Origin of the sequence: Tatumella sp. JGM130, from assembly GCF_018257525.1 — a bacterium.
Lineage (GTDB): Bacteria > Pseudomonadota > Gammaproteobacteria > Enterobacterales > Enterobacteriaceae > Tatumella > Tatumella punctata.
The window spans coordinates 1-57,671 of sequence record NZ_JAERJS010000015.1 but is presented as its reverse complement, the minus strand read 5'-3'; the positions used below and the strand labels follow the sequence as shown (position 1 = coordinate 57,671).

Genomic DNA, 57,671 nt, shown 5'->3' with positions numbered 1-57,671 from the left:
TGAGCAATCTGCTGTGCCCGTTCAGACTGCGGATACCATAGCATCGCGGCAAACAGGAACGCCGGGTTGACCCGCATATCATTATGGATCCGCCGGTCAGTATTTTTCAGCACCTGAATAATCATGCGTTCCATCGGGCTGTCACCCTGTGCCGTAAGATACTGGGTGATGGTCGGGAATAATGGCTGGAATAACTGATATTGCATCAGCAAACCGTAAGTCTGTTCGCCGTAGCCTGTCTGTAGTAATTTTAATGATTCTTCGAACAGGCGCGCTGAAGGGATATCCGTTAGCAGGCTGGATAACCGGGTCACAGGCTCTGCCGTTTCTGCAGCGATGGTCATATTCAGTTTTGCGGCAAAACGAACAACCCGCAGCATCCGCACCGGGTCTTCACGGTAACGGGTTTCAGGATCACCAATCAGGCGGATAACACCTTGCTGAAGATCCTGTAAACCGCCGACGTAATCACGGACGGTAAAATCGGCCACACTGTAATAGAGGCTGTTAATGGTCAGGTCACGGCGCTGGGCATCATCCTCGATAGAACCGAAAATATTATCCCGCAGTAACATACCGTTCTGGCCACGTTGTGACTGGTTACGGTCATGTTCGTTATCTGCAGCGGCTTCGCTGGCATGATGGCCACGGAAGGTCGCGACTTCGATTACCTCAGGCCCGAACATCACGTGGGCCAGACGGAAACGCCGGCCAACCAGGCGACAGTTACGGAACAGCTTACGCATTTGTTCCGGCGTGGCATTGGTCGTAATATCAAAATCTTTTGGTTTTTTACCCAGCAGAAGATCACGGACACCGCCGCCAACCAGATAAGCTTCAAAGCCTGCTTTATTCAGCCGATACAACACCTTTAATGCATTTTCGCTAATGTCTTTTCGGGAAATATTATGCTTATCACGGGGAATGATAGTCATCAGATTTTGGTCTTTTGTCTCAGCGGGCACGTCCTCTTCACGAAGAAGAACTTTCCGACAAAAATTTGCTACTCGGGTAAAAATAGTACACCTCGACAGTGACATAAATTAAGTGATGCTCAAATCAGCGGCTAATCATAGCCTGTTGTGAGCAATTTGAGAATGCTGTAAGTGGCTGCTCCGGGATTAAAGCGTCATTTATTGGGATATTATCTGTTGTCCAGTGGCATATTGCCTGACTCAGCAACTGATCACGCGACAGATCCTGCCAGCGGGGACTGACCGTCTGGCCGAGGAAACGCAGTGCCTGTACCAGCACCGGCCGCGGGTCCCCCTCCGGCAGGGGCGGCGCATGATTTTGTTTGGACAGTTTGTGGCCATCTCTGTTTAAGGCTAAAGGCAAATGCAGATAGTCGGGAACTGGCCAGCCTAATTGCTGATACAGCGATATTTGCCGGACTGTCGGAACAATTAAATCAGCCCCGCGGACAATTTCGCTGACGCCCTGAGAGTGATCATCCACCACAACGGCCAGGTTATAGGCAAATAAGCCATCACGGCGGTGAATAATAAAGTCTTCGGCAGCGAGGGCCGGATCCGCAACAATCTCACCGCGTAACCGGTCATGGAAAGAAAACACCGGTTGCAGCTGGCGAATTCTGAGTGCTGCGTCGCCGGCGGGCAGTGAGCGCTGGCGGCAGTGACCATCATAATAGCCACCACATTCACGGATGCGGCTGCGTGTGCAATCGCAAAAATAGCTCTGATGCTGGGAGATCAATTGCTGAATAATATCCCGGTAGGCATGGCTGCGCTGCGATTGCCAGAGCACATCACCGTCCCAGTGCAGGCCGTAGTGTTCAAGCTGATGGAGAATAGTACTGGCGGCGCCGGGAATTTCTCTTGGGGGATCGATGTCTTCAATACGCACCCACCAGCGACCTTGCCGGGCGCGGGCATTAAGGTAGCTCCCCAGTGCGGCGATAAGTGAGCCGAAATGCAGTGCTCCGGAGGGGGACGGCGCAAAACGGCCGGTACAGCAATGTTCTGACGTCATAGGCAGCAGTGAGACGTACAACAGAGTCTGAAGGACTCTGCTGTACGGTAGCCTTGCGGCTGGCTGATATCAGCCAGCCATTTGCTTTTCACGGATCTCAGCCAGCGTCTTACAGTCGATACATAAATCAGCTGTCGGACGCGCTTCCAGACGGCGAATACCAATCTCGACACCGCAGGATTCGCAGTAGCCGAAGTCATCATCTTCGACTTTTTTCAGCGTCTTCTCGATTTTCTTGATCAGCTTACGTTCGCGGTCACGGTTACGCAGTTCCAGACTGAACTCTTCTTCCTGAGCAGCACGGTCAACCGGATCCGGGAAGTTTGCCGCTTCGTCCTGCATATGTGAGACAGTACGGTCGACTTCATCCCTGAGTTGATTACGCCAGGCTTCAAGTATCTTCCTGAAGTGTGTCAGCTGGGCTTCGTTCATATACTCTTCGCCCGGTTTCCCTTGATATGGCTCCACCCCAGCGATGGCGAGGATACTCAGGGACGATGTTTTACGGTTTTGCCCTTCTTGCATGCTGTTTCTCCTGGATAACACGCACTATCGATTCCCGGTGAGGGAAAAAAACAGGCCGCTATAAATAGCAGAAGCTATCTCTGTTGGCAATTACTGATATCATCTGTTGTTGACCACTTGTCAATAAATTTGACGGTAAAAAGCCGGATTATCTTTTTAATACACGCCGTTGCAGCTTTTTATTGGATGAAATCAATAGAAAATTCTATCTTAGCATCGGCAGGAGTCAGGGAAGCTTTATAGACCAGAATTTCCACCCCGGCGAGTATTGCCTGGTCGAGAAGTGCGGCATAGCGTGGGTCCAGGTGCCGTGCGACGCTGATACGCTCTATTCCGCTGTGTAATACGGCAAAAAATAATACCGCCCGCTGTCCGGCAGCAGCGATTGCCATCAGTTCCCGCAGGTGTTTTTGCCCGCGCAGTGTTACCGTATCAGGAAAATATCCCTGACCGTTCTCCAGTAACGTGACGGATTTTACTTCCACATAGCAGTCGGCTAGCTGCGGCTGTTGTAATAAAAAGTCTATTCTGCTGCCCTCTGAACCGTATTTCACTTCACTTTGCCAGTGGCTGTAGTCAGAAAGCTCAGTGATCACCCGGGCCCTGAGAGCTTCGCGGAATAACTGATTTGCCCGCTGGGTATTTACGCAAATTAAATCACCGTCTGCCGTGCCGGTCAGTTCCCAGCTATGGGGATATTTACGCTGTTTATTGTCAGACTCGGAATACCACACGGTATCCCCGGGAGTGGCACAACCGGTCATCGCGCCGGTATTGGCACAATGAAGGGTAAAGACTTCGCCCTGTGGGGTAACAACATCGGCAAGGAAACGTTTATAGCGTTTAAGTAAAGTGGCAGATTTGAGCGGCGGAGTAAACTGCATAGGGGGTCTCGTTAAAGGGGTGAGGACGGTTGCAGCGGGAACGTTGCCAGGCAACGGTTTTTTGCTCTCCCGCGTCCCGGAGCGCAGGCCATTAAGGAAAACCCGGTCACAGGAAACTGCCAGTGAAATCCGGTCGGCGGAAGGCTGACCGGCGAAAAAACATGGTGCAATAAACGGACATGGGGGCGGAAAGGCTGTGATGGCTGAGGACAACCCTGACGAGCCGCCTGTGAACGTAACAGCGCCCCCAGAGCTAATAAGCCGGCAGGCGCTGGCCGGCAGCCCAGCCAGACCAGTCCGGAACCGGGCCAGTATCCGGCATCGTTCAGGGTCAGCATAAATCCGCGTTGCTGAATACGGGCTGCCTGTTGTTGTAATCGCTGAAGGGTGATTTCCCTGAGAGGGCCCAGCCAGGCCAGTGTCATCAGCATGTCTGCGGCAGGCAGCGGGCGGCCATTATCTGCGGGGAAATGATCAGCCCGCCAGCGGACCAGTGACTTTTGCAGCGGCGAGGGGAGCTGAATCGCAAAAAAATATTGCTGCCCTGTCGTCATTAATATCTCCGGGTGACGGCTACAGTGCCTGACCTGCCTGATAGCTTTGCTCAGACGGGGGCAGGCGTGAGGATTGATCGGTTGGGTGTTATTATGGCGGATATATTAACACAGCTTGCGCGGAGTTTTATTTGCCACCGTTACCTGTCAGTGAAGTACTGGATAAATTATTGACTGCGCTGGAGACCCGCAGCGGAGCGTTGCTGGTCGCACCGCCCGGGGCAGGAAAATCCACCTGGTTACCCTTACAGTTGTTATCCCGCGTGCCGGATAACGGCAAGATCCTGCTGCTGGAGCCACGACGGCTGGCTGCCAGAAATGTTGCCAGGCGACTGGCAGAAAATCTCGGTGAATCTACCGGACAGACCATCGGTTACCGGATGCGCGGTGAGAGTAGTTGCGGGCCCGACACCCGGCTGGAAGTGGTGACTGAGGGGATTCTGACCCGCATGTTACAGCAGGATCCGGAACTGAACGGTGTTTCGCTGGTTATTCTTGATGAATTTCACGAACGCAGTCTGCAGGCGGATACGGCGCTGGCTCTGTTGCTTGATGTACAGCAGGGGCTGCGTGACGACCTGAAGCTTTTGTTAATGTCAGCAACCCCGGACTATCAGCGCCTGTCAGTATTGCTCCCGGAAGTCCCGGTGATTATTTCACAGGGACGCAGTTTTCCGGTCGAACGGCATTTTATTCCCCTGAGCACCCGACTGCCCTTTGCAGCCGCAGTAGCACGTGAAGCCACCTGTCTGCTGAATGAACACCAGGGGTCGATGCTGATTTTTTTACCCGGGGAACGGGAAATTATGGCCGTGAAACAGGAATTACTCAGCCGGCTGCATGACGCGACAGATATCTTCCCGCTATACGGAGCGATGAGTCTGACCGCTCAGCAACAGGCGATTGCCCCCTCGCCTGAGGGCAGACGGAAAGTGGTACTGGCAACCAATATTGCAGAAACCAGCCTGACGATAGATGGGATACGGCTGGTGGTCGACAGCGGGCTGGAGCGTGCGGTGCGCTATGATACAAAAAGCGGTGTCAGTGTATTACAGACGCAGCGGATTAGTCAGGCATCGATGGTACAGCGCGCCGGGCGTGCCGGACGCCTGACGGCGGGGTTTTGCTGGCATTTACTGAGTCAGGAACAGGCAGAGAGAGCGGCTGCGGTAAGTGAACCGGAAATTATTAACAGTGAGTTAAGTGCAGTGATGCTGGATATCCTTGCCTGGGGCTGCCGGGAGATGAGTCAGCTGCAATGGCTGGATCTCCCGCCACAAAAGCGCCAGCAAGCGGCACTGCAACTATTGCAGCAACTTGGCGCCACTGACGCGGGTCATCAGCTGACCGCGACCGGACGCAAAATGGCGGCGCTGGGGACTGAACCCCGGCTGGCGGCGATACTCTGTGCTGCCGGAGAAAATCCGGCGGCGATGGCAACGGCGAGTTTACTGGTTGCTATTCTGGAAGATCCACCGCGTAATGGCACTAATGATTTACTGTCTCTGTTTTTACACCCCCAGCCGGGATGGCTGAAACGAGCCAAAGCCTTACAGCAACGCACTGGCGTTCGTGGTAGTCAGGCCGATGACCGATTGTTAGCCGTGTTGTTAATGGCGGGGTTCAGTGACCAGCTGGCCCGCCAGCGTGGCGGAGGCGGGCGTTACCTGCTGGCAAAAGGCGTCGGCGCCGGAACAGCCGCTGATGATCCTCTGAGCCGTTATGAATGGTTACTGGTCCTCCGGCTGTCATTCAGTTCTCAGCAGCCAGAGGCCCGGATCCGTCTGGCCCTGCCGGTCGATATTGCTGAACTTGCCCGGCAGTGTCCGGATAAAGTTGAAGAACGGGATGATGTTGAGTGGGATGAAGAAAAAGGCATCCTGCGGGTACGCCGTCAGCAGGTGATTGGTTCGCTGATATTAACTTCACGTCCCGGCGAACGGCCGGCAGCGGCGCAGTTGCACCAGGCGATGTTGCGCTGGGTCAGGGCCAAAGGGTTGTCGGTGTTGCCCTGGACCCCGGCAGCTGAACAAATCCGTGCCAGGCTGGCTTGTGCCGGAGAATGGCTGAATGATGCGGACTGGCCGCCGGTGACGGACGACGCATTGCTGGACAGCCTGGAGCAGTGGCTGCTGCCGGAAATGGCGACGGTGACCGATGCCCGGTCGTTTAATACTATTAATATTTCGACAGCTTTATTACATTTGATCACATGGTCACAACGCCAGCGACTGGATAGTGCGCTGCCAACTCATTACACTGTGCCGACGGGCAGTCGTGTGCTGATCCGTTATAACACCGAACAGCCACCGGTGCTTGCTGTTCGTATGCAGGAGATGTTCGGTGAAGCTGATACGCCAGTGATTGCGGGGGGAAGAATCCCGCTGGTGCTGGAATTATTGTCGCCGGCTATGCGTCCGTTACAGATAACCCGTGATTTAGCGGGATTCTGGCAGGGGGCTTATCGTGAAGTGCAGAAAGAAATGAAAGGTCGTTATCCTAAGCACCCGTGGCCGGACTCACCTGCGACTGCGATGCCTACTCGCCGGAGTAAAAAATTTTCCCCCGGGCATTTGTGAACCGTCCGCTCTTTCAGAGGGTTCCGGCATGTAATTCTGCCGGAAGGAGACTAAAGTAACGCGCATGCTGAGGCTATGCCTGGAGAATAAAATTCATGTCTGGGAATGATCGCGAACCGATCGGGCGGAAAGGGAAGTCACCCCGTCAACCGGAAAAAGTTCGCCCCCGTGCGAAGAATAAAAAAAGTAACCGCTATGATGACCAGGACATCAATGCGAATGAGGAGGGGCAGTCATTGCCACGTAAAGGAAAAAAGAAACCCCCGGCAATGAAACGTCGCTGGCTGGGTATATTTATCAAACTCTTCCTGGTCGCTGCTGTTGTGATTGCGGCATGGGGCGTCTATCTTGACTCTGAAATCCGGCAACGTGTTGACGGCAGGGTCTGGCAACTGCCGGCGGCGGTCTATGGCCGGGTCGTCAGTCTTGAACCGGGTATGGCCTTTGATCGTAAGGGGATGGTCGATTTACTGGAAGGTACTCAGTATCGGCTGGTAACCAAAATCACCCGTCCGGGTGAATTTACGGTAAAAGGAAATACCATTGATCTGCTGCGCAGACCTTTTGATTTTCCGGACGGTAAAGAAGGGCAGATTCATGCGCAGATGACCTTCAGCAACGGTGAACTTACGGAAATCAAGAACCTGGACACGGGCCGTGATTTTGGTTACTTCCGTCTGGATCCGCGTCTTATCACTATGCTGCAGTCGCCTAATGGTGAACAGCGCTTATTTGTGCCGCGTTCCGGTTTTCCGAATACGCTGGTAGATACCCTGGTTGCAACCGAAGACCGTCATTTTTATGAGCATGACGGCATCAGTTTATATTCGATTGGTCGTGCATTTATTGCCAATGTGACGGCTGGCCGCGCAGTGCAGGGGGGCAGTACCCTGACTCAGCAGTTGGTGAAAAACCTGTTTCTGACCAACAAACGTACCCTGTGGCGTAAAATCCGTGAAGCCTACATGGCCATCATTATGGATTCCCGTTATAGCAAAGATCGTATTCTGGAACTGTACCTGAATGAAGTGTATCTGGGGCAGGCCGGTAATGACCAGATCCGGGGTTTCCCGCTGGCCAGCTTATATTACTTTGGCCGGCCGGTGGATGAACTGAGTGTTGATCAGCAAGCCTTACTGGTCGGGATGGTGAAAGGTGCCTCGTTATATAATCCATGGCGTAATCCGAAGTTAGCTCTGGAACGTCGTAATGTGGTACTGCGTCTGCTGCAACAACAAAAGTATATCGACGAAGACTTGTACAATATGTTGTCTGCACGGCCTCTGGGTGTTCAGCCAAGAGGAGGGGTTATTACTCCGCAGCCAGCCTTTATGCAGATGGTACGCAATGAGTTGCAGGATAAACTGGGCGATAAAGTGAAGGATCTCTCCGGAGTAAAAATCTTCACTACTCTTGATCCTCTCTCCCAGGATGCGGCAGAAAAAGCGGTAACCGAAGGTATTCCGCAGCTGAAGAAGCAACACGGATTAAAAGATCTTGAAACCGCGATGGTGGTGGTGGATCGCTTTAGCGGTGAAGTCAGAGCAATGGTCGGTGGTTCTGATCCGCAATTTGCCGGGTACAACCGGGCGATGCAGGCCCGCCGTTCGATTGGTTCCCTGGCAAAACCTGCGACCTATCTGACGGCGCTGGCACAGCCGCAAACCTACCGTCTGAATAGCTGGATTGCGGATCAACCGCTGGCACTGAAACAACCGAATGGCCAGGTCTGGAGTCCGGAAAATGATGACCATAAATTCAGCGGAAAAGTGTTGTTAGTTGATGCACTGACACATTCGATGAACGTGCCTACCGTCAATCTGGGCATGTCCCTGGGGCTGCAAAGTGTGGTGGATACCTGGACCAGATTAGGCGTTGGTAAGGATCAGCTGACGGCAGTACCGGCGATGTTACTCGGGGCGCTGAACCTGACACCATTGCAGGTGGCTCAGGCTTTCCAGACCATCGCCAGTGGCGGTAACCGTGCTACCTTATCGGCGGTACGCTCAGTGATTTCTGAAGACGGCAAGGTGCTGTACCAGAGTTACCCTCAGGCACAACAGGCTGAACCTCCGGAAGCCGCCTACCTGACGTTATATGCCATGCAACAGGTAGTTAACCGCGGTACAGGCCATGCGCTGGGCGCTCAGTATCCGACCATGCATCTGGCCGGTAAAACCGGGACCACCAATAATCTGGTGGATAGCTGGTTTACGGGGATTGATGGGAAAGAAGTTACAGTCACCTGGGTTGGACGGGATAATAACCAGACCACCAAATTGTGGGGGTCCAGCGGTGCGCTGCAACTGTATCGCCGGTATCTGGCCTCTCAGCCCCCCACGCCGTTAGACCTGACACCGCCAGAAGATGTATCGATGATGAACATTGATGCGCAGGGTAATTTTATCTGTGGTCCCGGAGACAGTACCTGGCGATCGTTGCCGGTATGGACAACAGACCCTGCGACTCTCTGCCAGCAGCAACAGCAACAGGTGCAGGTGCAGCAGCAACAACAGCAACAGCAGCAGCAGGTAGATCAGGATAGCAGCAGTAAAGGTGTGGCTGGCTGGATTAAAGATATGTTCGGCCAGTGATCCTGTGGGAAGATAACGAATAAAAAAGGCGCGGAGGCGCCTTTTTTTTTACAACAAAACCAGGATGTTACAGACGGGCGAAACAGCGGCGGGCTGCATCTATAGTATGCTGGATATCGTCGGGACTGTGGGCCAGTGACATGAAGCCAGCTTCAAAAGCTGACGGTGCAAAATAGATCCCTTCCTCCAGCATCAGATGGAAGAAAGTTTTAAACCGCGCCACATCACATTTGCTGACATCCTGATAGCAGGTCACTGAAGGCGCATCAGTAAAGAAAAGACCAAACATACCACCGACATGGTTAATGACCAGCGGGATATTTTCCTGCTGTGCGGCGTGTAATAATCCTTCGGCCAGCCGTGTGGTGAGGTCAGTCAGGGTGGTATGGGTGCCGGGCCGGGCAACCTGTGTCAGACAGGCGAAACCTGCTGCCATCGCCAGCGGGTTTCCGGACAGTGTTCCGGCCTGATACACCGGGCCGGTCGGGGCCAGAACTTCCATAATGTCACGACGTCCGCCAAAAGCACCTACCGGCATACCGCCACCGATAATTTTCCCCAGACAGGTCAGGTCCGGTACTACGTTGTAATACTCCTGAGCACCGCCCAGTGCAACACGGAAGCCGGTCATTACTTCATCAATGATCAGCAGTGCACCATTTTCATCACAGATTTCACGTAAGCCTTGCAGGAAACCCTCTGAAGGAGGAATACAGTTCATATTCCCGGCGACAGGTTCCACGATAATACAGGCGACCTGTTGCGGATGCTGACGGAAGGCTTCGCGGACGGATGATAAATCGTTATAGGTACAAGTCAGCGTATGACGGGCAAAGTCAGCCGGCACTCCCGGTGAGTTTGGCTGGCCCAGGGTCAGAGCACCGGATCCGGCTTTTACCAGCAGGCAGTCGGCATGTCCGTGATAGCAACCCTCAAACTTAATAATTTTATCACGGCCGGTATAGCCTCTGGCCAGCCGGATAGCGCTCATGGTCGCTTCCGTTCCCGAGTTGACCATCCGCACCATCTCCATGGAAGGCACCAGTTCACAGACCAGCTCTGCCATTTTGACTTCCATTTCGGTAGGTGCACCGAAACTCAGCCCGCGCATTGCTGCTTCTGTCACTGCATTACGGATAGCCGGGTTGTTATGTCCGAGGACCATAGGCCCCCATGAACCGACGTAATCGATATAGGCTTTTCCGTCAGCATCGTATAAATAAGCACCTTCAGCGCGCTCAATAAAAAGCGGGACACCGCCAACACCGGTAAAAGCCCTGACCGGAGAGTTTACCCCTCCCGGGATCAGACGCTGCGCTTCATTGTAGAGATTTTCAGACTTACTCATCGCATCGGTTCCTGTTGATGACTTAATATAAACACTAGTGTACGAGAACTTAGTTACAGGGTGAAAGACCCGGTTATTGGTTTGCTACATTTAAGCGACAAAAATAGCGGATTCATGCGTATACTGATGTTATGGCCCTTTTTTCTGTCCCCGATATGCATAATACACCCGTTAGTGATGAGTCTTTACCGGCAGAGCCGCGCCGCAGGTATGATTATTTGCAGCAGATATTACGCAAAGATAAAACGCCGCTGGCGATTTTATTGCTGGCCGGTCTGGTGGGGGTGCTGGCGGGATTAGCCGGCGTGGCGTTTGATAAAGCCGTCAGTCTGGTACAGCACTATCGTCTGCACTATTCCGGTGGTTTACTGACTGCGTCCGGACTGCTGTCTGCGGTGATCATTTCAGCGCTACTGGCAGTTTGCGGATTCTGGCTGGTGCGGCGTTTTGCGCCGGAAGCCGGCGGCTCGGGAATTCCGGAAATCGAGGGGGCATTAGATGAACTGCGACCTGTCCGCTGGTGGCGGGTTATTCCGGTTAAGTTTTTTGGCGGGGTCGGTACCCTTGGTGCAGGGATGGTGTTAGGCCGCGAAGGTCCCACTGTCCAGATGGGCGGTAACCTGGGACGTATGGTGGTCGATATGTTCCGGATAAAAAACAGTGAAGACCGGCATACGTTACTGGCGACTGGTGCGGGGGCTGGCCTGGCGGCTGCGTTTAACGCTCCGCTGGCAGGGATCCTGTTTATCATTGAAGAAATGAGACAGCAGTTCCATTACAACCTGATTTCTGTCAAGGCTGTGTTTATTGGCGTGATTATGTCCTGCATCGTTTATCGTCTGTTCGATGGTAACAGTGCCATGCTGAATATTGGTCAGTTGATTGATGCCCCGCTGAATACTCTCTGGTTATATCTGATTGCGGGTATGGTATTCGGGATTGTCGGGGTGGTGTTTAACCGACTGGTGTTTCGGGTACAGGATGCATTTCAGCGACTGCATGGCGGAAAAATGGGAATTATTCTGCTGATTGCGGCGGTTATTGGCGGCAGCTTCGGGGCGCTGAGCCTGATTTTTCCTGAAATCACCGGCGGCGGGTCTTCCTTAATCCCGCAATCTGTTGCCGGACAATTCAGTTGCGGGATGCTATTGAGCCTGTTCATTTTACGTATGGTTATGACGCTGATCTGTTTTTGTTCCGGGGCCCCTGGCGGCATTTTCGCGCCAATGCTTTCGCTGGGGACTTTGCTGGGTACAGCCCTCGGGGTGACTGCTGCGGCAGTCTTTCCGGAATATCACCTGCAGGCCGGGACTTTTGCCGTGGCGGGGATGGGGGCATTATTTGCCGCTTCCGTCAGAGCCCCTCTGACCGGCATTATTCTGGTCCTCGAAATGACTGAAAATTATCAGTTGATCCTGCCGATGATCATTACCTGTCTCGGTGCGACCCTGCTGGCTCAATTTCTCGGAGGTACGCCGCTTTATTCAACCTTACTGGCGCGCACCCTGGCCCGGCAAACGCCGGCCGCAGAGCGTGCTGCGGCACAGAGTGTACAGCGCGGTGCTTGATCGCAGCCCGTGGCTGACAGATAATGCCATCATTGAGGCCGTTAACGGCCCTGGAGTTTACCGGAGTAATTTATGAGCGATGATATTGCAGCACTGCCGTTACAGTTTACCGAAGCTGCGGCCAACAAAGTAAAATTCCTGATCGCTGACGAAGATAACCCTGAACTGAAACTGCGTGTTTATATCACCGGCGGTGGGTGCAGCGGATTCCAGTATGGTTTTACCTTTGATGATAAAGTTAATGATGGCGATATGACTATCGAAAAGCAGGGTGTGTCTCTGGTGGTAGATCCTATGAGTCTGCAGTACCTGGTCGGCGGTTCTGTCGACTACACCGAAGGGCTTGAAGGTTCACGGTTTATTGTGACTAATCCGAATGCTAAAACCACCTGTGGTTGTGGTTCTTCTTTCAGTATCTGATTACCCTGTCAGCACCTTTCTGAAGGGAGGGTGCTCTCCTGCTGTAACCTCTGTAATATTCCCTGTCTGCTGTTGACCTGTGTCACTGCTCCTGCCGGCGTACGCCGATACTCTGAAAATATTCACAAGCTGTTGTCAGGCTGATTAAGTCGTGCGTTTATTTTTGTAAAGTTACAAAAAATACCGGGCTGCCGGCCGGTGATAAGAGGGATTTTTGTTACATATACCGCCACAGGATGAGTTTTCCTGCGTCTGACAGCGGCAGCATCTTAGGCCGCCGCCGGGCAAGGCAGTGGCTTGTCAGACGTCTGCTGACAAGCGGCTCAGCAGGTCTTCCACCATCAGTGATGACTGCTTTGCGGCAACACCGAGGAATTCGTCGAAACTGAGGTGTGATTCCTGATCCGCAACGTCAGAAATAGCACGAACCACCACAAAAGGAACCTTAAAGCTATGGCAGACATGGCCAATGGCGGTGGCTTCCATTTCTACCGCAACAGCCTTCGGAAAGGTATCACGGATACGGGCCAGAGGCTCAGCACCATTGATAAATGCATCACCGCTGACAATTAATCCGCGTACAGCATGCAGATTTAATGCTCTGATACTTTGTTCTGCGGCACCGATCAGTTTTTCATCAGCCACAAAACTTTCCGGGCATCCGGCCATCTGGCCTGGCGCATAACCGAAAGCGGTAACGTCTGCATCATGATAGCGGACTTCGTCAGAAACAACGATATCGCCGACCTTCAGTGACGGTGCCAGTCCGCCGGCAGAACCGGTGTTAATGACCACATCTGGCTGACATAGTTGCAGTAACAGCGTGGTACCCAGCGCGGCGGAGGTTTTGCCGATGCCGGATTTCAGTAAGGCGACTTCAGTGCCATTCAGAGTACCGGTATAAATTTCACAGCCAGCGATGTTCAGAGTTTTCCGGTCTTTAATTTTGTCACGCAACAGGGTTACTTCCTGCTCCATTGCGCCAATAATTCCTGCTTTCATAGCGTATCTCACCAATGTTATAGAATTAATCTTCAGGCGTGGAATAGTCTATCATGGCAGGGCAGGGTTTTATTATTGAATCGTACCGGAGTGGAAATGGAGATTAACTTTAAGCACAGAATCAGTGTCAGCCGGCCTTATGCATCAGGCCGGCCGCCGCAGGGAGAAGAACAGATTTCCCGTTATTTTGAAAGTGATCGCGGCAGGATCATCCATTCGGCGGCTATCCGGCGTTTGCAGCAAAAGACACAGGTATTCCCGCTGGAAAGAAATTCAGCAGTACGCTCACGGTTAACCCACTCCCTGGAAGTACAGCAAACCGGGCGCTATATTGCGCGGGAAGTACTGCAACGACTGAAAAAACAGCCCGGTGGTCTGGCTGCTTACGGGCTGGAAGACTTTGAACGCGGGTTTGAAAGTCTGGCCGAAATGGCCTGCCTGTTACATGATGTCGGGAATCCGCCATTTGGTCATTTTGGCGAAGCAGCAATCAATGACTGGTTCAGGGAGCATCTGGCTGACATTCTGCCACTTACCCCCCCTGATGCGGCGCAGCTCCCTGAAGAAGTGATTCAGTTACAACAATGTATTTATCAGGATCTTTCGCATTTTGAAGGCAATGCCCAGGCTATCCGGCTGGTACATACTATTCTGCAACTGAATCTGAGTTATTCTCAGGTGGCCTGCATCCTTAAGTACCCTGCACCTGCCTGGTGGCAGGGCGATAAGCCTGCAAATTTCTCGGTGCTGATGAAAAAGCCGGGGTTTTATTTATCAGAAAAAGAATACGTTGCAGACTTGCGGGCAGCAACCGGTATGCAGGAGTTTCATCGTTTCCCTCTGACTTATATTATGGAAGCGGCTGATGATATTTCCTACTGTATTGCCGATTTAGATGATGCTGTCGAAAAAGCTATCTTTGATGTCGACAGCCTGTATCGTTATTTATGTGATGCCTGGGGGGAGGCTCAGCCGGATGATCTTTTCCAGCGTACGGTAACTCATGCCTGGCAGGAAGCGGGCTCAGGAAAACGGCGCAGTCAGAGTGACCAGTTTTTTATGTCGTTACGGGTCAATGTACAGCGGGCGCTGGTCGCGTTTGCTGTACGGCGCTTTCTGGATAATTTGCCGGCGATTTTTACGGGGAATTTTAACCATGCGCTGCTGGAAAACGGTGGGGATGAAGAGCGGCTACTGGCAACCTTTAAGCAGGTGGCCCGAAAACATGTTTTTAACCACTCTGAGGTGGAACAACTCGAATTACAGGGATACCGCGTGATCCGAGGTCTGCTTGATACCTATAAACCCATGATGCAACTGAGCGCCGATGATTTTACCTGCCTGATGGAGACCGATGAGTTAGCAGGCCATCCTATTGAAACCCGGTTGTTTCATCGTCTGTCGGATAAACACCGTAAAGCTTATCAGAATCACCTTCGCCAGTTACCAGCGACCCGTGATCAGAGATGGCAATTATGGGAAAGTTATTACCGTTTACGTCTGGTGCAGGACTATATCAGCGGAATGACCGATGTATATGCATGGGAAGAGTATCGTCGTTTAATGGCGGTTGAGTTCGTGTGAGTTTTGTAAAGATCAGGAATATTTTTTTACCTTTCACAAAAGTTTTGCGGTGAACTAACAGGTAAATAATAACTCTCATCAACTGACCACAGCACACAGCAACCGGTCCAAATAGAAAATATTACAGAGAGCCAGCACATGAAAAAAACCACTTTAGCATTGAGTGCACTCGCATTAAGCCTGGGAATGGCATTTGCGCCTTTGACTGCTTCTGCGGCGGAATCTGCATCTTCATCAAGTCAGCAATTACCGAGTCTGGCTCCTATGTTACAAAAAGTGATGCCCTCAGTCGTCAGTATCAGTGTGGAAGGAACGGCACCGGTAAAAACAGCCGGGGGTAATCAGCAGTTCCAGCAATTTTTTGGTGATATGTCGCCTTTCTGTCAGGACGGTTCTCCGTTCCAGTCTTCACCTCTTTGCCAGGCCCCTGGTGGTGGCGGTAATAGCGGAACCCAGCAGGAGAAGTTCCGTGCTTTAGGTTCCGGGGTAGTGATTAATGCCGAAAAAGGTTATGTGGTAACCAATAACCATGTGGTTGAAAATGCCTCAACCATTCAGGTCCAGCTCAGTGATGGCCGTCGTTTCGATGCCAGAGTGATAGGTAAAGATCCCCGTTCTGATATTGCGCTGATTCAGCTGAAAGATGCGAAGAATCTGACGGCAATAAAAATTGCAGATTCTGACAACCTGCAGGTGGGGGACTATACGGTAGCGATCGGTAACCCTTATGGATTAGGGGAAACGGTAACTTCCGGTATTGTTTCGGCACTGGGCCGCAGCGGGCTGAATGTTGAAAACTATGAAAACTTTATTCAGACGGATGCCGCAATTAACCGTGGTAACTCCGGTGGTGCACTGGTGAATCTGAATGGTGAACTGATTGGTATTAATACGGCGATTCTGGCGCCGGATGGCGGCAATATCGGTATTGGTTTTGCTATCCCGAGTAATATGGTGAAAAATCTGACCGCACAGATGATTGAATATGGTCAGGTTAAACGCGGTGAACTGGGGATCATGGGTACTGAGCTGAACTCAGAGCTCGCCCAGGCGATGAAAGTGAATGCCCAGCGTGGTGCTTTTGTCAGTCAGGTTCTGCCAAAAAGTTCGGCCGAGAAAGCAGGTATTAAAGCCGGTGATGTGATTGTCTCTCTGAATAACAAGCAGCTGAGCAGCTTTGCCGCATTACGTGCTGATGTCGGTTCATTGCCGGTGGGCACAAAACTGGAACTTGGCTTATTACGTGACGGTAAACCACTGACAGTGACCGTGGAACTGCAACAAAGTACTCAGGCGAAAGTGCAGTCAGCGACTATTTATACCGGTATCGAAGGGGCTGAGCTGAGTAATTATGATGTCAAAGGTGACAAAGGTGTTAAAGTTGACAGCATTAAGCCCGGCAGCCGTGCCGATGCCATTGGTCTGAAAAAAGGGGATGTTATTCTCGGGGTGAACCAGCAGAATGTAGCGAATCTGGGTGAGTTACGTAAAGTGCTCGACAGCAAACCTTCAGTACTGGCCCTGAACATTAAACGTGGTGACAGTAACCTGTACCTGCTGGCACAGTAACCGTCGTCAGTAAAAAAGCCGGTCAGTATCATGCACTGACCGGCTTTTTGTCTGTAAAAACGTCGCTTATTTGCGGGTGAGTTTTTCCAGATCTGCCTCAATTTCCGAAATCTTATTCGAAACGACCAGTTCAAGGTGACGAAGGTCATCAAGGATCTTAACTTTCAGGTCAACTTCAGCTTGTTCCTGCTGACACAGCTGATCCAGTTCATCGATCAGGTATCTGAGGTTGGGGCTTATTTCCTGAATCTCTTTAAAACCCTGCCCGGATTGATCAGAAACCACGGTCTTACGCTGGCGAGGGTATTTAAACTTCACGCTTTTCGCGAAAAACTCCCCTTTATCCTTACGGAAATAGATCTTCAGAATATCGTTATTGGCTTCCTGACGCAGGCTGTAACGGTCAACTTCTTCAGGGTGGGTAATACCTAAACTTTTTAAGTTATCGTACATGAACAATCACCTTTTCAGAGAACAACATTCAGAATGAGTGATGCAATCAGTGCTCACCGGTTGATACACCAGAGCCGTAAAGTCATCACCGCAGGTTGCGGGGTGGCCGGAGCCAGAGCCAGAGCAGAATAAATCCGCCTGCTACCCTGTATATGTCAGGCAGTTACCCGGACAGGGAACGCAGGCGGTTAACCGCGGATCAGTTAGTCGATTGAACGCAGCAGTTCATTGATACCGACTTTACCCAGGGTTTTCGCATCCACTTTTTTAACGATAACGGCGCAGTACAGGCTGTAGCTGCCGTCTTTAGATGGCAGATTCCCGGAAACCACGACTGAACCCGCCGGGACACGGCCGTAATGGACTTCACCCGTTTCACGATCATAAATCTTAGTGCTCTGGCCGATATAGACACCCATCGAAATAACAGAACCTTCTTCAACAATAACACCTTCTACGATTTCAGAACGTGCACCGATAAAACAGTTGTCTTCAATGATGGTCGGGTTGGCCTGTAGTGGCTCAAGTACACCACCGATACCTACGCCGCCTGACAGGTGTACATTCTTACCAATCTGTGCACAGGAACCTACAGTAGCCCAGGTATCGACCATGGTCCCTTCATCGACATAAGCACCAATGTTGACATAGGAAGGCATCAGAACGGTATTACGGGCAATAAAAGCCCCCTGGCGTACTGCTGCCGGAGGAACCACGCGGAAGCCTTCTTTTTTAAAGCGGGCTTCATCATAGTCAGCAAACTTCATCGGTACTTTGTCGTAGAAACGGGTTTCAGAGCCTTCTATCACCTGGTTGTCATGAATACGGAAAGATAATAATACTGCTTTCTTCAGCCATTGATGGGTGATCCATTCACCGTTAATTTTTTCCGCAACACGCAGTTCACCACGGTCAATTAACAGGACGACTTTAGTAATTGCCTCGCGGGTTTCAGTATCAACATTGTCTGGTGTAATGTCGGCACGGCGTTCGAATGCGGCTTCGATGATGTTTTGTAACTGTTGCATTGTTTATTTCCTGCATCAATGGTTTGGTAAAAAACTGACAACCGGGGAGCTGAGACTCAGCCCCCCAAAGTAAGTTTGCAGTCCCGGAAACTTGTTTTGATTTCCAGCCGGATTACACTTTATCGTTTGGATTCAGTGCCTCTGTCAACCGTTGTTGTAAACTATCACGTTTTTTATCGCTCAGGGCTCGGCGGTCACTGTCCGCCAGAATAAACAAGTCTTCGACCCTTTCGCCGATGGTACTGATCCTTGCGCCATGCAGTGATATTCCTGATTCAGCAAAAACGGTACCGATACGTGCTAATAATCCCGGCTGATCAAGGGCGACCATTTCCAGATAGGTACGCTGATTGGTGTGGGCAGGCAGAAAACGTATTTCCGTATCAACGTTAAAATGGCGCAGCCGTGGTGACTGTCGGCGGGGCCGTGGCGGAACCCACTCCGGTTGTGATAAGGCTTGTGTCAGCCCGTGGATAATCGCCTCGTGCCGGTCAGGGGCTAACGGGCTGCCGTCCGGTTCAAGCACAATGAAGGTATCCATTGCCATACCATCACGGTTAGTGAATATCTGTGCATCGTGAACACTGAGGTTGCGGCGGTCCAGTTCGCCTGCAACCGTGGCAAACAGGTATGGGCGGTCAGGGCTCCAGATAAAAATCTCGGTACCGCCGCGCGACGCCTGCGGGCTGATTAATACCAGCGGCTTACTGAGCGGATGCTGCAACAGATGGCGGGCATGCCATGCCAACTGGCTGGCTGTATGACGCAGGAAATAATCTGCCCGACAGCGGTTCCAGATTTTATGTAGCTTTGTCTCATCAATATTATCCATTCGCAGCAACGCCAGTGCCTGAAGCCGGTTGTGGCGCACTCTTTCCCGCAGATCGGGGCTGCTGTCCATACCGCGTCGCAGCTGTTTTTCGGTGGCGAAGTAAAGTTCGCGCAATAAGCTTTGCTTCCAGCTATTCCACAAACTTTCGTTGGTAGCACTGATATCAGCGACAGTCAGACAAATCAGCAGCCGCAACTGCCGTTCATTTTGCATAATTTCGGCGAATTGCTGGATAACATTTGGATCCTGAATATCGCGGCGTTGTGCGGTGACCGACATCAGCAGATGGTGTCTTACCAGCCAGGCGATCAGTTGTGCATCGCGGGAGGAGAGTGCATGTAACCGGGCGAATTCAATAACGTCTTCAGCCCCCAGTATTGAGTGATCGCCGCCGCGGCCTTTGGCGATATCGTGGAACAGTGCGGCAATCAGCAATATTTCCGGCTGAATCAGGCGTTGCCAGATATCCACACACAGCGGATGCTGTGCCCGCGAGTCTTCACTGCCGAAACTCTCCAGTTTTTGCAGGACACGAATGGTGTGTTCATCAACCGTGTAGGCGTGGAACAGGTCGAACTGCATCTGGCCGACAATTTTGTTCCACTGGGGCAGGTAGGCCGCCAGTACACTGTGGTGGTGCATCGGGACCAGAGCACGGCTGACAGCCCCCGGGTGACGCAGAATATCCATAAATAATACCCGCGCGCGGGGAATTTCGCACAGGGAGTAATCGAGAGTACGTATCGCGTAGCGTAGTAACCGCAGGGTAGTAGAGTATATGCCGGAAATATTCTTATTTCGGACGATAACATTAAACATGCGGATAATTGATTCCGGCTGACGGATAAACAATTGTTCATCCCGCAGATCGATCAGCGTACCGCGCAGCTGAAAGTCATCATCCAGAGGCTGTGGTTTGTCTGAGGCTGGCAGGGCCAGAATCGCCTCGTCAAATAACTGTAACAGCATTTCATTTAATTCGCCGACATCACGGGTCACGCGATAAAAATCTTTCATCATACGTTCTACCGGCTCGTTACCTTCGCCCTGATAATTCAGCCGTTGTGCGACGGACAGCTGTCTGTCAAACAGCAACCGGTTATCGTAGCGGGTCAGGGTAAGGTGTAAGGCAAAACGGATCCGCCATAAAAAACTCTGGCACTGATGGAGCTCATCCCGTTCATCGCGGGTCAGAAAGCCGAAACCGGCCATTTCCGGCAATGAGGTTGCGCCGAAATGGCGACGGGCAACCCACTGCAGCATATGGATATCCCGCAGGCCGCCCGGACTGCTTTTAATATCCGGCTCCAGATTGTAACTGGTACCGTGATAGCGTTTGTGACGTTCTTTCTGCTCCTCGATTTTTGCTGCAAAAAACTCAGCAGAGGGCCAGAAACCGTCACTGAAAATATTTTTCTGCAGTTCGAGAAACAGGGTGACATCCCCGGTCAGCATCCGTGATTCGATAAGATTAGTCGCCACTGTCAGATCCGATAAACCTTCCAGCAGGCACTCTTCGAGAGTACGTACGCTGTGACCCACCTCCAGCTTTAAATCCCATAACAGTGTCAGGAGTTCACTGGCACGGTGAGCATTTTGTTCATCCAGACTCTGCCGGCTGAGGATCAGTACATCAATATCTGATAACGGGTGCAATTCCTGACGACCGTAGCCACCGACGGCAACCAGTGCCAGGTGGTTTACACCATCAAAATGAAAAAAACGCCACAGCCGGCACAGAAGATTGTCGATAAACCGGGTTCTGGCATCAATTAAGCGGTGAACCGGTTGTCCGGCATCAAAGGCCTCTCCCAGCCAGCGCTGAAAGTTATCCAGCCGGGGTTTAAGCCTGTCCCGATTCAGCATGTCATCAGACCAGTGAAGCGGGGAATTAATAATATTTTTATCAATTACTTCTGGGACGTCTGGCAGGCGGCTAGGCATTGTCGCTTCTCATCAGATGAAAAAGCCGGCAATCGCCGGCTTTCAGAAACTCATTGTCAGGTTTAACCTTCGTTCACCAGGATGGCAGGAAGCGTTTCTTCCTTACGGAGGGTTAAAATCTCACAGCCATTTTCAGTAACCACAATAGTATGTTCATATTGTGCAGACAAGCTGCGATCTTTGGTTTTCACTGTCCAGCCGTCTTTCATACTTCTGATGCGGAAATCACCGGCATTCACCATCGGTTCGATGGTGAAGGTCATCCCCTGTTGCAGGACCACACCGCCATCATCAGCATCATAGTGCAGTACCTGCGGTTCTTCATGGAACCCTTTACCAATACCATGACCGCAGTATTCACGTACTACAGAAAAATCCTGAGCTTCGACAAATTTCTGAATTTCACGGCCGAGGGTACGTAAGCGGATGCCGGGTTTTACCATTTTGAGGGCCAGATAGAGGCTTTCCTGAGTCACGCGGCACAGACGCTCACCGAGAATCGTCGGATTTCCGACAATAAACATTTTTGAGGTGTCGCCATGATACTCGTCTTTGATGACGGTCACGTCGATATTGACAATATCGCCGTCTTTCAGCAGCCGCTCATCACTGGGGATACCGTGACATACCACTTCATTAATCGAGATACAGACTGATTTCGGAAAACCATGATAGCCGAGGCAGGCTGAGATGGCTTTCTGGTGCTGAGTAATATAATCGTCGCAAATACGATCCAGCTCTCCGGTCGAGATGCCCGGCTTAACATGATCAGCAATCATTTCCAGAACTTCAGCAGCCAGACGGCCGGCAACACGCATTTTTTCGATTTCTTCAGGGGTCTTAATTGAAATAGCCATGGAATATAGTCCGATTGCAGCCAGCCCGCGGCCGGCAAAAGAGGGAGTTTATTACCCTGTATGTTAACAGCCAGCAAAACCGCTGCCAATGTTAATCACTGTCTCAGGTCTTTCAGTCTGAAGATAATTTGACCAGAAACGGCAACAATGATTGCCGTCAACCGGCGGTTTGTGGTATAAAACGCGCCGACGAATCTGTGGTCAGGCTTCTGCCCGCCCGGAACGTTTAATTCTCATTATGTGAAAAGGCAGGGTATCTCAGGGCGTTATATCCCGGTGATGCAGACTGACCAAAACACACATGTATCGACACATACTCCGGGGTGCCTTCACAGGTCGGTGGTATGGGATACATGGAGGCTCAACCCCAATATCTATTTTTAGAGGTAATCATGGCTACTGTTTCCATGCGCGATATGCTTAAGGCCGGTGTACACTTTGGTCACCAGACCCGTTACTGGAACCCGAAAATGAAACCTTTCATCTTCGGCGCTCGTAACAAAGTTCACATCATTAACCTTGAGCAGACTGTACCAATGTTCAACGACGCTCTGGCTGAGTTGACCAAAATTTCTGCCCGTAAAGGTAAAATTCTGTTTGTTGGTACTAAGCGTGCTGCAAGCGAAGCGGTTAAAGAGTCTGCGCGTAACTGCGATCAGTACTTCGTTAACCACCGCTGGTTAGGTGGTATGCTGACTAACTGGAAAACCGTTCGTCAGTCAATCAAGCGTCTGAAAGATCTGGAAGCACAGTCTCAGGACGGTACTTTCGAGAAACTGACCAAGAAAGAAGCGCTGATGCGTGGTCGTGAACTGGCTAAGCTGGAAAACAGCCTTGGCGGTATCAAAGACATGGGCGGCCTGCCGGATGCTCTGTTCGTTATCGATGCTGACCACGAGCACATCGCAATCAAAGAAGCAAACAACCTGGGTATCCCGGTATTTGCTATCGTTGATACTAACTCTGATCCGGATGGCGTCGATTACGTTATCCCTGGTAACGATGATGCGATCCGTGCTGTAAACCTGTACCTGACTGCTGTTGCTACTGCTGTTCGTGAAGGTCGTTCTCAGGACCTGGTTGAGCAAGCTGAAGAAACAACTTTAGAAAACGTCTAATAAGGTTCGCTCTGCATAAGAGCCCTTAACGTCAGATGTGATCTGCAAGGGGCCGCTTCAGGCCCCTTTCATTATTTAAAATTCGTTGAGCGTGAATCTGTTCCGCTGGACGAAGTAAATCTCCTGCGAAATGATGCTGTTTGTTATTATTCATGGGTAGTACAAACAGACCACAGTTAACCGAGGACTTGAAGAATGGCTGACATTACCGCTGCTCTGGTAAAAGAACTGCGCGAGCGTACTGGCGCTGGCATGATGGAATGTAAAAAAGCGCTGGTTGAAGCTAACGGCGATATCGAACTGGCTATCGACAACATGCGTAAGTCTGGCCAGGCAAAAGCTGCGAAGAAATCTGGTCGCGTTGCTGCTGAAGGTGTGATCCTGACTAGCGTTGAAGGTAACGCTGGTGTAATCATCGAGCTGAACTGTGAAACTGACTTCGTTGCTAAAGATGCAGGCTTCCTGGCATTTGGTAAAGAAGTTCTGGCTGCTGCGGTTGCAGACAAAATCACTGATATCGAAGCTCTGAAAGCGAAATTCGAAGAACAGCGTACTGCGCTGGTAGCTAAAATCGGTGAAAACATCAACATCCGTCGTATCGCACGTCTGGAAGGTGATGTTGTCGGTTCTTACCTGCACGGTGCACGTATCGGTGTTCTGGTTGCTGCGACCGGTGCTGACGAAGAACTGGTTAAGCACGTTGCAATGCACATTGCTGCCAGCAAGCCTGAGTACGTGAAACCTGAAGATGTTCCTGCGGATGTTGTTGCCCGTGAGCATCAGATCCAGCTGGATATCGCGATGCAGTCTGGTAAGCCACGCGAAATCGCAGAAAAAATGGTTTCCGGCCGTATGAACAAATTCACCGGTGAAGTTTCACTGACCGGTCAGCATTTTGTTATGGATCCGTCTAAAACTGTTGGTCAGCTGCTGAAAGAAAAAGGTGCTGACGTTGTTAACTTTATCCGTTTCGAAGTGGGTGAAGGTATCGAGAAAGTTGAGTCTGATTTTGCTGCTGAAGTTGCAGCGATGTCCAAGCAGTCTTAATGCTCTGAAAGAACCGCCAGAAGGGCGGTTCTTTTTTGTCTGTGGTGTTATCGCCACAGACTGTTTTCAGTTTCATCCCTGCAGTCTTTTGATAAAAACGAGCGGATGACAGACCAGATTTACTCTTCTTTATTCACTCATGTTCCAGGAATTAATGATCATGGCGACCAACGCAAAACCGGTATATCAACGTATCCTTCTGAAGCTGAGCGGTGAGGCCCTGCAGGGCGCCGAAGGTTTTGGTATTGATGCCAGCATTCTTGACCGTATGGCTCAGGAAATTAAAGAGCTGGTTGAATTAGGCATACAGGTCGGAGTGGTGATTGGCGGGGGCAACCTGTTCCGCGGCGCCGGACTGGCAAAAGCGGGAATGAACCGCGTAGTCGGTGATCATATGGGGATGCTGGCGACCGTCATGAATGGCCTGGCAATGCGTGATGCGTTACACCGTGCTTATGTTAATGCCCGCCTGATGTCGGCAATTCCGTTGAATGGTGTGTGTGATAACTACAGCTGGGCAGAAGCTATCAGCCAGCTGAGAAATAACCGGGTAGTGATTTTTGCTGCAGGAACCGGAAATCCGTTCTTTACGACGGATTCTGCTGCCTGTCTGCGCGGTATTGAAATTGAAGCCGACGTGGTACTGAAAGCCACTAAAGTCGACGGTGTTTATTCCGCGGATCCTATGACGACCCCGGATGCTGAACTGCATGATAAATTAAGCTATCAGGATGTTCTTGAGCGTGAACTGAAGGTGATGGACCTGGCGGCATTTACCTTAGCACGTGACCATAATCTGCCTATCCGGGTATTCAATATGAATAAGCCCGGTGCATTACGCAGGGTGGTTATGGGCGAAAAAGAAGGCACCCTGATTGGGCAGTAACCCCTGTCGGCATAAATTAAAATAAGGTATATTCCGGACAACACTGGTTATTTATCATCGGTGCTGTGCAGAATAACTGATGATGACAGACCCCGTTCTGCTTACACCTGAGGCAGAAACATCAGGTCAAACGAATCCAAGGGTTTTAATGTGATTAACGATATTAAAAAAGATGCTGAAGTACGCATGGAAAAATGCGTAGAAGCGTTTAAAAATAGCATTTCTAAAGTGCGTACCGGGCGTGCCTCTCCTTCTCTGCTGGATGGCATTGTTGTCGAGTACTACGGTGCGCCAACGCCCCTGCGTCAGCTGGCGAGTGTGACTGTAGAAGACTCCCGTACACTGAAGATCAATGTGTTTGATCGTTCGTTAAGCCCGGCAATTGAAAAAGCGATCATGTCTTCTGATCTGGGCCTGAACCCGAGCTCTGCCGGTTCAGACATTCGTGTCCCGCTACCAGCGCTGACCGAAGAACGCCGTAAAGACCTGATCAAAATTGTCCGTGGTGAAGCAGAGCAGGGACGTGTTTCTGTGCGTAACGTACGTCGTGACAGCAATGATAAAGTTAAAGCTTTGCTGAAAGATAAAGAAATCAGTGAAGATGACGAGCGTCGTGCTCAGGATGATATCCAGAAAATGACTGATCTCGCGATCAAAAAAGTTGATGCAAACCTGGCAGAGAAAGAAGCGGAGTTAATGGAGTTTTAATCCCGCGTTGCCAGACCGAAAACGCCGCGCAGAAAGTCATATTGATGGCTGTCTGCCGCGGCGTTTTACATTGCAGATAACCACGGCCTGCAGGCGGGTCATCTGCCGATTGATGATGAGTGGAAATATTGATGAAGCGTCTGACATTGCTGGGTTCTACCGGATCGATTGGTACCAGCACTCTTGCGGTAGTTCGTGAAAATCCTGATAAATATCAGATAACTGCGTTAGTGGCAGGTAAAAATACACAGCTGATGACTGACCAGTGCTGTGAATTCCGTCCTGCGTATGCGGCGATGGCTGATGAGGCTGCGGCGAATGATTTGCGTGAGCGACTGAAAGCATTGAAGGTGAATACTGAAGTGCTCTCCGGCGTTCAGGCGATGTGTGAATTAGCGGCATTACCGGAAGTCGACCAGGTCATGGCTGCTATTGTGGGTGCTTCCGGATTGTTGCCTACCCTGGCTGCAATCCGCGCAGGGAAAAGGGTACTGCTGGCCAACAAAGAAGCGCTGGTGACCTGTGGGCGATTGTTTATGGACGCGGTACATCATTCCGGCGCCTGTCTGATGCCGGTAGATAGCGAACATAATGCCATTTTTCAGAGTTTACCTGCGGCGATACAGCAGCAGTTAGGGTATGCTCAGCTCGGTGATAGTGGCGTTGACTCGGTTATTCTGACCGGTTCAGGCGGACCTTTCCGTGAGATTCCGCTGACGGAACTGCCCCTGATGACGCCTGCGCAGGCTTGTGCCCATCCCAACTGGACGATGGGTAAAAAGATCTCTGTAGACTCTGCCACTATGATGAATAAAGGTCTTGAATACATAGAAGCTCGCTGGCTATTCAATGCCACGGATGCACAGATGGAAGTGGTAATCCACCCGCAGTCGGTGATCCATTCGATGGTGCGTTACTGTGATGGCAGTGTGATAGCCCAGTTAGGATCACCTGATATGTGTACCCCGATTGCCCATTCGATGGCGTGGCCGGAGAGGATCCCGGCAGGGGTGAAGCCTCTGGACTTCACCCGGGTGGGAGCATTAACGTTTACTGAACCTGATTATCATCGTTATCCTTGTCTGAAGCTGGCAATAGATGCCTGTGCTGCCGGCCAGGCAGCGACTACCGTACTGAATGCAGCAAATGAAATGGTTGTTGATGCCTTTCTTAACCACCGTATCCGGTTTACCGATATTGCGGCAATTAACCAGCAGATGCTGGACAGCGCAGTATTACAGGAACCAGAGAGTGTGGAGGCGGTAATGGATATTGACCAGCAGACACGTCTTCGTACCGCAGAAGTACTGGCTAAACTGACATAACAGGTTTGATTAGCGTCCATTTGTCCGAATCAGGCGGAAATGGTATAGTCCCGTGCTGGTATTTCAGATATACGCGGGGGGCTTTTTTCCGGGATTAACGGTGGAAAAGCGTTTGCGAGCAGAAAGTATTCAGAGATATCTGGCTCTCTGATGAAAGGAATTTAATACGCATTATGTCGTCCCTATACCAAGAACACCTCCCTGACACATACAGGGCTCTGCCGAGGCATGTTGCTATCATTATGGATGGTAATGGACGCTGGGCGAAAAACCAGGGAAAGTTACGTATATCGGGGCACCGTGCCGGCGCAAAAGCGGTCAGACGTGCTGTCAGATTTGCGGTTTCGCAGGAAATGGAAGCGCTGACACTGTATGCGTTTAGCAGTGAAAACTGGAATCGTCCTGAGCAGGAAGTCTCTGCATTGATGGAGCTTTTCATCTGGGCGCTGGACAGTGAAGTCAAAAGTTTACATAAGCATAATGTTCGTCTGAAAGTTATTGGCGATGTTACGCGCTTCAGTCCGCGAATTCAGCAACGTATCCGTCAGGCCGAATCGCTGACGGCGGAGAACAGCGGGCTGACACTGAATATTGCCGCGAACTATGGCGGACGCTGGGATATCATTGACGGGGTGCGCAGACTTGCACATCAGGTACAGGCTGGCAGCCTGCAGCCTGATGATATCTCGGAACAAATGCTGGAAGAACAGCTGTGCCTGTGCATGCTGTCACCGGTTGATTTAGTGATAAGGACAGGGGGAGAGCATCGAATCAGTAATTTTCTGTTATGGCAGGTTGCCTATGCAGAGTTTTATTTCAGCGATGTTCTCTGGCCCGATTTCGATGAACATGTTTTTCAGGGTGCACTGGATGCTTTCTCTTTACGGGAACGTCGTTTTGGCGGTGCTGCACCGGATGGCGCATAAATGGACCGGGGGTAACCTTTGTTAAAGTCTCGTTTGATTACCGCGATGATCCTGATTCCGTTGGTAATCATTGCATTATTTTGGTTACCGCCGATCGGATTTAATATTATTGTCCTGATAATTTGTATGCTTGCAGCATGGGAATGGGGGCAGTTTGCCGGACTGATGCGTACTCAGCAACGCATCTGGCTGGCTGTATTGTTTGGATTGTTACTGGCACTAATGATGTTGCCATTACCTCCTTACCAGCATGATATTCATCAGCCGCCGGTATCATTATCATTATTCACTTCCCTTAGCTGGTGGTGTGTAGCACTGGTGCTGGTATTGTCTTATCCGAAGTCTGCCACTCTGTGGCGACATTCCCGCTTTTTACGGCTGGCCTTTGGTGGCCTGACACTGATTCCTTTCTTCTGGGGAATGATAGCCTTACGCCAGTACCACTATGAAAGTGATCATTTTGCCGGTGCATGGTGGTTACTGTTTGTAATGTTGCTGGTCTGGGGGGCGGACTCCGGTGCCTATATGTTTGGTAAACTGTTTGGCAAACATAAACTTGCGCCTAAAGTTTCCCCCGGAAAAACCCTGGAAGGCTTTCTTGGTGGCCTGTTTACCTCGGCGGTGATTGCCTGGGCTTTTTCACAGCTGGCGCCGTTATCGGTCGACAGCGGAACACTGATCATCTGCGCAATCATTGCGACCCTTGCCTCAGTATTAGGTGATCTCACCGAAAGTATGTTTAAGCGTGAAGCAGGGATTAAAGACAGCGGTAATCTGATCCCCGGCCATGGCGGGATATTGGATCGTATTGATAGCCTGACGGCTGCGGTGCCGGTGTTTGCCTGTCTGTTACTTTTGGTATTCCATATAGCTTAAAGGTGTGTCGTGATGGGAAGCATACTGTGGAATATTGGTGCCTTTATTGTTGGCTTAGGTATCCTGATTACTGTCCATGAATTCGGCCATTTCTGGGTTGCCCGGCGCTGTGGCGTCTGGGTCGAACGCTTCTCTATCGGTTTCGGGCCCGCTCTCTGGCGCAGAACAGACAAACAAGGCACCGAATATGTGATAGCCGCCATCCCGCTGGGCGGTTATGTCAAAATGCTGGATGAACGTGCCGGCGAAGTCCCTGAAGAGCGTCTGCATCAGGCTTATACCCGTAAAACGGTCGGGCAGCGCGCCGCTATTATTGCGGCCGGCCCGCTGGCTAACTTTATCTTCGCTGTATTTGCCTACTGGCTGGTTTTTATGCATGGTGTTCCGGGAATAAGACCGGTTACCGGCGAAATAACCAGCAACTCTATTGCTCAGCAAGCCCAAATTCAGCCGGGAATGGAACTTAAAGCGATAGATGGTATCGAAACGCCTGACTGGGATGCTGTAAGAATGGCGCTGATCGGCAAAATTGGTGACAGCCAGGCCGTTATCACCTTAGCGCCTTTCGGCCAGTCTGGAGTGGTGACAAAACACCTGGACCTCCGGCAGTGGGCATTTGATCCCGAAAAACAGGATCCTGTGACTTCGCTGGGCATTATTCCGAAGGGGCCGGTGATTGAAACGACCCTCGATCAGGTGCAAAAAAATTCACCTGCGGCAATCGCGGGTTTGCAAGCCGGAGACAGGATCGTTAAAGTCGAAGGTAAAGTAATAGAAAACTGGCAATCTTTTGCTACTGAGGTCAGAGATAATCCGGGAGTCCCGTTGCAGCTACAGGCTGAACGTAATGGTGAAATCCGTGACTTAACGATGACACCTGCAGTGAAGTCTGCAGGCAGGGGTAACCAGGGGTTCGCGGGAGTTATCCCGCGGGTTCAGCCGTTACCTGAACAGTACAAAATATTGCGGCAGTATGGGCCTGTCGAGGCAATAGGTGAGGCCGGGGTAAAAACCTGGCAACTTGTGAAGCTGACAGCGTCGATGCTGGAAAAATTAGTGACCGGTGATGTTAAGCTGAATAACCTGAGCGGGCCGATATCTATCGCCCAGGGAGCAGGGGCTTCAGCTGAATACGGAATGATATACTACTTGATGTTTCTGGCGTTGATTAGTGTCAATCTGGGGATTTTTAACCTTGTCCCGTTACCGGTGTTAGATGGTGGGCATCTGCTTTTCCTGCTGGTCGAAAAGATCAAAGGCGGGCCGGTGTCTGAGCGAGTTCAGGACTTTAGTTATCGCATTGGCTCTGTTGCGCTGGTGTTGTTAATGGGGCTTGCACTTTTCAATGATTTCTCACGTTTGTAGAGATCGGAATTCTGCAAACGGGGATGTGTTAGGAACACGCATAATAACGATGGCGATGAAAAAGTTGCTCATAGCGTCGCTGCTGTTCAGCAGCGCCACCGTGTACGGTGCAGACGATTTCGTAGTGAAAGATATTCATTTCGAAGGGTTGCAGCGAGTCGCCGTCGGGGCGGCATTGCTCAGCATGCCTGTTCGTGTTGGTGATTCAGTTAATGATGATGACATCAGAAACACTATTCGTTCACTTTTCGCAACCGGTAATTTCGAAGATGTTCAGGTTCTGCGTGACGGTAATAACCTGATCGTTCAGGTCAAAGAACGTCCGACGATTGCCAGTATCACCTTTTCCGGAAACAAAGCGGTAAAAGATGATCAACTGAAGCAGAATCTCGAAGCTTCGGGTGTGCGGGTCGGTGAAGCTCTGGACCGTACGACCATTTCTTCGATCGAAAAAGGACTGGAAGATTTCTATTACAGCGTGGGTAAATACTCAGCCAATGTAAAAGCAATCGTCACTCCGTTGCCACGTAACCGTGTCGATCTGAAACTGGTCTTTACCGAAGGTGTTTCTGCTAAAATTCAGCAGATTAATATTGTCGGTAACAAAGCGTTCAGTTCTGATGAATTGATTTCCCGTTTCCAGCTGCGTGACGATGTTCCGTGGTGGAACCTGGTGGCTGACCGTAAGTATCAGAAGCAGAAACTGGCGGGCGATTTGGAAAACCTGCGCAGTTTCTATCTGGAGCGTGGTTATGCAAGATTCAATATTGATTCGACTCAGGTCAGTCTGACGCCGGACAAAAAAGGAATCTATATCACCGTTAATATTACCGAAGGTGCTCAGTATAAGATTGCCGGTGTTGAAGTTAATGGCGATCTGGCAGGGCATTCTGCCGAAATAGAACAACTGGCAAAGATTCCGCCAGGAGAGTTGTATAACGGAACGAAAGTTACCCGGATTGAAGACAGCATCAAGAAGTTATTGGGTAACTACGGATATGCCTATCCGCAGGTCATGACTCAGCCGGAAATTAATGACAAAGACAAAACCGTAAAATTACACATCAGTGTCAATGCGGGTAACCGTTATTATGTGCGTAAGGTTATCTTTGAAGGTAACGATACCTCCAAAGATTCTGTATTACGCCGTGAAATGCGTCAGATGGAAGGTGCATGGCTGGGCAGCAACCTGGTCGAGCAGGGCAAAGAGCGTCTGAACCGTACCGGTTACTTCGAAACTGTTGACGTCGATACCCAGCGGGTTCCCGGGTCTCCGGATCAGGTTGATGTCATCTACAAAGTGAAAGAGCGTAATACCGGCACCTTTAATATTGGTGTCGGTTACGGTACTGAAAGTGGTGTCAGCTTCCAGGTCGGGGTTACCCAGGAAAACTGGATGGGTACCGGTAATACGGTAGGTATCAGTGGTACCAAAAATGATTACCAGACCTACGCCGAACTGTCGATGACAGACCCGTATTTCACTGTGGATGGTGTAAGCCTCGGCGGACGTCTGTTCTATAATGACTTTAAAGCCGATGATGCTGATCTGTCTGACTATACCAACCGCAGTTATGGTCTGGACGGGACACTGGGCTTCCCGGTGAACGAGAATAACTCGTTACGGGTTGGCTTAGGCTATGTGCATAATGATCTGTCGAATATGCAACCACAGATCGCCATGTGGCGTTACTTTAAGTCTCTGGATAAAAATTTGTCTACGGATAATGACGACAGCTCTTATTCCAGTGATGATTTCACCTTTAACTATGGCTGGACCTACAATACGCTGGACCGTGGTTTCTTCCCGACCTCCGGTAACCGTACTAATCTGAACGGTAAGGTCACTATCCCGGGCTCAGACAACAGTTACTATAAAGTCTCTCTGGATTCTCAGCAGTATGTACCGCTGAATCAGGACCGGACCTGGGTATTATTAAGCCGCAGCCGTCTGGGATACGGTGACGGTCTGGGCGGTAAAGAGATGCCGTTCTATGAAAACTTCTACGCCGGTGGTTCCAGCACGGTACGTGGTTTCCAGTCGAATACGGTAGGGCCGAAAGCGGTCTATTATAAGTACGGAACGGATTCGAACTGTGGTACTAACAGTGGCAGCATCTGTAAGTCGGATGATGCGGTCGGTGGTAATGCTATGGCAGTGACCAGCCTTGAGTTGATCACCCCGACGCCGTTTGTCAGTGAAAAATACAGTAGCTCACTGCGTACGTCGGTATTTGTTGATGCCGGTACGGTATGGGATACTAACTGGCAGAACACTGCAGAAACCGAAGCGTTAGGTATTCCGGATTACAGTAAACCCGGTAATGTTCGGGTATCCAGTGGTATTGCATTACAATGGATGTCGCCGTTAGGTCCGCTGGTGTTCTCTTACGCGCAGCCCATCAAGAAATATGATGGCGATAAAGCGGAGCAGTTCCAGTTTAATATCGGTAACACCTGGTAATTACCGGGCTGCGACTTCCTGAAGAGCATTGCAACAAAACAGCATTCATGCTGTTTTGTTTTGCAAAAATAGTGTCTCTGACACAAACGGTGATGGTAAGGAGTTTATAGTGAAAAAGTTGTTATGTGCCGCAGGTCTTGGTCTCGCTCTGGCTGCTTCTTCGGTAGCAGCACAGGCCGCTGACAAAATTGCAGTAGTCAACGTGTCCAGTATTTTCCAGCAGTTACCACAGCGTGCTGCGGTTGCCCGTCAGCTGGAGAACGAGTTCAAGGGTCGTGCAACTGATCTCCAGACTCAGGAGCGTGCACTTCAGGCTCAGATGCAGAACTTCCAGCGTAATGCTTCAACGATGAAAGCAAGTGATCGTACTCGCACAGAAAAAGATATCATGGCGAAACGTGAAAGCTTCTCAGAAAAAGCACAGGCGTTTGAAGATGATAACCGTCGTCGTCAGACCGAAGAACGTAACAAACTGCTGAGCCGTATCCAGGACGCAGTGAAGAAAGTTGCGGACAGCGAAGGCTATGATGTTGTTATTGATTCCAATGCTGTTGCTTATGCAACCAGCGCGAAAGATATCACTGCTGACGTACTGAAACAGGTTAAATAATTTGATGTCATCTATTCGACTGGCTGATTTAGCTCAGCAGTTAGATGCAGAATTGCACGGAGATGGCGATATCGCCATCTCCGGCATTGCTTCTATGCAATCCGCAACAGGCGGGAAAATCACGTTCCTGGCAAACAGTCGCTACCGCGAGCAACTTGCGCACTGCAAAGCAGATGCTGTGGTGCTGACGGAAGCAGATCTGGCATGGTGCCATAGCGCAGCATTGGTCGTGAAAGATCCTTATCTGACTTACGCCAGAATGGCACAAATCCTCGACAGTACCCCTGCACCGGCAGAAAATATTGCGCCGGGTGCGGTGATCTCCCCGCAAGCAACGCTGGGTGCTAACGTGGCTATCGGGGCGAATGCGGTTATCGAGTCCGGGGTTGAACTGGGCGATAATGTGGTTATCGGTGCCGGATGCTTTATCGGTAAAAATACCCGTATTGGTGCCGGTACACGCTTGTGGGCGAATGTCTCTGTTTACCATGAGATTGAAATTGGTGAACAGTGCCTGATCCAGTCAGGGACAGTTATCGGTGCTGATGGCTTTGGTTACGCAAATGATCGCGGTAACTGGGTCAAAATACCGCAACTCGGGTCGGTGATTATCGGGGACCGTGTCGAAATCGGAGCCTGTACAACGATTGACCGTGGTGCTTTGGATAACACCCGGATTGGTAATGGTGTTATCATAGATAACCAGTGTCAGATTGCACACAATGTTATAATTGGTGACAATACTGCCGTAGCCGGTGGTGTTATTATGGCCGGAAGTCTGAAAATCGGTCGTTACTGTATGATTGGCGGTGCCAGTGTGATCAACGGTCATATGGAAATCTGCGATAAAGTGACGGTAACTGGTATGGGTATGGTGATGCGGCCTATCACCGAACCGGGGGTTTATTCTTCCGGTATACCTCTTCAGGCGAATAAAGCCTGGCGTAAAACAGCTGCGCTGGTGATGAATATCGATGAGATGAGTAAACGACTCAAAGCTATTGAGCGTAAAGTCGGTAAAGAGAACTAACCATAATTTACAGGCCCGCTCCGCGGATATGACCGGGATTTCTCAGTAAATCTGCGCGGTTAAGCGGGCTGATTCGATATTTTTATATTTGCGACCTGCGGTGCATCATCCGGGCATGCGGGTCGTGTTACTATTGCTAACAGATTTTTAGGACAGGAAGAGTATTTTGACTACTGAAATACATACTCTGAAAATTGAAGAGATTCTGGAACTGCTGCCTCACCGCTACCCGTTTTTGCTGGTTGACCGTGTTGTGGAGTTCGAACCCCATAAGTACCTGCGTGCCGTTAAAAACGTAACTGTCAATGAGCCATTTTTCCAGGGGCATTTCCCGGGCAAACCTATTCTGCCTGGTGTGTTAATTCTGGAAGCAATGGCTCAGGCAACCGGTATTCTGGCATTTAAAAGCGTAGGTAAACTGGAACCAGGCGAGCTTTACTACTTTGCCGGTATTGATAACGCACGTTTCAAGCGTCCGGTAGTGCCGGGAGATCAAATGGTGATGGAAGTCACTTTTGAGAAAACCCGTCGCGGTCTGACGCGTTTCAGTGGCGTTGCTACTGTTGATGGCAAAGTTGTCTGTGAAGCAACAATGATGTGTGCACGTAGCCGGGAGGCATAAACGTGATTGATAAAACCGCCAGCATTCATCCCAGCTCTGTTATCGAAGACGGTGCCATTATCGGACCTGGCGTTCAGATTGGCCCGTTTTGTGTTATCGGACCACATGTTGAGATCGGCGAAGGGACGGTAGTAAAGTCTCATGTCGTTATCAATGGCCATACACGAATTGGTAAAGAGAACGAAATCTATCAGTTTGCTTCGATTGGTGAAGTAAACCAGGATCTCAAATACGCCAGAGAAGAAACCCGTGTAGAGATCGGTGATCGTAACCGTATTCGCGAAAGTGTCTCGATTCATCGCGGAACAACGCAGGGCGGTGGAGTCACCGTCGTTGGCAGTGATAATCTGTTAATGATCAATACCCATATTGCTCATGACTGCCAGGTGGGTAATCACTGTATTTTTGCCAATAATGCGACACTTGCCGGCCATGTGACGGTAGATGATTATGCGATTATCGGTGGTATGACTGCCGTGCATCAGTGGTGCACTATCGGTGCTCATGTCATGGTTGGCGGTTGTTCCGGAGTGGCGCAGGATGTTCCGCCGTATGTTATTGCGCAAGGTAACCACGCCACACCGTATGGTATTAATATTGAAGGTCTGAAACGCCGGGGCTTCAGTAAAGAGGCATTACACGCTATTCGTAATGCTTATAAACTCCTGTACCGCAGCGGGAAAACTCTGGACGAAGTAAAACCGGAAATAGAAGCGCTGGCTAAACAGCACAGTGAAGTTCAGCCATTCTATGACTTTTTTGACCGTTCAACCCGCGGCATCATTCGGTAACGAATGGCGATGCGTCCTCTGACAGTAGCACTGATCGCCGGAGAAACCTCCGGCGATATTCTTGGTGCAGGCCTGATCCGGGCCTTAAAAGCAAAACATCCTGATATTCGTTTCGTTGGTGTTGCCGGCCCGCTGATGCAGGCGGAAGGCTGTGAAGCATGGTACGACATGGAAGAGCTGGCCGTTATGGGCATTGTGGAAGTGCTTGAACGACTTCCCCGGTTATTACATATCCGTCGTGACCTGACTAAACGCCTGACGGCCCTGAAACCGGATGTCTTTGTCGGTATTGATGCGCCAGATTTTAATATTCCTCTGGAAGGCAGGCTGAAACGAGCCGGCATCCGCACCATTCATTATGTCAGCCCTTCGGTCTGGGCATGGCGACAGAAGCGGGTTTTCAGAATAGGCCGCAATACTGACCTGGTACTGGCGTTTCTGCCGTTTGAAAAAGCGTTCTATGATAAATATGATGTCCCCTGCCGGTTTATTGGTCACACCATGGCCGACAGTCTGCCCCTGCAGCCGGACAAATCTGCTGCCCGCGCCAGATTATCGATAGAACCTGATGCATTATGCCTTGCATTACTACCAGGCAGCCGCAGTGCTGAAGTCGAAATGCTGAGCGCCGACTTTCTGAAGGCGGCACAACTGCTGCGTCAGCGCTATCCGGCACTGGAAATTGTGGTGCCAATGGTGAATGCAAAACGCCGCGAACAGTTTGAAGAAATAAAAGCCAGGGTTGCACCGGAACTGGTTCTGCATCTGACGGATGGCCAGGCCCGCGATGTGATGATTGCCAGTGATGCTGCTATTCTGGCGTCAGGTACCGCCGCTCTGGAATGCATGCTGGCAAAATGTCCGATGGTTGTCGGTTATCGTATGAAACCCTTCACTTTCTGGCTGGCTAAAAAGCTGGTAAAAACCGAATGGGTCTCGTTACCGAACTTACTCGCCGGACGGGAAGTGGTCAAAGAACTTCTCCAGGAAGCGTGCCGGCCGGAGCTCTTAGCGACGGCTCTCGAACCTTTACTGCATCAGGGGCCAGAAAGAACTGCTCTGTTGCAGGTATTTAGCGAGTTGCATCAACAAATCCGCTGGAATGCGGATCAACAGGCAGCACAGGCTGTGCTGGAGTTAATCTCATGAGTCGTTTTATTTATCCGCAGGCAACCTGTATTGCCGGCGTCGATGAAGTCGGGCGAGGCCCGTTAGTCGGTGCGGTGGTGACCGCGGCAGTGATCCTCGACCCGGAAAACCCGATCGACGGTCTGGCTGATTCAAAAAAATTGACAGAAAAACGCCGGCTGGCGTTATTTGACGAAATCAAACAGAAAGCATTGTGCTGGAGCCTCGGTCGTGCAGAGCCGGAAGAAATTGATCAGCTGAATATCCTGCATGCCACTATGCTGGCAATGCAGCGGGCTGTTGCCGGGCTGACAGTGGTACCGGATTTTGTTCTGATTGATGGTAATCGCTGTCCGGCATTGCCTATGAAGTCACAGGCGGTGGTGAAAGGTGATAGCCTGATAGCGGAAATCAGCGCAGCCTCTATTATTGCTAAGGTGACGCGGGATCTTGAAATGGCGGCACTGGATGCGGCCTATCCGGGGTATGGCTTTGCCAGACATAAAGGGTATCCGACCCCTTATCACCTGGAAAAACTGAGCTTACTCGGCGCAACACCGCAGCATCGACGCAGCTTTGCTCCGGTACGAAATGTACTGGCTGCCGCCGGCAAATAACGCTTTATCTACCCTGAACCGCATACCGGATACTCTGATGGCTGAACCCCGTTTTATACACCTGCATGTACACAGCGACTATTCCATGATCGATGGACTGGCAAAAACGGGTGCTCTGGTAAAAGCCGCCGCCTCCCTGAATATGCCGGCCATTGCGATCACCGATTTTACTAATCTGTGCGGGCTGGTGAAATTCTATGGTGCAGCCCACGGGGCCGGGATTAAACCGATTATCGGTGCCGACTTCCTGGTAGCCAGTGAGCTGACGGGGGATGAATTAAGTGCACTGACGGTACTGGCGGCAAATAATACCGGTTACCAGAACCTGACATTACTGATATCGAAAGCTTACCAACGGGGCTATGGCCCTCAGGGCCCGGTGATTGATCGTGACTGGCTGGCAGAACTGAGTGAAGGACTTATCCTGCTATCCGGCGGCCGGAAAGGGGATATCGGCCGGAGTTTATTACGCGGTAATGACAACCTGACAGAACAGTGTCTGTCTTTTTATCAGCAACATTTTGCTGATCGTTTCTATCTGGAATTGCATCGTACCGGGCGTCCTGATGAGGAAGAATACCTGCATCAGGCCGTTGAACTGGCAATCAGACATCACCTGCCGGTGGTAGCTACTAATGACGTCTGTTTTCTGCAGAGCACCGATTTTGATGCTCATGAAATCCGTGTCGCGATACATGATGGCTATACCCTCGACGATCCTAAACGTCCGCGGTTGTACAGCCCTCAGCAATATCTGCGCACTGAAGAAGAAATGTGCGAATTGTTTGCAGATATTCCTGAGGCGCTGGAGAACAGTGTCGAAATAGCCCGCCGCTGTAATGTGACTGTCCGGCTGGGCGAATATTTTCTGCCACAATTTCCGACCGGGGAGATGAGTACCGAGGACTTCCTGGTGGCCAGTTCCCGGAAAGGGCTGGAAGAACGTCTTGAGTTTCTGTTTCCTGATCCTGCGGTCCGTGCTGAAAAACGACCAGCCTATGATGAGCGTCTGGATATTGAACTGGGTGTGATTAACCAGATGGGCTTCCCCGGCTACTTTCTGATCGTCATGGAATTTATCCAGTGGTCGAAAGACAATGGCGTACCTGTCGGGCCGGGCAGGGGATCCGGTGCCGGTTCTCTGGTGGCTTATGCCCTGAAAATTACCGATCTGGACCCGCTGGAATTCGACCTGCTGTTCGAACGCTTTCTTAACCCCGAACGTGTCTCTATGCCAGACTTCGACGTCGATTTCTGTATGGAGAAACGCGACCAGGTGATCGATCATGTGGCCGAAATGTACGGGCGTGATGCGGTTTCACAGATTATTACGTTCGGTACCATGGCCGCGAAAGCGGTTATCCGTGATGTCGGCAGGGTACTGGGCCACCCGTATGGTTTTGTCGACCGGATTTCCAAGCTGGTGCCGCCTGACCCCGGTATGACCCTGGCGAAAGCCTTTGAGGCAGAGCCACAGCTGCCTGAAATCTACGATGCTGACGAAGAGGTCAGGGCGCTGATCGATATGGCGCGTAAACTGGAAGGAGTAACCCGTAATGCCGGTAAGCACGCCGGCGGTGTGGTGATTGCACCAACCAGAATTACAGACTTTGCCCCCCTGTATTGTGATGAACATGGTGAGCATCCGGTCACCCAGTTTGATAAAAACGATGTGGAATATGCAGGGCTGGTCAAATTTGACTTCCTGGGGCTGCGTACGCTGACCATCATCGACTGGGCGCTGAAGATGATCAACCCGCGTCGTGAAAAGCAGGGTCTGGAGCCGATTGATATTGCCGCCATCCCGCTGGATGATAAAAAAAGCTTCGATATGCTGCAGCGTTCGGAAACTACTGCGGTTTTCCAGCTTGAATCCCGGGGGATGAAAGACCTGATTAAACGTCTGAAACCTGACTGTTTCGAAGATATGATCGCGCTGGTGGCACTGTTCCGCCCCGGTCCCTTACAGTCGGGGATGGTTGATAACTTTATTGACCGTAAGCATGGCCGTGAAGAGCTCTCTTATCCGGATATTCAGTGGCAGCATGAATCACTGCAACCGGTGCTGGAACCGACCTATGGCATTATCCTGTATCAGGAACAGGTAATGCAGATAGCCCAGGTTTTGGCAGGCTATACCCTGGGCGGGGCAGATATGTTGCGCCGTGCCATGGGTAAAAAGAAACCGGAAGAAATGGCTAAGCAGCGCTCAGTCTTCCGTGACGGTGCCGAGTCGATGGGTATCGACGGCGAACTGTCGATGAAAATTTTTGACCTGGTGGAAAAATTTGCCGGCTATGGATTTAACAAATCACACTCAGCAGCTTATGCCTTAGTCTCCTACCAGACACTGTGGTTAAAAGCCCACTATCCGGCAGAATTTATGGCCGCAGTTATGACTGCGGATATGGATAACACTGAAAAAGTGGTCGGTCTGGTTGATGAATGCTGGCGTATGGGTCTGAAGGTACTGCCACCGGATATTAACTCCGGACTCTACCCCTTTCATGTCAATGATGACGGTGAAATTGTCTACGGTATAGGTGCGATCAAGGGCGTGGGTGAAGGCCCGATTGAAGCGATTCTCGACGCTCGTCATCAAGGCGGATACTTTAAAGAGCTGTTTGATCTGTGCGCCAGAACAGATATTAAAAAAATTAATCGCCGGGTGATGGAAAAACTGATAATGTCCGGAGCCTTTGACAGGTTAGGGCCTCATCGTGCAGCATTAATGAGCTCTCTGAATGCGGCGCTGAAAGCTGCAGATCAGCATGCAAAAGCGGAAGCAATCGGTCAGGCAGATATGTTTGGCGTACTGGCCGAAAAGCCGGAGCAGGTTGAACAGTCGTATGCCAGTGTTATGCCGTGGCCGGAACAGGTTCAGCTGGACGGTGAAAGGGAGACCCTCGGGTTGTATCTGACCGGGCACCCTATCACCCAGTACCTGAAAGAAATTGAGCGGTATGTCGGCGGAGCGCGTCTGAAAGATATGCACCCGACAGAACGTGGTAAGATAACAGTTGCTGCCGGTTTAGTCTTGGCAGCGCGTGTTATGGTGACCAAACGAGGAAATCGTATTGGCATCTGTACTCTGGATGATCGTTCAGGTCGTCTGGAGATAATGCTTTTCACTGATGCGCTTGATAAATACCAGCATCTGCTGGAAAAAGATCGTATTCTGATCGTTAGCGGACAAGTCAGCTTTGATGACTTCAGTGGCGGACTGAAAATGACCGCCAGAGAAGTGATGGATATTGACGAAGCCCGGGAAAAATATGCCCGTGGTCTTGCTATCTCGCTGACGGACAGGCAAATTGATGACCAGCTTTTAAACCGTCTCCGTCAGTCCCTGGAGCCGTATCGTTCGGGGACCATTCCGGTACATCTCTACTATCAGAGAGAGGATGCTCGGGCAAGGTTACGCTTTGGTGCATCGTGGCGAATCTCGCCCAGTGATCGTCTGCTTAACGATTTACGTTCTTTGATAGGATCGGAGCAGGTGGAACTGGAGTTTGACTAAAACAGGAACATTATGAGTCTTAATTACCTGGATTTTGAACAACCAATTGCAGAACTTGAAGCGAAAATTGATTCGCTGACGTCAATTGGTCGTCAGGATGAAAAACACGATATTAATCTGGATGAGGAAGTGCAGCGTCTGCGTGAAAAAAGCGTAGAACTGACACGTAAAATATTCTCAGATCTTGGAGCATGGCAGGTAGCGCAGCTTGCGCGTCATCCTATGCGTCCTTATACCCTGGATTATATTCGTCACGCATTCGATGATTTTGATGAACTGGCAGGCGACCGTGCTTATGCCGATGATAAAGCTATCGTTGGTGGTATTGCGCGGTTAGAAGGCCGTCCGGTGATGATTATTGGTCATCAGAAAGGTCGTGAAACCAAAGAAAAGATTCGTCGTAACTTTGGTATGCCAGCGCCTGAAGGGTACCGTAAAGCACTGCGCCTGATGGAAATGGCTGAACGTTTTAACATGCCGGTGATTACCTTTATTGATACTCCGGGGGCTTACCCTGGGGTTGGTGCGGAAGAGCGCGGTCAGTCTGAAGCCATTGCACGTAATTTACGTGAAATGTCCGGCCTGAAAGTGCCGGTCATTTGTACTGTGATTGGTGAAGGCGGTTCCGGTGGTGCATTGGCTATCGGTGTGGGTGATAAAGTGAATATGCTGCAATACAGTACCTATTCTGTCATCTCCCCGGAAGGCTGTGCGTCTATATTGTGGAAAAGTGCAGATAAAGCACCACTGGCGGCTGAGGCGATGGGGATTACTGCCAACCGCCTGCAGGAACTGGATCTGATTGATACGGTGATTCCGGAACCATTAGGTGGCGCCCATCGTCATCCGGAAGTGATTGCCGAATCTCTGAGAAAGCAATTACTGGCTGATTTAGCTGAACTTGATGTACTGAGTAAAGATGAGTTACTGGATCGCCGTTATCAGCGTCTGATGAATTACGGCTACGCCTGATTATTCTGATGTTCTGAGGCCGCGTAATGCGGCCTTTTTTATGGGCGTAATACAGCATGTTATCGGCTAATCACTCTCTGCTGGCAGAGGATTTTAGCGTATGCTGAGGGTCAGAACTCACAGGAGCCCCGTGTATGCCCGGACTAAAAAGTATTAATCATATTGCCATTATTGCGTCTGACTATCAGCAAAGCCGTGCCTTTTATTGTGATACTCTCGGTTTTACCTTGTTGCAGGAAACCTACCGTGAAGCCAGGGACTCCTGGAAAGGTGATCTGGCGCTGAACGGTAGTTATCTTATTGAACTCTTTTCCTTTCCTGATGCACCACCGCGACTGAGCTTTCCTGAGGCGACGGGCTTACGCCATTTGGCATTCAGTGTTGATGATATCGGTGAGTCGGTTGCCGTATTACGGCAGCGCGGGGTGGAGTGTGAGCCAGTACGTATTGATTCTCTGACCGGTAAGCCTTTTACCTTTTTTTGCGATCCTGATGGTTTACCGCTGGAGATCTGCCAGAGATAAGGGCCTGCGCAAAGAAGAGGGAATAATTTTGGTTAGAATCTCGCTTACCTTGTGCGGTCAGATGAGTTTTCTATGGAACACGCCGAAATTCGTATCGGTGAATGGTTAGTTTCTCCTGCCTTGAATCAGATTTCCCGCCCCGGACGGGTGGTGAATCTGGAACCAAGACTGATTGATCTGTTAGTCTTTTTTTCCCGTCATCCGGAGGTCGTGCTCAGTCGTGATGAACTGATAGCACAGATATGGACACGCACCTTTGTCACACCACATGTTGTCACCCAGTCCATTTCTGAGTTACGTAAGTCTTTGAAAGATAATCAGGCCGGCAGCCCGGAGTATATTATTACGGTCCCGAAACGAGGATACAAACTGGTTGCCGCTGTCAGTGGTGAAGTATGTCAGCCTGACGCAAGTTCATTATGCCATGAAAATCCTCAGAGACAGGCCAGTCTCCGCCACCACAGGGTACTGCTGCCGTCTGCGGCCTTTAGGTCACGGGGGACTTTGCTGTGCTTCCTGCTTACGCTGGCCGTATGCATTGCCCTGATCGTGCTGGCGTACAACTCTGCCCGTACTTTTTCCCGCCCGGCCAATATGCCACCGGAAATGATTAATCCCCGTGATATTGATATCCGGCTGATGCCGGGCAATTCCTGTAATCAGTGGCAGTCCCAGTATGTATACGTTTCAGGGCTGAGTGATGTCATTAGCAGGCTGTTTAATACTTACTCAGGATGGCGTATCAGAGACAAAAGTAGCGGAGAAAATACTCTGGCCGGTTATCCGGGGAAAACGCTGTCGATTGCGTTTATAAATCAGCGTCATTACCGGGCACAACAATGTTTTATGTCGGTACAACTGACGGATCATGCCTCGCGAACCGTGATGCTGGAGCAGCGTTATTTTATCACCAGAGATAATGCGCTGGCGATCCAGAATGATCTTATCCGTAATCTATCGCTGGTACTGAAACAGCAATGGCCTGTACCACTGGCGACATTGTTACGCCAGTATACTCCGGGTAACAGCAGTGTGATGCAACAATATTATCGTGCCCGGCAGTTACTGATGAAAGGCGATATAGATTCACTGAATCAGGCCAGTGCATTACTGAGTGATGTTATCCGGCAGCAGCCCGATTTTAAGGTTGCTGTAGTTGAAAAAATACTGGCAGATACCTTACATAATTCTGAACAGCCTTTTAGCGGATCCCGGCAGCTGGCCTTTATTCAGGAAGTGAACAGTCTGGAAAATATCAATGATAAGGAAACCCGTGGTATTTATTATCAGATAATGACGATAAATGCGTTAGGTGAGGGTGATGTACAGAAGGCGGATACCATGATTCATAATGGCATCATAAATGAATATCCATGGCTGAATTTTATTTTGCAGGGAAAAGTTTATGAACTGAAAGGCGATAATCAGCTGGCGGCTGACAGTTATATAACCTCTTTTAATCTTCAGCCAACAAAACAAACCCTTTACTGGATTGAAAATGGTGTTTTCCAGACCCCGCTGGGGAAAGTGGTTCCGTATCTGGAAAAGTTTTCTGACCTCAGATAACAGGGGAATTATAAGATCCGTGGGAGGGGCAGAGTAACTCTCAGAAAAAACGTTATATCTCATGGTGTTGATAAAATCCTGAGCTATTTATTGAGTACCGGCGTTCTCCGGAATAACTCAGAAGTCAGTTTTTTATAATTCATAATTAATAAATAGTAACCGTATGTATTTATCTTAGGGTTTGCATAGTCTCTCTGGCATACGACAGGAACCGGCAGTATTCAGCGGCTGATTTCTGTAATAAAAACCAGGAGAAACTATTATGTCTCAAACCCGTAAAATAGGTCTTATTGCCTGTACCGGCGTGGTGGCCGGAAATATGATGGGCAGTGGTATTGCATTACTCCCTGCCAATCTGGCGGCCATCGGCGGAATATCCCTCTGGGGCTGGGTAATATCACTGATTGGCGCCATGTCTCTGGCTTATGTCTATGCCCGGCTGGCGACGAAAAATCCGCAGCAAGGAGGGCCGATTGCTTATGCAGGTGAACTCTCTCCGGCATTTGGTTTTCAGACCGGAGTGCTGTATTACCATGCAAACTGGATTGGTAACCTTGCCATCGGTATTACGGCGATATCCTACCTGTCAACTTTTTTTCCCATCTTGTCTCAGCCGATCCCGGCCGGTATTGCCTGTATTGTTGCAGTATGGATTTTCACGTTTATTAATATGCTGGGCGGAACCTGGGTCAGCCGTCTGACCACCCTCGGATTAATTCTGGTGCTGATTCCGGTGATTATCACCGCTGTTGCCGGCTGGCACTGGTTCTCGATAGCAACTTATCATGCCAACTGGAATACTTCATCTGTCAGTGACTCTCATGCTGTAATTAACAGTATTTTGCTCTGTCTGTGGGCTTTTGTCGGGGTTGAATCTGCGGCTGTCAGTAGCGGAATGGTCAGTAATCCGAAACGGACGGTCCCTTTAGCCACCATGCTGGGTACGGCCATTGCCGGTTTTATCTATATTGCCGCGACTCAGGTGATCTCCGGTATGTTCCCGGCCGCGCAGATGGCAGCCTCAGGAGCACCTTTTGCCGTAAGTACTTCAGCGATTGTTGGTCGCTGGGCCGCACCGCTGGTATCAGCCTTTACAGCATTTGCCTGCCTGACATCACTGGGATCCTGGATGATTCTGGTGGGACAGGCCGGCGTCAGGGCAGCAAATGATGGTAATTTTCCGAAGATCTACGGAGAAATGAATGCTGACGGGGTACCTAAAAAAGGGTTATTGCTGGCTTCCTGTAAAATGACGGCATTAATGATATTAATCACCCTGATGAATTCTCAGGGAGGGAAGGCCTCAGATTTATTTGGTGAGCTTACAGGAATCGCTGTTTTACTGACAATGTTGCCCTATTTCTATTCCTGTATCGATTTAATCAGGTTTGAAGGGATTAATATTAAAAATATTATCAGTCTTATCTGCGCTGTACTGGGATGTATTTTCTGCTTTATTGCTATTTCAGGTGCCAGCTCATTTGAAATCTCCGGGACATTTATTGTCAGCCTGATAATCCTGATGTTCTACGCGAAAAAAATACATCCCGCCGACCCGACGGTAACGCCATTAAATAAATAACACTCTTCACCGGTATGAGGAGTGTCACGCTTTTTCTGAACTGTTAACCAGAATATAAAAAGGACTGAGTTATGAATATCATTGCTGTTATGAATCATCTTGGTGTGTATTTTAAAGAGGAACCTGTCCGGCAGTTGCATAATGCTCTGGAGGAGAAAGGTTTTTCTGTGGTTTATCCAAATAACCGTGACGACTTATTACGCCTGCTGGAAAATAATGCCAGGATTTGCGGTGTTATCTTTGACTGGGACTCTTATAATCTTAGCCTGTGTGAGGATATCAGTAAAATTAATGATTATCTTCCCCTGTATGCTTTTGCCAATAACTATTCGTCACTCGATGTCAGCCTGAATGAACTGCGAATGCAAATCCGTTTTTTTGAGTATGCACTGGGTGCGGCAGATGATATTGCTCTTAAAATCGAGCAAAATACCCGCGATTATGTGAATAAGATATTACCCCCGTTAACCCGCGAGTTATTTAAATATGCACGTGAGGGTAAGTATACTTTTTGTACTCCCGGACATATGGGCGGAACTGCATTTTTAAAAAGTCCGGCGGGGGCATTATTCTATGATTTCTTTGGTGGTAACACCATGAAGTCGGATATCTCGATCTCTGTTTCTGAACTGGGATCTTTACTGGATCACAGCGGTCCCCATAAAGAGGCAGAAGATTATATTGCACGTATATTTAATGCTGACCGCAGTTATATCGTGACCAATGGTACTTCGACCGCGAATAAAATTGTGGGGATGTACGCGGCCCCGGCAGGCAGTACTCTGCTTATTGACCGGAACTGCCATAAATCACTGACCCATTTAATGATGATGAGTGATGTTATTCCGGTTTATTTCCGCCCAACCCGTAACGCTTATGGCATTTTAGGCGGAATCCCCTGCGCTGAGTTTAGTCATGAAACGATCAGCCATCGGGTCGACAGTACTCCCGGAGCCAGCTGGCCGGTACATGCGGTGATCACTAACTCTACTTATGACGGTCTGCTGTATAATACTGATTTTATTAAAGATACCCTTGATGTCAGCTCGATTCATTTTGATTCAGCCTGGGTTCCCTATACTAATTTTCATCCGATTTATCAGGGAAAATGCGGAATGAGTGGTGAAAGGACAGCCGGAAAAACCATCTATGAAACCCAGTCGACCCATAAACTGCTGGCTGCGTTTTCTCAGGCATCGATGATCCATGTGAAAGGGGACATTGATGAGCATACTTTCAATGAATCTTACATGATGCATACCACCACCTCTCCGCACTATGGGATAGTCGCCTCTGCTGAAACGGCGGCCGCGATGATGAAAGGTAATTCAGGGAAACACCTGATAGAGAGTTCGATCCTGAGAGCCATTAAGTTCCGTAAAGAGATTAAGCGGCTCTATAAAGAATCTGACAGCTGGTTTTTTGACGTCTGGCAGCCGGAAGATATTTCCCGGACTGAATGCTGGGAATTAACCCCCGGCAGTACCTGGCATGGCTTTAAGGATATTGATCACCGGCATATGTACCTTGATCCGGTAAAAATCACCTTACTTACCCCCGGAATGGACCATCAGGGGGCAATGACGCCTTTTGGTATTCCGGCCAGCATTGTTGCAAGATACCTGGATGAACACGATATTATTGTCGAAAAAACAGGTCCCTATAATCTGTTATTCCTGTTCAGTATCGGTATAGATAAAACCCGGGCGCTGAGTTTATTACGGGCGCTGACGGAGTTTAAACGCGCCTTTGACCTGAACCTGAAAGTTAAAAATATGCTGCCTTCGCTGTACAGTGAAGCGCCTGAGTTCTATAAAGAGATGAGAATTCAGACGCTGGCTGAAAATATTCACCAATGTGTAATGCATCATAACTTGCCTGATTTAATGTACCGCGCCTTCGATGTTCTGCCGGAAATGGTAATCACTCCTTATCAGGCTTTTCATCAGGCACTGAAAGGGGAGACGGAAGAAGTCTATCTCGAAGAGGTCGCCGGCAGGATAAATGCCAATATGATCCTGCCATATCCGCCCGGAGTACCGCTGGTGATGCCCGGAGAAATGATCACACAACAGAGTCTGCCGGTACTGGAATTCCTGCAGATGCTATGTGAAATAGGTGCCCGTTTCCCGGGGTTTGAAACAGATATTCACGGGGCTTACCGGCAGGAGGACGGGCGTTACACGGTTAAGGTCCTGAAAAAAACGCACTGATAACCTCAGCAGATCACCGGATGCCGCTTTGCTGCGGCATCATTGTTTTGGGGACAGGGCGGCATTGCCAGAAGTCTGGCTTGAATGACGAAAGCTTTCCCGGTAACGTGCCCTGTAGTCTTATCCATCACTGGCAGAACAATGAATCAGAGCACTGTGTTTTCCGGAGATATTCCGCTTTTCGGCTTTAAAGATTTACTGGTCGCATTTAGCGGCGGGCTGGATTCTGCGGTACTGCTCCATGCGGTCGCCGGGCTGCGGCATCAGCAGAATATCAGGGTACGGGCTGTCCATATTCATCATGGGTTAAGCCATTACGCCGATGACTGGGTGACCCATTGCCGGCAGTTTTGCCGGTCACTGGATATTCCCCTGAGAGTGGAATATGTGCAGCTGGATACCAGAGCGCTGGGGACGGAAGCCAGTGCCAGACAGGCACGCTATGGTGTTTTCTCTCGTTTGCTGAATCCGGGAGAAGCCCTGCTGACGGCGCATCACCAGGATGACCAGTGTGAAACGTTGCTGCTGGCCTTGAAAAGGGGCAGCGGTCCGGCAGGACTGGCCGCGATGCCGGCAGTAATGCCATTTTCCTGCGGGTCGATACTGCGGCCGTTACTCTCCTGCAGCCGCCGACAACTTGCCGGTTATGCAGAGCAGCACGATCTGCGGTGGATTGAGGATGACAGTAATGACGACCCGGCTTATGACCGTAACTTCCTGCGGCTGGAAATTTTACCGTTACTGACCCGGCGCTGGCCGCACTTCCCGTCAGCAGTATCCCGCAGTGCCGGGTTATGTGGTGAGCAGGAAGCCTTACTGGATGAACTGTTACAGGATGAACTGGCCGGGCTGATTACCCCGCAACAGGCGATACCGGTAGCTCCGCTGACGGATATCAGCCCATTGAAACGGGCAGCCATACTGCGGCGCTGGCTTGCCTGTTGCGGAGCATTAATGCCATCACGCAGCCAGTTAGCCCGTATATGGCAGGAAGTTGCCTGCAGTCGTGAGGATGCCAATCCCAGACTGGTTATTTCCGGCGGTGAAATCCGGCGTTATGCCGGTCATCTCTGGTGGGTCAGGTGTTTTCAGGGACAGCGCGATACCCGGCTGGACTGGCCTGATCTGCAGGTTCCCCTGATATTACCGGATAATCTGGGGCAACTGATCTCTGCCCCGCAGGGCATTCGTTTAAGGTTACCGGACAGAGCAACACAGGTATCCGTAAGGTTCAGTGCCGCCGGCCGTTTATATATTGTCGGACGAGACCGCGGACGATCACTGAAGAAAATATGGCAGGAGTGCGGGGTACCTCCCTGGCTCAGGGAAAATACCCCTGTTTTGTTTTATGACGATGAGCCGGTATGTGCACCGGGGGTCTTCGTCTGTCAGCATGCTCAGCCTGCTGAGTCAGCTGACAGCCAGTGCTGGTTCCTGCAATGGCAGCAGGAAGAACAAAGTAAAGATTAAGTCGTGTGTTCAGGGCCGTGTCTGCAGCCCTGAACACAGGGTCAGCTTTCGCTGATCACCACAGTCCCGATTTCCGGATGACTGAAGCTGTTTATGCTGTCCAGCCGCAATTCACGTTGCGATCCCGCCTGATCAACTATCAGATACTCAACTTTCTTTCGTAGCAGTAAATCGCGGGCTGTTGCCTCAAACGTTTCACCATTTTTCAGTGCAATCATCAGCATCAGTTGATGCTGGCAGGCGAGTTCAAGATAGTCATAATCATCACAATTAATGGGTTGATAAGTATCATTCATTGACATAGTCGCTCACCGTGAGTTCTTAGCGGTCATTGCCGCATAATCCCTGAAAAATCCGCTATATCCTCGCTCGTACCGTTTCTGAGCCAGGCGCCTGACGCTTCCGGACCGGCCGAAGGTCCCTGATAATGTCAGCATAGCGCGCTTGTACTGATTCACAATATTTATCGACAAAATCTGACATCAGTCAGTTATCATCGATCCGGCCTTGTCTTTAACAGCCTATGCCGTTGGTCCGGCGATAGCAAGATGCTGGCAGTCGGACTGTTCCGTAACGGAAAAGATAATCGTTTTTTCTGTCTTTAGCCGCTTTCCGTTACAATAACCGGATTCAGTTATCGGAGGGGCCATGGCCTTAAAAGCAACTATTTACAAAGCGGCAGTTAATATTGCCGATCTCGACCGGCAATATTTTTCGGATACACAGCTGACACTGGCCAGGCATCCTTCAGAAACTCAGGAAAGAATGATGCTGCGTTTACTGGCATGGATCCTGAATGCAGATGATAAATTACAGTTTACTAAAGGGCTGTCCGCAGATGACCAGCCGGAACTCTGGTTACATCATGATTATGGTACGGTAAAACTATGGATCGAACTGGGTCTGCCGGAAGAGCGCAGGCTGAAGAAAGCGTCCGGACTGGCAGAGCAGGTCGTGCTGTTTGCTTATAGTGAGCGGGCCGCGCAGGTATGGTGGCAGCAAAACCGCGAGAAACTGAGCACCCTAAAAAATCTCAGCATCTGGTACATGGATGATCAACAGCTCGGGCTGCTGAGCGACCTTGCCAGTCGCAATATGAATCTCCAGGTGACCCTGCAGGAAGGGATGATTTGGCTGTCTGACGGTGAACGGCATGTTGAATTGCAATTAACACCCTGGCAGGCGAGCACATGATTGACGTCACCCGTCAGATAACTCTCGACCCGGAGGATATCCAGTTCACGGCGATCCGTGCTCAGGGGGCGGGCGGGCAACATGTGAATAAAGCGTCAACGGCGGTGCATCTGCGTTTCGATATCCGTGCTTCCCGGCTGCCTGCTGAAATTCAGCAAAAACTCCTGAATGTGAACCATCACCTGATAACCGCAGACGGGGTTGTAGTGATAAAATCGCAGTCTTTCCGTAGTCAGGATAAAAACAGGGCTGCTGCGGTTCAGCGGCTGGTGGATGTGATCCGTGAACTGACTTATGAAGATGCCCCCCGCAAAGCAACCCGCCCGACGCGTGCTTCAAAAGTCAGACGGTTACAGTCAAAGGCTCGTCAATCGGCAACCAAAAGTCTGCGTGGTAAAGTCCGCGATCAGGGGTAACTGCCGTACTGCCTCCGCGGCTACAGCATGACTGAAGAGTAAAAAAAAACACATAACCCGCGTTATGTGTTTTTTGTTTCTGCCGGGCCAAAAGCCCCGCAGGCCGGTTACCCGCGAATACGCGATGTCAGATAATTAACAATATCGCTGGTCTTAATCATCTGCTTCTCAGCCTGACGACGGTTTTTGTACTCAATTTCTTCGTTATCCAGATTACGATCACCGATAACAACAGTATGAGGAACACCGATCAGTTCCATATCCGCAAACATCACACCCGGACGTTCTTTACGATCATCGAGAATGACATCAATGCCAAGGGCCTGGAACTGCTGATACAGCTCTTCGGCCAGCTGCCGGACGCGGAAAGATTTATGCATATTCATCGGCAGGATGGCAACCTGGAAAGGGGCCAGCGCATCAGGCCAGAGAATACCGCGCTCGTCATGGTTTTGCTCAATGGCGGCGGCAACAATTCGGGTGATCCCGATACCGTAGCAACCCATGGCCAGTGTCTGGTTACGGCCATCTTCACCCTGAACTGTGGCTTTCATCGCTTCAGAGTATTTGGTACCCAGCTGGAATATATGGCCCACTTCGATACCACGTTTAATCTGCAGTACGCCTTTTCCATCCGGGCTGATATCACCTTCGATAACATTACGGATATCAGCAACCTGTGCTTCCGGTAAGTCACGCACCCAGTTAATACCAAACCAGTGTTTACCGTCGATATTGGCACCGGCACTGAAATCACTCATTTTAGCGACAGTACGATCAGCAATGACCGGAATTGTCAGACCGACAGGCCCCAGAGAACCAGCTCCGGCGCCCAGTTCACTGCGGAGTTCTTCTTCGGTAGCGAAGCTCAGAGGGACGGCAACCTGCGACAGTTTCTCCGCTTTGACTTCGTTCAGCTGATGATCACCACGAACCAGCAATGCCACCAGACGGTGACCGCTCTCTTCGGCGGCCTTGACCACTAGCGTCTTCACCGTTTTCTCTACCGGAACCTTAAACTGTTCAACCAGCTCAGCGATAGTTTTTGCATCGGGAGTATCAACCTGAACCATGGCCTCCGCCGGTGCCGGACGTTCACCGGCCGGAGCAACAGCTTCGGCCAGTTCGATATTCGCTGCGTAATCAGAGTCGCTGGAGAAGATCACATCGTCTTCACCATTTTTCGCCAGTACCTGGAATTCATGCGAAGCACTGCCACCGATTGAGCCGGTATCAGCCTGTACGGCACGGAAATCCAGCCCCATCCGGCTGAATGACTGACTGTACGCACGATACATAGTGTCGTACGTTTCCTGCAGCGATTCCTGTGATGTATGGAAAGAATAAGCATCTTTCATAATAAATTCACGGGAACGCATTACTCCGAAACGCGGGCGTACTTCATCGCGGAATTTGGTCTGGATTTGATACAGGTTGAGAGGCAGCTGTTTGTAAGAACTGAGTTCATTACGGATTAGATCGGTCACCACTTCTTCATGGGTCGGTCCCAGAACAAAAGGACGCTCATTACGATCATTAATACGTAACAGCTCCGGGCCATATTGTTCCCAGCGGCCACTTTCCTCCCACAGGTCAGCGGGCTGAACCACCGGCATACTGATTTCGATGGCCCCGGCACTGTTCATTTCCTCACGTACGATATTCTCGACTTTTCTGAGGACACGGATACCGGTCGGTAACCAGGTATATAAACCCGAGGCCAGTTTACGGATCATGCCGGCACGCAGCATTAACTGATGGCTGATAACCTCAGCATCAGACGGAGTCTCCTTAAGGGTGGAGAGTAAGTATTGAGAAGTACGCATTAATTAATATTCCAGTTAAACGGAAAATCGGAAAAAAACTGTTTTTAGTTACCTGATAGTGTATCAGTCAGTCGCGCTGCCAAAAAGTGCGATTTAGCCGGGCTCAATGGCAAAAACCTCGTTACGTCCGGCGATTATTCGCCAGCGCACATTAAAATTGAGTACCCGTACAGCATACTCCCGGTTGTCTTCGTTGTTTTTACGATATGCCGGGCGGGGATCCTGGGCCAGAACCTCTGACAGAAACTGTTGCAGGTGCGGATAATCACCGCCCAGCTGCTGTAATTGGTGGCAGACATCCGGTGTGAAAATCACCGGCATATTCCCTTCCGGTGCCTGTCCGGCATAGCCTGCACTAGCCTCAGGAACCGATTCAACAAACGGAAGATACGGTTTAATATCAATGACGGGTGTACCGTCGACTAAATCCAGACTGCCCAGTTCCAGAACCACCTGCTGCCGGCCGGTGCGGATCCCTTTAAGCTGAACCAGAGACATTCCCAGCGGGTTAGGACGAAAGGTCGATCGGGTCGCGAATACGCCTATCCTCTGATTCCCGCCCAGCCGGGGAGGACGGACGGTCGGATGCCACCCTTGTTCCATTGTCTGATGAAAAACGAAAGTTACCCACAGATGACTGAACGCTTCCAGTCCGCGCACGGTATCGCTCTGATTATAAGGAGGCAGCAGGTGTAACTCACCGCCGCCATGGGTGACCAGCCCCGGCTGACGGGGCACCGCAAACTTCTCTTTCCACGGGGAATGTATTACCCCGATTTGCTGAAAGGTAAAGCTGGTCATTGACGGGTGACTTTCAGGGCAGAACCCTGACAGACGGCCTGACGGTAGCATCCTGCCGCGGTAGTGACTACCGTACACTGGTGCAGTAGCACTGCATTTGCTTTGATCTCTGAAGCCTTGATCTGCATACGTTTCCGGGCGGTGTTGATATTCGCCGGAGAGCTTTGCGGGCCTGACTGGCAGTCTTCGCCTGAAACTTCGCCTAAGTCACGGAAAGGTTTACTCAGCAAATCTGTCGGAGAGGTATAAACGTCTACCGGAGCGGCCCGGCGAACCGGTTTGCTACGTTCAGGTTCAGCATGCCGGCCGGAATTTAGCGGCTGATGTTGCGCAGGTGCTTCATGATGAACAGAACAGCCTGTCAGCATTAACGCAAACACGCAAAGCGGGAACAGACGCATGGAATTACCCTCATAGAATAGAATTGCGGCTATTGAATCAAGAGCGGGAAAAAATAACAAGCCACTGGCGCGGATAAATAAAAAGGGCGACATCACTGTCGCCCCTGTTTTAGGTTACGGATTGGTTTACCAGCCTTTCACCGCACCGCCGTTGAAAATTTTCTGAGCCGCTGCAGCCACTTCATCAGACTGATAAGCCTTAACGAAATTTTTCACGTTTTCTGCGTCTTTATTATCTTCACGGGCAACGATCAGGTTAACGTAAGGTGAGTCTTTATCTTCGACAAAAATACCGTCTTTTTGCGGAGTAAAGCCAATCTGGCTGGCATAGGTCGTGTTAATAATTGCCAGAGTAATTTTATCGTCATCCAGGGAACGCGGTAATTGCGGCGCTTCCAGTTCAATAATTTTCAGGTGTTTTGGATTTTCGGTGATATCCAGTGTTGTAGGCAGCAGACCACTGTTGTCTTTCAGTTTAATCAGCCCCACTTTTTGCAGCAGCAGCAGTGAACGTCCGAGGTTCGTCGGATCATTGGGTATAGCAATCTGTGCGCCGTCCTGCAATTCGCTCAGGGATTTGATTTTTTTCGAGTAACCGGCAATCGGATACACAAAAGTATTACCAACCGGTACCAGCTTATAGCCACGATCTTTGATCTGCTGGTCAAGGTAAGGCTTATGCTGGAAGGCATTAACATCAATATCGCCTTTGCTCAGGGCTTCATTTGGCAGTACATAGTCATTAAACGTCACCAGCTCTACGTCCAGGCCATATTTTTCTTTAGCCACTTTTTGTGCGACCTCAGCAACCTGCTGTTCGGCACCGGCAATCACGCCGACTTTAATATGGTTGGGATCTTCTTTGCTTTTCTGGTCGCAGCCTGTCAGTGCCATCACACCGATCAGCGCACCCAGTGCGGCCATTTTCTTAAAGGTAAAAGTCATAGGTTGTCCTTAATTAACATTTTTCTGACTGACTTATTTATGAGTGACAGCACGAACGATGCGGTCACCACCAAACTGAATTAAATACACCAGAATAACTAATAATACTAATACCGTATTCATTACCAGAGCGTTGTAACCGATATAACCATATTGAATACCGATTTGTCCCAGCCCGCCAGCACCGACAGCTCCCCCCATGGCGGAGTAGCCGACCAGAGTGATCAGGGTAATGGTAGCCGCATTGATCAGGCCGGGTAAGGCTTCCGGCAGCAGCACTTTACGGATAATTTGCAGCGGAGTGGCTCCCATCGCCCGTGAGGCTTCGATCAGCCCGGCAGGCAATTCCAGTAATGTATTTTCGACCATACGCGCAATAAAAGGCGCTGCGCCTATTGTCAGAGGCACAATAGCAGCCTGCAATCCGATAGAAGTACCGACCAGTATCCGGGTGAACGGGATCATCCAGACCAGCAAAATAATAAACGGGATTGACCGGAAAATATTAACGATAGCTGAAATGGTCCGGTACAGGGTTTTATTCTCGATAATCTGACCGGGACGGGTAATGTACAGTAATACACCGACCGGCAGTCCAATCACGAAACCGAAGAATCCCGACACAAAGGTCATTATCAGCGTTTCCCAGACCCCGCCGGCCAGTAACCAAATCATGGCCTCAGACATAGCCTAATACCTCTGCTTTTACATGTTGCTCGCGCAGCCAGTCAATGGCTGCCTGACTGTTTTGCTGATCACCACTGACTTCTGTCAGCATGATGCCAAATTTAACCCCTCCGGCATAATCCATCTGGGCACTGATAATGTTGCAGTCAACCGCAAACCGTCTGGCAACCTCGGAAAGCAGCGGGGCATCGACTGACTCACCGGTAAATTCAAGACGCAGCAGCGGAATTTTACCTTCGGATGCGCGGTCACTCAGGCGTTGCTGATAATCATCCGGAATATCAAGATGCAGGGTGGACTGAATAAACTGCTGGGCAAGAGGCGTTTTAGGATGTGAAAACACTTCACTGACCTGATCTTTCTCTATCAGTTTTCCCTGACTGATAATCGCAACCTGATCACAGATACGTTTCACCACATCCATCTCATGAGTGATCAGCATAATGGTCAGCCCCAGACGGCGGTTAATATCTTTCAGGAGTTCAAGGATAGAGCGGGTGGTTGCAGGGTCCAGGGCACTGGTTGCTTCGTCACAGAGTAACACTTTCGGGTCACTGGCCAGTGCGCGGGCAATAGCGACGCGCTGTTTCTGGCCGCCAGACAGGTTACCCGGACGCGAATTATGTTTATCTCCCAGTCCGACCAGCTCCAGTAAATCTGTCACTTTCCGGTGAATTTCGGCGCGTGGGCGATTTTCAAGTTCCAGTGGCAGAGCAACATTGCCAAATACTGTACGGGAATTCAGCAAATTAAAATGCTGAAAAATCATGCCTATCTGGCGGCGGGCAAGGGTCAGTTGTTTCTCAGAAAAGGCGGTCAGCTCCTGGCCATCGACCACAACCCGGCCAGAGGTCGGGCGTTCCAGTAAGTTTACGCAGCGAATAAGGGTACTTTTTCCGGCACCTGAAGCACCGATCACGCCATAAATCTGGCCGGCAGGCACATGCAGACTGACATCGGACAATGCCGTGATGGTCTGTGTCCCCTGGCTGAAGACTTTGCTGATGTTTTCTAATTTAATCATCTAAGTAATCGTTATTTTGTAAGATTTTACCGTCGTTATCAGACATGAATACAGAGACAATGTCTGTGATTGAAAAGGATGTTAAGGCATCCAGACGTCTAAATCAATGAAAGTCTTAGTGCCATTTTGCATAACTGATAGCTATCCGGAAACAGCAGTAAGCTGACTGCTACCGTAATCACACTCTGTCAGGCTGTTCCATCCCATCCCATAGACCCGGCCGTATAAGCAAACCTGCTCCTGTTCTGTGTAGCAGTTTACTCCGTGCCGCTATTCACAGGGCTGGCGGATGGTGCGAAGTGACGGTGCCGGTGATGTACTGATGAAAAGAAATCATCAGGCGCAGAGAGGGGAGCAGTAAACCAGTACCGGCTTCCCCATATAGATGAAGAAAAACAGCATCAGGGATGGCCCGGTATTTATACAGAGGCAAAGGCCCCTGTTGTCGTCAGGGCATCTTTCCGGCTTTTAATACACTCCGGCAGATGAACATGCGATACTGAGTACAGTTAAACAGAGGAGTAAATGAGTGGCGAACAAAATACCGGCAATTTTTCTGGATCGTGATGGCACAATTAATATTGATCATGGATTTGTACATCAGGTCGATGATTTTCAGTTTATCGATGGTGTCATTGAAGCGATGCAGGAACTGAAAGCGATGGGTTATGCGCTGGTGGTGGTCACAAACCAGTCAGGTATTGCACGTGGTAAATATACAGAAAATCAGTTTATGCAGCTGACTGAATGGATGGACTGGTCACTGGCTGATCGCGGTGTGGACTTAGATGGTATCTATTATTGTCCTCATCATCCAGAAGGCGCTGTTGCTGAGTATAAGCAAGTGTGTGAGTGTCGTAAGCCCCTGCCAGGGATGTTGTTATCCGGTCAGCAGCAATTGAATATAGATATGGCAGCATCCTATATGGTGGGAGATAAGCGCGAAGATATGCTGGCGGGTCAGGCTGCAGGGGTGGGGCATAACATTCTGGTACGCAGTGGCCAGCCTTTAACCGCTGAGAGCGAATCTGCTGCTGACCGGGTGTTGAATAGCCTTGCAGAACTGCCGGAACTGATTAAAAAGTCTGCGGTGTAGCTGGTTAATAGTTCAATTTGTGTGAAGTTTCAGCGAACAGAAAATAAATGATTATTTGGGGTTGCGCTTCCGGAAACATTCCCTATAATGCGCAACCACTGACACGGCAAGGCGCGATGCGCAGCGGCGTGACAGGGACTGAAGCGATTCGGTCCGGAGAAAAAATCACGAAATAGTGGTTGACTCCT

The 57,671-nt window shown here is 50.3% G+C and carries 49 protein-coding genes (1 of these 49 running past the window's edge); 31 read left to right on the top strand and 18 right to left on the bottom strand.

Translation table 11 applies throughout. The annotated features are described in order from the left end of the window. The 5 genes from pcnB to thpR form a co-directional block, all read right to left on the bottom strand. A protein-coding gene (pcnB, locus tag JK211_RS09040) for a polynucleotide adenylyltransferase PcnB (RefSeq protein WP_212708374.1) crosses the window boundary here: on the bottom strand, nucleotides 1–1,019 show its 5' portion. Its footprint begins 391 nt before the window's first position; only the first 1,019 of its 1,410 coding nucleotides appear in the window; it begins with the start codon at nucleotides 1,017–1,019; its stop codon lies beyond the left edge, outside the window. A gap of 40 nt (nucleotides 1,020–1,059) precedes the next feature. Next, the gene (gene gluQRS / locus JK211_RS09035; RefSeq protein WP_212708349.1) at nucleotides 1,060–1,992 is read right to left on the bottom strand and encodes a tRNA glutamyl-Q(34) synthetase GluQRS; all 933 of its coding nucleotides are present in this window, start codon (nucleotides 1,990–1,992) and stop codon (nucleotides 1,060–1,062) included. Between the two features lie 69 nt (nucleotides 1,993–2,061). Further along, nucleotides 2,062–2,517, bottom strand: coding sequence for an RNA polymerase-binding protein DksA (gene dksA / locus JK211_RS09030; protein WP_038022990.1), 456 nt, complete (start codon nucleotides 2,515–2,517; stop codon nucleotides 2,062–2,064). 179 nt (nucleotides 2,518–2,696) lie between these two features. Continuing rightward, complete coding sequence (sfsA, locus tag JK211_RS09025) at nucleotides 2,697–3,401, bottom strand: DNA/RNA nuclease SfsA (protein WP_212708348.1); 705 nt, start codon at nucleotides 3,399–3,401, stop codon at nucleotides 2,697–2,699. 11 nt (nucleotides 3,402–3,412) lie between these two features. Next, on the bottom strand, nucleotides 3,413–3,955 hold the full coding sequence (gene thpR, locus JK211_RS09020; RefSeq protein ID WP_212708347.1) for an RNA 2',3'-cyclic phosphodiesterase: 543 nt from the start codon (nucleotides 3,953–3,955) through the stop codon (nucleotides 3,413–3,415). 131 nt (nucleotides 3,956–4,086) lie between these two features. On the opposite strand from thpR, the gene hrpB reads away from it, so the two are divergent. Both hrpB and mrcB read left to right on the top strand, forming a co-directional pair. Beyond that, a complete protein-coding gene (gene hrpB, locus JK211_RS09015) occupies nucleotides 4,087–6,534 on the top strand; it encodes an ATP-dependent helicase HrpB (RefSeq protein WP_212708346.1) in 2,448 nt (815 codons plus the stop codon). 95 nt (nucleotides 6,535–6,629) lie between these two features. After that, entirely contained in the window at nucleotides 6,630–9,128 is a 2,499-nt protein-coding gene (gene mrcB, locus JK211_RS09010) for a bifunctional glycosyl transferase/transpeptidase (protein ID WP_212708345.1), read from the top strand. 67 nt (nucleotides 9,129–9,195) lie between these two features. Here the strand turns inward: mrcB and hemL are convergent, their stop codons facing one another. Further along, a complete protein-coding gene (gene hemL, locus JK211_RS09005; protein ID WP_212708344.1) occupies nucleotides 9,196–10,476 on the bottom strand; it encodes a glutamate-1-semialdehyde 2,1-aminomutase in 1,281 nt (426 codons plus the stop codon). Between the two features lie 155 nt (nucleotides 10,477–10,631). Here hemL and clcA point away from each other — a divergent pair, with 155 nt between their 5' ends. Together clcA and erpA are read left to right on the top strand one after the other, a co-directional pair. Continuing rightward, nucleotides 10,632–12,044, top strand: coding sequence for a H(+)/Cl(-) exchange transporter ClcA (gene clcA / locus JK211_RS09000; RefSeq protein WP_212708373.1), 1,413 nt, complete (start codon nucleotides 10,632–10,634; stop codon nucleotides 12,042–12,044). A 72-nt stretch (nucleotides 12,045–12,116) separates the two neighbouring features. Continuing rightward, nucleotides 12,117–12,464, top strand: coding sequence for an iron-sulfur cluster insertion protein ErpA (gene erpA / locus JK211_RS08995; RefSeq protein WP_087489465.1), 348 nt, complete (start codon nucleotides 12,117–12,119; stop codon nucleotides 12,462–12,464). Nucleotides 12,465–12,764: 300 nt separating this feature from the next. Here erpA and mtnN read toward each other — a convergent pair whose 3' ends face one another. Then, nucleotides 12,765–13,466: a 5'-methylthioadenosine/S-adenosylhomocysteine nucleosidase gene (gene mtnN, locus JK211_RS08990; protein WP_212708343.1), complete on the bottom strand. Its 702-nt coding sequence runs from the start codon at nucleotides 13,464–13,466 to the stop codon at nucleotides 12,765–12,767. A gap of 96 nt (nucleotides 13,467–13,562) precedes the next feature. Between mtnN and dgt the strand changes: the two genes are divergently transcribed. Both dgt and degP read left to right on the top strand, forming a co-directional pair. Continuing rightward, nucleotides 13,563–15,050, top strand: coding sequence for a dGTPase (dgt, locus tag JK211_RS08985; protein WP_212708342.1), 1,488 nt, complete (start codon nucleotides 13,563–13,565; stop codon nucleotides 15,048–15,050). A 138-nt stretch (nucleotides 15,051–15,188) separates the two neighbouring features. After that, nucleotides 15,189–16,619 carry a serine endoprotease DegP gene (gene degP, locus JK211_RS08980; protein ID WP_212708341.1) on the top strand — a complete coding sequence of 477 codons (1,431 nt, stop codon included), beginning with the start codon at nucleotides 15,189–15,191 and terminating at the stop codon, nucleotides 16,617–16,619. 66 nt (nucleotides 16,620–16,685) lie between these two features. Here degP and JK211_RS08975 read toward each other — a convergent pair whose 3' ends face one another. From JK211_RS08975 to map, 4 genes are all read right to left on the bottom strand, one after another. Then, the gene (locus JK211_RS08975) at nucleotides 16,686–17,072 is read right to left on the bottom strand and encodes a DUF3461 family protein (protein ID WP_212708340.1); all 387 of its coding nucleotides are present in this window, start codon (nucleotides 17,070–17,072) and stop codon (nucleotides 16,686–16,688) included. Nucleotides 17,073–17,275: 203 nt separating this feature from the next. Then, the gene (gene dapD, locus JK211_RS08970) at nucleotides 17,276–18,100 is read right to left on the bottom strand and encodes a 2,3,4,5-tetrahydropyridine-2,6-dicarboxylate N-succinyltransferase (protein WP_212708339.1); all 825 of its coding nucleotides are present in this window, start codon (nucleotides 18,098–18,100) and stop codon (nucleotides 17,276–17,278) included. Nucleotides 18,101–18,212: 112 nt separating this feature from the next. After that, the gene (glnD, locus tag JK211_RS08965) at nucleotides 18,213–20,876 is read right to left on the bottom strand and encodes a bifunctional uridylyltransferase/uridylyl-removing protein GlnD (protein WP_212708338.1); all 2,664 of its coding nucleotides are present in this window, start codon (nucleotides 20,874–20,876) and stop codon (nucleotides 18,213–18,215) included. 62 nt (nucleotides 20,877–20,938) lie between these two features. Beyond that, complete coding sequence (map, locus tag JK211_RS08960; protein WP_212708337.1) at nucleotides 20,939–21,733, bottom strand: type I methionyl aminopeptidase; 795 nt, start codon at nucleotides 21,731–21,733, stop codon at nucleotides 20,939–20,941. 392 nt (nucleotides 21,734–22,125) lie between these two features. Here map and rpsB point away from each other — a divergent pair, with 392 nt between their 5' ends. The 22 genes from rpsB to tilS all read left to right on the top strand — a co-directional run bounded on the left by rpsB (nucleotide 22,126) and on the right by tilS (nucleotide 49,093). Continuing rightward, nucleotides 22,126–22,851 carry a 30S ribosomal protein S2 gene (rpsB, locus tag JK211_RS08955; RefSeq protein ID WP_212708336.1) on the top strand — a complete coding sequence of 242 codons (726 nt, stop codon included), beginning with the start codon at nucleotides 22,126–22,128 and terminating at the stop codon, nucleotides 22,849–22,851. A 195-nt stretch (nucleotides 22,852–23,046) separates the two neighbouring features. Next, nucleotides 23,047–23,898, top strand: a complete 852-nt coding sequence (tsf, locus tag JK211_RS08950) for a translation elongation factor Ts (RefSeq protein WP_212708335.1) — start codon at nucleotides 23,047–23,049, stop codon at nucleotides 23,896–23,898. Nucleotides 23,899–24,058: 160 nt separating this feature from the next. Continuing rightward, the gene (pyrH, locus tag JK211_RS08945) at nucleotides 24,059–24,784 is read left to right on the top strand and encodes a UMP kinase (protein WP_212708334.1); all 726 of its coding nucleotides are present in this window, start codon (nucleotides 24,059–24,061) and stop codon (nucleotides 24,782–24,784) included. Nucleotides 24,785–24,934: 150 nt separating this feature from the next. After that, on the top strand, nucleotides 24,935–25,492 hold the full coding sequence (frr, locus tag JK211_RS08940) for a ribosome recycling factor (RefSeq protein WP_212708333.1): 558 nt from the start codon (nucleotides 24,935–24,937) through the stop codon (nucleotides 25,490–25,492). Nucleotides 25,493–25,623: 131 nt separating this feature from the next. After that, on the top strand, nucleotides 25,624–26,817 hold the full coding sequence (ispC, locus tag JK211_RS08935) for a 1-deoxy-D-xylulose-5-phosphate reductoisomerase (RefSeq protein ID WP_212708332.1): 1,194 nt from the start codon (nucleotides 25,624–25,626) through the stop codon (nucleotides 26,815–26,817). A 173-nt stretch (nucleotides 26,818–26,990) separates the two neighbouring features. Then, nucleotides 26,991–27,743, top strand: a complete 753-nt coding sequence (gene ispU / locus JK211_RS08930; RefSeq protein ID WP_212708331.1) for a (2E,6E)-farnesyl-diphosphate-specific ditrans,polycis-undecaprenyl-diphosphate synthase — start codon at nucleotides 26,991–26,993, stop codon at nucleotides 27,741–27,743. An 18-nt stretch (nucleotides 27,744–27,761) separates the two neighbouring features. Then, nucleotides 27,762–28,619, top strand: a complete 858-nt coding sequence (gene cdsA / locus JK211_RS08925; protein WP_212708330.1) for a phosphatidate cytidylyltransferase — start codon at nucleotides 27,762–27,764, stop codon at nucleotides 28,617–28,619. A 12-nt stretch (nucleotides 28,620–28,631) separates the two neighbouring features. After that, on the top strand, nucleotides 28,632–29,984 hold the full coding sequence (gene rseP, locus JK211_RS08920; protein ID WP_212708329.1) for a sigma E protease regulator RseP: 1,353 nt from the start codon (nucleotides 28,632–28,634) through the stop codon (nucleotides 29,982–29,984). 49 nt (nucleotides 29,985–30,033) lie between these two features. Beyond that, entirely contained in the window at nucleotides 30,034–32,448 is a 2,415-nt protein-coding gene (bamA, locus tag JK211_RS08915) for an outer membrane protein assembly factor BamA (RefSeq protein ID WP_212708328.1), read from the top strand. A gap of 109 nt (nucleotides 32,449–32,557) precedes the next feature. Then, nucleotides 32,558–33,058, top strand: a complete 501-nt coding sequence (gene skp / locus JK211_RS08910) for a molecular chaperone Skp (protein ID WP_212708327.1) — start codon at nucleotides 32,558–32,560, stop codon at nucleotides 33,056–33,058. Between the two features lie 4 nt (nucleotides 33,059–33,062). Next, nucleotides 33,063–34,088 carry a UDP-3-O-(3-hydroxymyristoyl)glucosamine N-acyltransferase gene (gene lpxD, locus JK211_RS08905; protein WP_212708326.1) on the top strand — a complete coding sequence of 342 codons (1,026 nt, stop codon included), beginning with the start codon at nucleotides 33,063–33,065 and terminating at the stop codon, nucleotides 34,086–34,088. A gap of 166 nt (nucleotides 34,089–34,254) precedes the next feature. Continuing rightward, entirely contained in the window at nucleotides 34,255–34,710 is a 456-nt protein-coding gene (gene fabZ / locus JK211_RS08900) for a 3-hydroxyacyl-ACP dehydratase FabZ (protein ID WP_212708325.1), read from the top strand. Nucleotides 34,711–34,712: 2 nt separating this feature from the next. Then, complete coding sequence (gene lpxA / locus JK211_RS08895) at nucleotides 34,713–35,501, top strand: acyl-ACP--UDP-N-acetylglucosamine O-acyltransferase (RefSeq protein ID WP_212708324.1); 789 nt, start codon at nucleotides 34,713–34,715, stop codon at nucleotides 35,499–35,501. A gap of 3 nt (nucleotides 35,502–35,504) precedes the next feature. Continuing rightward, nucleotides 35,505–36,650, top strand: a complete 1,146-nt coding sequence (gene lpxB / locus JK211_RS08890) for a lipid-A-disaccharide synthase (RefSeq protein ID WP_212708323.1) — start codon at nucleotides 35,505–35,507, stop codon at nucleotides 36,648–36,650. Further along, on the top strand, nucleotides 36,647–37,246 hold the full coding sequence (rnhB, locus tag JK211_RS08885; protein ID WP_212708322.1) for a ribonuclease HII: 600 nt from the start codon (nucleotides 36,647–36,649) through the stop codon (nucleotides 37,244–37,246). Before lpxB ends, rnhB begins: the two co-directional genes overlap by 4 nt. Nucleotides 37,247–37,283: 37 nt before the next feature. Next, nucleotides 37,284–40,766: a DNA polymerase III subunit alpha gene (gene dnaE, locus JK211_RS08880; RefSeq protein WP_212708321.1), complete on the top strand. Its 3,483-nt coding sequence runs from the start codon at nucleotides 37,284–37,286 to the stop codon at nucleotides 40,764–40,766. 12 nt (nucleotides 40,767–40,778) lie between these two features. Beyond that, a complete protein-coding gene (accA, locus tag JK211_RS08875; protein ID WP_212708320.1) occupies nucleotides 40,779–41,738 on the top strand; it encodes an acetyl-CoA carboxylase carboxyl transferase subunit alpha in 960 nt (319 codons plus the stop codon). Nucleotides 41,739–41,872: 134 nt separating this feature from the next. After that, the gene (locus JK211_RS08870; RefSeq protein WP_212708319.1) at nucleotides 41,873–42,262 is read left to right on the top strand and encodes a VOC family protein; all 390 of its coding nucleotides are present in this window, start codon (nucleotides 41,873–41,875) and stop codon (nucleotides 42,260–42,262) included. A 72-nt stretch (nucleotides 42,263–42,334) separates the two neighbouring features. Beyond that, complete coding sequence (gene cadC, locus JK211_RS08865) at nucleotides 42,335–43,828, top strand: lysine decarboxylation/transport transcriptional activator CadC (RefSeq protein ID WP_212708318.1); 1,494 nt, start codon at nucleotides 42,335–42,337, stop codon at nucleotides 43,826–43,828. Nucleotides 43,829–44,090: 262 nt separating this feature from the next. After that, nucleotides 44,091–45,410, top strand: a complete 1,320-nt coding sequence (gene cadB / locus JK211_RS08860) for a cadaverine/lysine antiporter (RefSeq protein WP_212708317.1) — start codon at nucleotides 44,091–44,093, stop codon at nucleotides 45,408–45,410. Between the two features lie 71 nt (nucleotides 45,411–45,481). Further along, the gene (gene cadA, locus JK211_RS08855) at nucleotides 45,482–47,623 is read left to right on the top strand and encodes a lysine decarboxylase (RefSeq protein ID WP_212708316.1); all 2,142 of its coding nucleotides are present in this window, start codon (nucleotides 45,482–45,484) and stop codon (nucleotides 47,621–47,623) included. A gap of 141 nt (nucleotides 47,624–47,764) precedes the next feature. Next, complete coding sequence (gene tilS, locus JK211_RS08850) at nucleotides 47,765–49,093, top strand: tRNA lysidine(34) synthetase TilS (RefSeq protein WP_212708315.1); 1,329 nt, start codon at nucleotides 47,765–47,767, stop codon at nucleotides 49,091–49,093. Nucleotides 49,094–49,134: 41 nt separating this feature from the next. Here tilS and rof read toward each other — a convergent pair whose 3' ends face one another. Then, the gene (gene rof / locus JK211_RS08845; protein ID WP_212708314.1) at nucleotides 49,135–49,395 is read right to left on the bottom strand and encodes a Rho-binding antiterminator; all 261 of its coding nucleotides are present in this window, start codon (nucleotides 49,393–49,395) and stop codon (nucleotides 49,135–49,137) included. 346 nt (nucleotides 49,396–49,741) lie between these two features. Between rof and JK211_RS08840 the strand changes: the two genes are divergently transcribed. After that, nucleotides 49,742–50,287 carry a YaeQ family protein gene (locus tag JK211_RS08840; RefSeq protein WP_212708313.1) on the top strand — a complete coding sequence of 182 codons (546 nt, stop codon included), beginning with the start codon at nucleotides 49,742–49,744 and terminating at the stop codon, nucleotides 50,285–50,287. Continuing rightward, a complete protein-coding gene (gene arfB / locus JK211_RS08835; RefSeq protein ID WP_212708312.1) occupies nucleotides 50,284–50,703 on the top strand; it encodes an alternative ribosome rescue aminoacyl-tRNA hydrolase ArfB in 420 nt (139 codons plus the stop codon). Before JK211_RS08840 ends, arfB begins: the two co-directional genes overlap by 4 nt. 107 nt (nucleotides 50,704–50,810) lie before the next feature. Here arfB and proS read toward each other — a convergent pair whose 3' ends face one another. From proS to metN, 6 genes are all read right to left on the bottom strand, one after another. Next, nucleotides 50,811–52,529 carry a proline--tRNA ligase gene (gene proS / locus JK211_RS08830; RefSeq protein ID WP_212708311.1) on the bottom strand — a complete coding sequence of 573 codons (1,719 nt, stop codon included), beginning with the start codon at nucleotides 52,527–52,529 and terminating at the stop codon, nucleotides 50,811–50,813. Between the two features lie 93 nt (nucleotides 52,530–52,622). Further along, nucleotides 52,623–53,330, bottom strand: coding sequence for a tRNA (N6-threonylcarbamoyladenosine(37)-N6)-methyltransferase TrmO (tsaA, locus tag JK211_RS08825; protein ID WP_212708310.1), 708 nt, complete (start codon nucleotides 53,328–53,330; stop codon nucleotides 52,623–52,625). Next, on the bottom strand, nucleotides 53,327–53,731 hold the full coding sequence (rcsF, locus tag JK211_RS08820; RefSeq protein WP_212708372.1) for an Rcs stress response system protein RcsF: 405 nt from the start codon (nucleotides 53,729–53,731) through the stop codon (nucleotides 53,327–53,329). Before rcsF ends, tsaA begins: the two co-directional genes overlap by 4 nt. Nucleotides 53,732–53,857: 126 nt before the next feature. Beyond that, nucleotides 53,858–54,676 carry a MetQ/NlpA family lipoprotein gene (locus JK211_RS08815; RefSeq protein ID WP_212708309.1) on the bottom strand — a complete coding sequence of 273 codons (819 nt, stop codon included), beginning with the start codon at nucleotides 54,674–54,676 and terminating at the stop codon, nucleotides 53,858–53,860. Nucleotides 54,677–54,709: 33 nt separating this feature from the next. Beyond that, nucleotides 54,710–55,363: a methionine ABC transporter permease MetI gene (locus JK211_RS08810; RefSeq protein WP_212708308.1), complete on the bottom strand. Its 654-nt coding sequence runs from the start codon at nucleotides 55,361–55,363 to the stop codon at nucleotides 54,710–54,712. Beyond that, nucleotides 55,356–56,387: a methionine ABC transporter ATP-binding protein MetN gene (gene metN / locus JK211_RS08805; protein ID WP_212708307.1), complete on the bottom strand. Its 1,032-nt coding sequence runs from the start codon at nucleotides 56,385–56,387 to the stop codon at nucleotides 55,356–55,358. The genes JK211_RS08810 and metN overlap by 8 nt, the downstream gene beginning before the upstream one ends. 529 nt (nucleotides 56,388–56,916) lie before the next feature. Between metN and gmhB the strand changes: the two genes are divergently transcribed. Beyond that, nucleotides 56,917–57,483 (top strand): D-glycero-beta-D-manno-heptose 1,7-bisphosphate 7-phosphatase, encoded by a 567-nt coding sequence (gene gmhB / locus JK211_RS08800; RefSeq protein WP_212708306.1) that lies wholly within the window; start codon nucleotides 56,917–56,919, stop codon nucleotides 57,481–57,483. The last annotated feature ends 188 nt before the right edge of the window (nucleotides 57,484–57,671 follow it).

What these genes read in the sequence shown, in the direction of transcription:
- gluQRS (WP_212708349.1), bottom strand. Translation starts at nt 1,992, where the DNA reads ATGACGTCAGAACATTGCTGTACCGGCCGTTTTGCGCCGTCCCCCTCC.
- dksA (WP_038022990.1), bottom strand. Translation starts at nt 2,517, where the DNA reads ATGCAAGAAGGGCAAAACCGTAAAACATCGTCCCTGAGTATCCTCGCC.
- sfsA (WP_212708348.1), bottom strand. Translation starts at nt 3,401, where the DNA reads ATGCAGTTTACTCCGCCGCTCAAATCTGCCACTTTACTTAAACGCTAT.
- thpR (WP_212708347.1), bottom strand. Translation starts at nt 3,955, where the DNA reads ATGACGACAGGGCAGCAATATTTTTTTGCGATTCAGCTCCCCTCGCCG.
- mrcB (WP_212708345.1), top strand. Translation starts at nt 6,630, where the DNA reads ATGTCTGGGAATGATCGCGAACCGATCGGGCGGAAAGGGAAGTCACCC.
- hemL (WP_212708344.1), bottom strand. Translation starts at nt 10,476, where the DNA reads ATGAGTAAGTCTGAAAATCTCTACAATGAAGCGCAGCGTCTGATCCCG.
- clcA (WP_212708373.1), top strand. Translation starts at nt 10,632, where the DNA reads ATGCATAATACACCCGTTAGTGATGAGTCTTTACCGGCAGAGCCGCGC.
- erpA (WP_087489465.1), top strand. Translation starts at nt 12,117, where the DNA reads ATGAGCGATGATATTGCAGCACTGCCGTTACAGTTTACCGAAGCTGCG.
- mtnN (WP_212708343.1), bottom strand. Translation starts at nt 13,466, where the DNA reads ATGAAAGCAGGAATTATTGGCGCAATGGAGCAGGAAGTAACCCTGTTG.
- dgt (WP_212708342.1), top strand. Translation starts at nt 13,563, where the DNA reads ATGGAGATTAACTTTAAGCACAGAATCAGTGTCAGCCGGCCTTATGCA.
- degP (WP_212708341.1), top strand. Translation starts at nt 15,189, where the DNA reads ATGAAAAAAACCACTTTAGCATTGAGTGCACTCGCATTAAGCCTGGGA.
- JK211_RS08975 (WP_212708340.1), bottom strand. Translation starts at nt 17,072, where the DNA reads ATGTACGATAACTTAAAAAGTTTAGGTATTACCCACCCTGAAGAAGTT.
- dapD (WP_212708339.1), bottom strand. Translation starts at nt 18,100, where the DNA reads ATGCAACAGTTACAAAACATCATCGAAGCCGCATTCGAACGCCGTGCC.
- glnD (WP_212708338.1), bottom strand. Translation starts at nt 20,876, where the DNA reads ATGCCTAGCCGCCTGCCAGACGTCCCAGAAGTAATTGATAAAAATATT.
- map (WP_212708337.1), bottom strand. Translation starts at nt 21,733, where the DNA reads ATGGCTATTTCAATTAAGACCCCTGAAGAAATCGAAAAAATGCGTGTT.
- rpsB (WP_212708336.1), top strand. Translation starts at nt 22,126, where the DNA reads ATGGCTACTGTTTCCATGCGCGATATGCTTAAGGCCGGTGTACACTTT.
- tsf (WP_212708335.1), top strand. Translation starts at nt 23,047, where the DNA reads ATGGCTGACATTACCGCTGCTCTGGTAAAAGAACTGCGCGAGCGTACT.
- pyrH (WP_212708334.1), top strand. Translation starts at nt 24,059, where the DNA reads ATGGCGACCAACGCAAAACCGGTATATCAACGTATCCTTCTGAAGCTG.
- ispC (WP_212708332.1), top strand. Translation starts at nt 25,624, where the DNA reads ATGAAGCGTCTGACATTGCTGGGTTCTACCGGATCGATTGGTACCAGC.
- ispU (WP_212708331.1), top strand. Translation starts at nt 26,991, where the DNA reads ATGTCGTCCCTATACCAAGAACACCTCCCTGACACATACAGGGCTCTG.
- rseP (WP_212708329.1), top strand. Translation starts at nt 28,632, where the DNA reads ATGGGAAGCATACTGTGGAATATTGGTGCCTTTATTGTTGGCTTAGGT.
- bamA (WP_212708328.1), top strand. Translation starts at nt 30,034, where the DNA reads ATGGCGATGAAAAAGTTGCTCATAGCGTCGCTGCTGTTCAGCAGCGCC.
- lpxD (WP_212708326.1), top strand. Translation starts at nt 33,063, where the DNA reads ATGTCATCTATTCGACTGGCTGATTTAGCTCAGCAGTTAGATGCAGAA.
- lpxB (WP_212708323.1), top strand. Translation starts at nt 35,505, where the DNA reads ATGGCGATGCGTCCTCTGACAGTAGCACTGATCGCCGGAGAAACCTCC.
- rnhB (WP_212708322.1), top strand. Translation starts at nt 36,647, where the DNA reads ATGAGTCGTTTTATTTATCCGCAGGCAACCTGTATTGCCGGCGTCGAT.
- dnaE (WP_212708321.1), top strand. Translation starts at nt 37,284, where the DNA reads ATGGCTGAACCCCGTTTTATACACCTGCATGTACACAGCGACTATTCC.
- accA (WP_212708320.1), top strand. Translation starts at nt 40,779, where the DNA reads ATGAGTCTTAATTACCTGGATTTTGAACAACCAATTGCAGAACTTGAA.
- JK211_RS08870 (WP_212708319.1), top strand. Translation starts at nt 41,873, where the DNA reads ATGCCCGGACTAAAAAGTATTAATCATATTGCCATTATTGCGTCTGAC.
- cadC (WP_212708318.1), top strand. Translation starts at nt 42,335, where the DNA reads ATGGAACACGCCGAAATTCGTATCGGTGAATGGTTAGTTTCTCCTGCC.
- cadB (WP_212708317.1), top strand. Translation starts at nt 44,091, where the DNA reads ATGTCTCAAACCCGTAAAATAGGTCTTATTGCCTGTACCGGCGTGGTG.
- cadA (WP_212708316.1), top strand. Translation starts at nt 45,482, where the DNA reads ATGAATATCATTGCTGTTATGAATCATCTTGGTGTGTATTTTAAAGAG.
- tilS (WP_212708315.1), top strand. Translation starts at nt 47,765, where the DNA reads ATGAATCAGAGCACTGTGTTTTCCGGAGATATTCCGCTTTTCGGCTTT.
- rof (WP_212708314.1), bottom strand. Translation starts at nt 49,395, where the DNA reads ATGTCAATGAATGATACTTATCAACCCATTAATTGTGATGATTATGAC.
- JK211_RS08840 (WP_212708313.1), top strand. Translation starts at nt 49,742, where the DNA reads ATGGCCTTAAAAGCAACTATTTACAAAGCGGCAGTTAATATTGCCGAT.
- arfB (WP_212708312.1), top strand. Translation starts at nt 50,284, where the DNA reads ATGATTGACGTCACCCGTCAGATAACTCTCGACCCGGAGGATATCCAG.
- proS (WP_212708311.1), bottom strand. Translation starts at nt 52,529, where the DNA reads ATGCGTACTTCTCAATACTTACTCTCCACCCTTAAGGAGACTCCGTCT.
- tsaA (WP_212708310.1), bottom strand. Translation starts at nt 53,330, where the DNA reads ATGACCAGCTTTACCTTTCAGCAAATCGGGGTAATACATTCCCCGTGG.
- rcsF (WP_212708372.1), bottom strand. Translation starts at nt 53,731, where the DNA reads ATGCGTCTGTTCCCGCTTTGCGTGTTTGCGTTAATGCTGACAGGCTGT.
- JK211_RS08815 (WP_212708309.1), bottom strand. Translation starts at nt 54,676, where the DNA reads ATGACTTTTACCTTTAAGAAAATGGCCGCACTGGGTGCGCTGATCGGT.
- JK211_RS08810 (WP_212708308.1), bottom strand. Translation starts at nt 55,363, where the DNA reads ATGTCTGAGGCCATGATTTGGTTACTGGCCGGCGGGGTCTGGGAAACG.
- metN (WP_212708307.1), bottom strand. Translation starts at nt 56,387, where the DNA reads ATGATTAAATTAGAAAACATCAGCAAAGTCTTCAGCCAGGGGACACAG.